Genomic DNA, 57,671 nt, shown 5'->3' with positions numbered 1-57,671 from the left:
TGAAGAACTGGAAGCGCTGAATATTGAAGTGTCCGTCGCGGGCCGTATGATGACTCGCCGTATTATGGGTAAAGCCTCTTTTGTTACCCTGCAAGACGTAGGCGGCCGCATTCAGCTGTATGTGGCGCGCGATGATCTGCCGGAAGGCGTTTACAACGAGCAGTTCAAGAAGTGGGATCTTGGCGATATCCTCGGCGCGAAAGGTAAGCTGTTCAAAACCAAAACCGGCGAGCTGTCTATCCACTGCACCGAACTGCGCCTGCTGACGAAAGCGCTGCGTCCGTTGCCGGATAAATTCCACGGCCTGCAGGACCAGGAAGCGCGCTATCGCCAGCGTTATCTGGATCTCATCTCTAACGATGAATCCCGTAACACCTTCAAAACCCGTTCGAAGATCCTGGCCGGTATTCGCCAGTTTATGGTTGCTCGCGGCTTTATGGAAGTCGAAACGCCGATGATGCAGGTGATCCCAGGCGGCGCGTCTGCCCGTCCGTTTATCACCCATCACAACGCGCTGGATCTGGACATGTACCTGCGTATCGCGCCGGAACTGTACCTCAAGCGTCTGGTGGTTGGCGGCTTCGAACGCGTATTCGAAATTAACCGTAACTTCCGTAACGAAGGCATCTCCGTGCGCCATAATCCTGAGTTCACCATGATGGAACTCTATATGGCGTATGCGGACTACAAGGACCTGATCGAACTGACGGAGTCTTTGTTCCGTACGCTGGCGCAGGATGTTCTGGGCACCACCCAGGTTCCGTACGGTGATGAAGTGTTTGACTTCGGTAAGCCGTTCGAAAAGCTGACCATGCGTGAAGCGATCAAGAAATATCGTCCGGAAACGGATATGGCTGATCTGGACAACTTCGACTCCGCGAAGGCGATTGCTGAAAGCATCGGCATTCACGTCGAGAAGAGCTGGGGTCTGGGCCGTATCGTCACCGAGATCTTTGACGAAGTCGCTGAAGCGCATCTGATTCAGCCGACCTTCATCACCGAATATCCGGCTGAAGTGTCTCCGCTGGCGCGTCGTAATGATGTGAACCCGGAAATCACTGACCGCTTCGAGTTCTTTATCGGCGGTCGTGAAATCGGTAATGGCTTTAGCGAGTTGAACGATGCGGAAGACCAGGCGCAGCGTTTCCTGGATCAGGTTAATGCAAAAGCGGCGGGCGATGACGAAGCCATGTTCTACGACGAAGACTACGTGACGGCGCTGGAACACGGTTTACCGCCGACAGCGGGTCTGGGAATTGGCATCGACCGTATGGTGATGCTGTTTACTAACAGCCACACGATTCGCGACGTTATTCTGTTCCCGGCGATGCGTCCGGTGAAATAAGATGTAAATTGCCGGATGGGGCATTAGCCGCCATCCGGCATCTCTTCGTTCAGACGTAGCGCCATCAGGCAATCTTTAACACTGGCAGTAATTGAGCAGTCGTTCACGCGCTTGTTCGTCTGACGCTTGCATGACCATCCACGGGCTAAATGCCCACGGCGTAGCGAGAAGGCTTTTCCATACGCTTTTAAATTCGCTCCACTGATAGTCCATCACCTCTTCGCTGTTAACCTGCAACACACTGGTTGCCCGCGCGGCAAATACCGGACAGACTTCATTTTCCACAATACCGTTTGGATCTGTCGCCCGATAGCTGAAGTGCGGATAGACGGGGGTGAGATCGGTAATTTCCACGCCGAGTTCGAACCGACAACGGCGGATGATCGCCTCTTCGGTGGTTTCGCCTTGTTGCGGATGACCGCAAACCGAATTCGTCCACACGCCTGGCCAGGCTTTTTTGCTCAGCGACCGTCGTGTTACCAGCAACTGACCATCTTCGTTAAATAGCCAGCAGGAGAAAGCCAGATGCAAAGGCGTATTAAGCGTATGAGCCGCATACTTTTCCAGTGTGCCGGAAGGCTTATCCTGCTCATCCAATAAAACGACATGTTCCTCAGTCATGAAAGCTCCTGAAAATTAAAATGGCCCGGCAGCATGGCCAGGCCATATACTCAGACGATCAGCGTAGCGCATAACAGAAAGAAAGGCATTACCAAAACAGGCCCTGACAGAACGCAGACGAGCGCCATTGCGCCGTGAGTCGATATTATGCTGGCATATCGGATATTCGCGGCATCATCATCCGCGCGGACCCTTTCCGGCGTCAATGGATTGGGCATACGGCATTTGGCTGCTATCATAAGGCGTCTGTCAATAGAGTGAGGAATGGTTTTGAGCGCAGGACGCCTGAACAAAAATAGCCTGGGTATTGCGGTGCTGTTATGCACAGGGCTGCTGCTGGCGGGGTGTTCCAGTAATTCCGGCTCAGGAACGTATTCCGGCTCAGGAACGTATTCCGGCTCCGTCTATACCGTTAAGCGCGGCGATACGTTGTATCGTATATCGCGCGCCACGGGAACCAGCGTGAAAGAACTGGCCCGACTGAATGGCATTTCTCCGCCTTATACTATTGAGGTGGGGCAGCGAATTAAAGTGCGCGGCAGTGCAAAGAGTAGCAGTTCAACACGCAAAACCAGCAATAAAACAGCAACAAAAACTGCCGCGGTCAGACCGTCATCTTCGGTGCCAAAATCCTCCTGGCCGCCGGTGGGGCAGCGCTGTTGGGTATGGCCTGCCAACGGTAAAGTGATTTTACCTTATTCCACCGCAGAGGGCGGAAATAAGGGCATCGATATTGCGGGCGCGCGCGGAACGCCTGTTTATGCGGCGGGAGCGGGTAAAGTTGTCTATGTCGGGAACCAGCTGCGCGGTTACGGCAATCTCATCATGATTAAGCACAATGAAGATTACATTACGGCTTACGCTCATAATGACACCATGCTGGTTAATAATGGGCAAAGCGTTAAAGCGGGGCAAAAAATCGCTACGATGGGCAGCACGGATGCCGCATCCGTAAGACTACACTTCCAGATTCGCTACCGGGCGACGGCCATCGATCCGCTGCGTTATCTGCCGCCGCAGGGGAGTAAACCGAAGTGCTGACGGTGAATTAATCGCCAGTCAGCCAGTAAGTCTCTTGCCAACCAGAGCGTAAGGTTTATAATGCCTTACGCATCTCAAAGCGGGCGTAGTTCAATGGTAGAACGAGAGCTTCCCAAGCTCTATACGAGGGTTCGATTCCCTTCGCCCGCTCCAGACAAATATCTACTAAATCCACAAATTTACAGCCATTTTTCCTGTACTGCCCCACAGTACACAGGGTTTCAATGCCTATGTCGGACGGCTATTATCCGCTGGCGACTCCGGTAATGACTTTATCATTCAGCCCGCAGCACAACGATGCCCGGTCTGGAATGCATGTATTCCATAAACGGTGTATCCACCACTTTTCTGTTTGCGGCCAATGAGGAGGCGTTCCTGAACCACACCTGTTCATCATGACGAACTACGATACCCACATGTGAAACGTCCAGCCCGTCAAGCGGGGAGTAGACACCGATATAATCCCCGTTTTTTAGGTGGTTCATGACCTGCTGGTTGATGGCTCTTCCGGGAATGTAATTTATTTTACGAGGATGGATGCCCAGACCAGGAATGTACTCGCTGCCATCAGGTTTATGGTTAAGCTGCTTGTCAACAACGACATAATCAGGGCTGATATCCGGCGTTACATCCCGTGCATTACGCGGTGCTGCGGCGAACCAGTCAGAGAAGAAGTGCCGGCGGCTGAGATAAGCAACTTTGCCCGCGGCGTAGCGAGTCCTGGCAAGATTATGCAGAAACGATTTCTGATTATCGCTGCGGGCCAGGGCCTCAACGTAATCAGCCAGGGTAAAGCAGTCCACGCCGTTGAAATTCGCTACAAGGACTTCGGGTGTGCCGGGCCCACCGATGAGCGTATTTGCCTGATAAGGTGTTCCGAGAAAAGCAGACGATACGCGGCTGATAACTTCTCCATGGTTTTCGCCTTTATAAGGAATGACATCCGACTGGATAATCCGGCTTACTTTTTCTGCCGTAACGCTGTCCATGCTGGTCTGATATTTTTCTGTGCCAGGGACGGTACAGGCCGTCAGATGCGCCGACATAAGCAAAATTGTCCATGTATTTACCTTCATTATCATCTCCGGAAAGGTTCAAATCCCTTTTTTACCTTTACCGGAAATGGTTGTGATGGATACAGAAAAACGCCAGAGGTTGATTACAGGTTGAGTAATATGAACGCTGATGATGATAAATGTGAAGATCATCATACGACTTTATTCGCAGTTGTTTTTTGCCTGATCGTCAAAGCCAACATGCCCCTTCAGGCTGGCGATACATACCGGTCAAATCCGTGCCGAACTGGCCCGCAAGGGAACACCTGTCGGGCCTTATGACCAGATGATTGCTGGCCATGCCCGTAGCCGCGGACTGGTCGTCGTCACAAACAATCTCCGCGAGTTTGAACGCATTCCGGGTATCCGAATCGAAGACTGGTGCTAATTTCTGCATCAGATGTTATCCCCGGATTCAAACTCTTTTCCGGATTTAGTGGCACAGTCAGTTTGGTTACCTGCTTAATGGTGGTTTGCATCACATTTTTAGCTGGTGGTATTTTTTTATGTTGACTGGAGATACCTGCCAACAGCATAACTTTTACGGCCAGATAATAAATAAAAGAGTACCAAAATGTCGTATTCTGACATGTTTACGAAGGGAGTACCGCTCCCTTCTTTTTTTGTTTCCTGGATACTCACTGAACAATGCCGTTACTGCCCGATAACTGCCGCATCCCCTCTCCATAGCCTTTTCCTGCAACTAAGTCACAGACGTTGGTTTACCAGGCCGATATGACTTCTTTCCCGTTATATACCCTTCATACTTCAAGTGGCTTATGTGTTGACTACGGATTACTCGGCCCATCATGGGCCTCGCCCTGACGGGCCGTCGCACGCGACGTTCAAATCTGCTCCCGGCAGATTTGTCGCTCACCCCAGTCACAGAGTTATCTATGCTCCTGGGGACTCACTCCCTTGCCGCCTTTAAGCAACTCAAATTATTTTGGGTATATATCAGTGAACTTCTATTTTTGTCAGTTTTTATTTTTCAGTTTATTTATTATTAAATACTGTTTCTGGCCTGGATATATTTTCGTGAATAGCCTCCCGACAGCCGCAGACAAAGATATTTGCTGGCGTAACAGCGCTCATAATTTAGAAGATTTATTTATAGTTTGTTATCACGGAAAGATTTTAACTTAATACATGCCAGTAAGGCATCAGGTAAAAATAACCGGAGAGAAGAAGATGAACAAAATGCTATTAGCCGGAAGTGCCGGTATTGTTCTGCTGTCTGCTGCAGCCAGTCCGGTATGGGCAGACGATAATGCCAGTACATTTTCGCTTGGATACGCCCAGTCCCATACTAATCACGCCGGGACGTTGCGTGGGGTTCGGCTGGCAAACAACTATGAAATGTCACCGGACTGGGGGCTGACAACCTCATTTGCCTGGCTAAATGGAAGCCAGCGCTATTCCGATGAAAGCAGTAATGGTCGTGTAACAACCCGTTATTACTCCCTGCTTGCAGGCCCTTCATGGAAAATAAATAACCAGTTAAGCCTGTATAGTCAAGTGGGCCCCGTATTATTGCATCAGCGTGATCACGGAATAAATGAGTCTGACAGTAAGGTCGGATATGGTTATTCTGCAGGCGTGGCTTATACCCCGGTCAGTAATGTCGCTATAAATCTGGGTTATGAGGGTGCGGATTTTGATGCTACCCATAACAGCGGAAGCCTTAATAGCAACGGCTTTAATCTTGGCGTGGGTTACCGGTTCTGAATAGGATAATTCGATAAAAAATGTTACTTTGTGGAGATGATGGATTATGAAAAGCCATATTATGCCAGGCGTTGCGCTGATGGTTATCCTGTTTTCAGGAAATGTTATGGCCGCAACAAACATGACTGATAATGTTACTCTGAATAATGACAAGATATCCGGACAGGCCTGGCAGGCCATGCGTGATATCGGAATGTCGCGATTCGAGTTGTTTAATGGTCGAACCCAAAAGGCGGAACAACTGGCTGCGCAAGCAGAAAAACTCCTGAACGATGACAGCACTGACTGGAACCTGTATGTCAAATCAGATAAAAAAGCCCCAGTTGAAGGAGACCGCTATATTCGGATAAATTCATCGATTACGGTAGCCGAAGATTATCTCCCTGCGGGGCAGAAAAATGATGCTATTAATAAAGCAAACCAGAAAATGAAAGAAGGAGATAAAAAAGGGACTATAGAGGCCCTGAAACTAGCAGGCGTCAGTATGATTGAAAATCAGGAACTCATTCCTCTTCAGCAAACCCGTAAGGATGTGACCACAGCGCTTTCCTTGATGAACGAAGGAAAATACTATCAGGCAGGTCTGATACTGAAATCAGCTCAGGATGGCATAATTGTGGATTCTCAGTCAGTTCAGGAATTACCCACGGCCCCCGTGCAGCACGATTCCGCGCATTAATATCCCCCAGCCTGCTGTATATATTACAGCAGGCAGCATTATGTCTGACAGCTATTACCAGTTTGTTCTTTGCTGTCGGCATTGCTTTTAAATTTCATCCGTGAAGTTCAGTAATGTCAGGGTACCTGCATTCATATCTATTGTGATGCTCATCACAAATACAGAAGAATATCATTTCATTTATTATTTTTTATCCCTTCCGCTTATGATGGTTCATAATGATTTATTAAGTTAATGTTTTGGAATTAAATGCCTTTTACTTGCGTTATATCTAGTTTTTTATGCTACCAGTAGTTTTATTGTTATATATGGTTAGTATTATGTTTTGTAAATATCCAGTGTGATGGAAAAGCAAAACATACATTCCCGATAACATATTACAAAATATTTCATGTCCGCTGCGAATATCTGTCTGTTAGGTATTCATCCGCTTATAATTACATTAAAAAGTATTTCTTTGATGATTATTCTTAAATTACGATCATAATCATCGATCGTATCGATCTATTTTTATTGTTTTAATTTGAATAAGAATTTTCTTACAACTGATTAGGCATTAGCTGAAATCAATATTTTTCGATGGAAAGTTCAGGTGCTTCGTTTAACACCAGGCGTTTATTATTCATACGAATCTTTTCTGAACGCTTTCATTAATACCCTCAGATTTGTTTTCAGCCTTTGCAAAATAATTCTCATTCACCCAAAGGACATATTATCTATGCGTAATAAAATAATACTTGCCATGGCGGCTGCCGGTATGATGTATGGTGCTTCTGTATTTGCCGCCGATACTACACCCACAGCAGGCCCGTTCGGCTCAGGTAAAATTACCTTCACTGGTACCATCACCAACTCACCCTGTGATATCGCACCGGGCGACGATGCAATCACCGTTCCGTTTGGACAGATTTCTTACCGTAAACTGAATACCGCCAATGCAACCACGGACTCAAAACCGTTCACCATTCATCTGCAGAACTGCGCCTTCGATCCGAATGAAACTACAATAGCCGGCTCCGCAGGGAAAATGTCTAAAGTAACCGTCTCTTTCAGTGGCACAGCTGATACCTCAGGTAAAGCTTACGTCAGCACCGGCAGTGCCCAGCATGTTGGTGTGCAGCTTCTGAAAAGTGACAACACCTCACTGATTACACCCAATACCCCGATGCCGGATGGCGACGCCCAGCAACTGCAGGCCGGGAATAACGAACTCAACTTCTTTGCCCGCCTGATAGCCCTGACAGATGCCGCAACTCCTGGCGATGTTAACGCCTCCGTCACCTACACCCTGAAATACTTGTGATTTTACGCGGTAAATAACGACAGGGAGAAGCCGTCCACGGAGGGGATCGGACGGCTTTTATATCTGACTGTGCCTGCGGGCTGTCTGTTACACGGACGACAACACGAAAGCGCCATGCCATGAAAATTACCCGGCTTGCCATTCTGATTACCCTGACATTTTCCGTCCTGAAGTCGCAGGCCACGGAGTTCAATGCCAGCCTGCTGGACAGCGGGAACCTGTCTAACGTGGACCTCACGGCCTTCAGTCGCGAGGGGTATGTGGCGCCCGGTAACTATATTCTCGATATCTGGCTCAATGACCAGCCGGTACGGGAACAGTATCCGGTCAGGGTTGTACCGGTTGCCGGACTCGACGCGGCCGTCATCTGTGTGACAACAGACATGGTGGCCATGCTGGGTCTTAAGGATAAGATTATTCATGGCCTGAAACCCGTTACCGGTATCCCGGACGGGCAATGCCTTGAGTTGCGCTCCGCTGACAGTCAGGTACGGTACAGCGCTGAAAATCAGCGTCTGACCTTCATTATCCCCCAGGCCTGGATGCGATATCAGGACCCGGACTGGATCCCCCCTTCACGCTGGAGCGACGGCGTCACCGCCGGCCTGCTCGATTACAGCCTGATGGTCAACCGCTATATGCCGCAGCAGGGGGAGACCTCTACCAGCTACAGCCTCTACGGCACCGCCGGGTTTAATCTCGGCGCCTGGCGGTTGCGGAGCGATTACCAGTACAGCCGTTTTGACAGTGGGCAGGGCGCATCACAGTCTGATTTTTATCTGCCGCAGACGTATCTGTTCCGTGCCCTGCCAGCACTGCGTTCAAAACTGACGCTCGGACAGACGTACCTCAGCTCCGCTATTTTTGACTCCTTCCGCTTTGCCGGGCTCACTTTGGCCAGCGATGAGCGCATGCTGCCACCCTCTCTTCAGGGGTATGCCCCGAAAATCAGCGGCATTGCGAACAGTAATGCACAGGTTACCGTCAGCCAGAATGGCCGCATTCTGTACCAGACCCGGGTGTCGCCGGGGCCTTTTGAGCTTCCCGACCTGAGCCAGAATATCAGCGGCAACCTGGATGTCAGCGTCCGGGAAAGCGACGGCAGCGTCCGGACCTGGCAGGTCAACACGGCCAGCGTCCCCTTTATGGCACGCCAGGGACAGGTTCGCTATAAGGTGGCCGCCGGACGTCCGCTGTACGGCGGGACGCATAACAACAGCACGGTCAGCCCTGACTTTCTGCTCGGGGAGGCCACCTGGGGAGCATTTAACAACACGTCGCTGTATGGCGGCCTCATTGCCTCCACCGGCGACTACCAGTCCGCGGCGCTCGGGATCGGCCAGAATATGGGGCTGCTGGGCGCTCTGTCTGCGGACGTCACCCGCTCAGATGCGCGGTTGCCGCATGGGCAGAAGCAGTCCGGTTACAGCTACCGTATCAACTATGCCAAAACGTTTGATAAAACCGGCAGTACCCTGGCGTTCGTCGGATACCGCTTCTCGGACCGCCATTTTCTTTCCATGCCGGAGTACCTGCAGCGTCGGGCCACCGACGGCGGCGATGCATGGCATGAAAAACAAAGCTACACCGTGACTTATAGCCAGTCCGTTCCGGTACTCAATATGAGCGCTGCCCTCTCGGTAAGCCGGCTCAATTACTGGAATGCGCAGTCCAACAATAACTACATGCTCAGCTTCAACAAAGTGTTCAGTCTCGGCGACCTTCAGGGGCTCTCGGCCTCGGTGTCGTTTGCCCGTAACCAGTACACCGGCGGGGGGAGCCAGAACCAGGTCTACGCCACCATCAGTATCCCGTGGGGAGACAGCCGCCAGGTGAGTTACAGCGTACAGAAAGATAACCGGGGCGGCCTGCAGCAGACCGTGAATTACAGCGATTTCCATAACCCGGACACCACATGGAACATCAGCGCCGGTCATAACCGCTATGACACTGGTAGTAACAGCAGCTTTAGCGGCAGCGTGCAGAGCCGTCTACCGTGGGGCCAGGCGGCAGCGGACGCCACCCTGCAGCCCGGACAGTACCGCAGCCTGGGCCTGAGCTGGTACGGCTCGGTGACCGCCACCGCCCACGGCGCCGCTTTCAGCCAGTCGATGGCCGGGAATGAGCCCCGCATGATGATAGATACCGGAGACGTGGCCGGTGTGCCGGTAAACGGCAACAGCGGGGTGACCAACCGCTTCGGGGTGGGCGTGGTGAGCGCCGGCAGCAGCTACCGCCGCAGTGATATTTCGGTTGATGTGGCCGCCCTGCCGGAGGACGTGGACGTCAGCAGCTCCGTCATCAGCCAGGTGCTGACGGAGGGCGCGGTGGGCTACCGGAAGATTGACGCCAGCCAGGGGGAGCAGGTGCTCGGTCATATCCGACTGGCTGATGGCGCCAGTCCGCCGTTTGGCTCCCTGGTGGTGTCCGGGAAAACCGGCAGAACCGCGGGGATGGTCGGAGATGACGGTCTGGCCTACCTGACAGGCCTCAGCGGGGAAGACCGCCGGACCCTGAACGTGTCCTGGGATGGCCGGGTGCAGTGCAGACTCACCCTGCCGGAAACGGTGACACTCAGTCGGGGGCCGCTGTTACTGCCCTGCAGATAAAAATATCCCTGTCACAGAGCAGGACTAACGGAGAAAACAGGTGAAAAACAGCAGAAGAAGCCGTGTGATTTTACTCGCGCTGGCGGCAGCATGGAGCCAGTGCAGCCCGGCGGCCGTCAATGTCGACCGGACCCGTATTATCATGGATGCGCCGCAGAAAACGGTGGCCATCACGCTGAATAACGATGACAAAACCACGCCGTTCCTGGCGCAGTCCTGGGTGACGGATGCTGACGGGGTGAGAACGGATGCGCTGATGGCGCTGCCGCCGCTGCAGCGTATTGATGCCGGACAGAAATCTCAGGTCCGCATTACCCAGGTTCGTGGGCTGACAGATAAGCTCCCTCAGGACAGGGAAACACTGTTCTGGTTTAACGTGCGGGGCGTTCCCCCGAAGCCGGAAGACGACAACGTCCTGCAGCTGGCCATGCAGAGTCAGCTGAAACTGTTTTACCGTCCGAAAGCCATTATCAGAAGCAGCAGTGACCAGCCGGAAAGAAAGCTGACTGCTGAGCGGAATGCGGGACACCTGACCCTCAGAAACCCGACGCCGTACTACATCACTGTGGCGTGGCTGGGAGCAGACCGTAGCCACAGGCTCAGCGGTTTCCGCGAGGGCGTGATGGTGCCGCCCCTGGGGAGCCTGCCTTTAAAGGCTGTTCTGCCAGCAGAAACCCGGACGCTGTGGGTAGGGTATATTGATGATTACGGTGGACTGCAGATGAATCGCTACGCCTGCGATGCCCTGAACTGCGCGTTTAAGGACGCAGGGGCGACATCATGACAGGACGATTATTCAATATGAAATCACTGATACTGTCAGGTGTGTTTCTTTTCTTTGCTGTCTGTGATTCTGCGAGGGCAAACTATGACTGGTCAAAATGTGATGCCAATGGAAATGTAAATATTCAGAATATCAGTCTGAAGGGAGGACAATATTTACAAGGGCAGGAGCTGCAGAAGATTACTGTTCCCATAAGTTATACCTGTACTACAACATGGAGCAGTTTTAATTCACTTGTTTACTCTACAGCAGTTTCGCTTTCCGATATGAGACAGGTAGCCACTGCGCTAAAAGATCGCGGTCTTGGAATGGATATCGTTGTTCAGGAAGGGAGCTTGACTCCCGTGACATTTACGTGGAGGGATATACAGGCAGGGTTTTCAGGCTGGTCCAGTTCAAAAGCATTCGGGCAACGTATGGAAGCGCAAAAAACATATAACCGAAGCGGAACGATTACAGTACATATTTTTGTCGAACAGGTTTTCAATAATAATTTTTTGGACATAAACATTCTGGGAAGTAAAATTAATATATATCCCTATAGCCCGTCACAACCCGGACTGTCTGTTGAACCACCGACTGTTCCATTCAGAGCTTTGCCTGTTTCTGCCTTTAATCTCAGGTTTATTCCTGACAACTCAGGCAAGGTTATTATCTCTCCTTCTAATACTATCAATATGGGGCGTTTTTATACGGAATATAAGGAAACCCTGGTGCCCAGGGAAGTACCTTTCACCGTTACAGCACAACAGAATGTCGGAACGCAGATCCCGTTCGTCGCCCCACTGGCTATAGAGTTCAGGACCAACGGTCTGACACTGGCAGATGCTGACAGCACCGTGATTCTTAAGAATAATAAACAAGAAAACAATGGTTTCAGACTGTCGGTAATGGATGTGGATAATAACACACCAGTTAAATTTAATGTGAAAACAGATATGGGATCTATCCATCTTGATAATGGTGCCGGTGGCAGAATTATAAAACAGTATAAAGCAAAGGTCGAAGCTATACCCGGTGCGGTAATTAAAACAGGTGCTTTTTCAGCCGCAATGACAGTGATTGTTACTTACAATTAGCAGGATTAAATACCATTTCCTGATAGTTAATTAAAAAATAGCTATAAATTTATCTTTATGATTATTTTTTTCTTCTCGGTCTTTTTCACTAAAAAAACGGAGAGTTTGCATGTCTTCTGATAAATCAAAAGGGAAGATAGTTTTTTCAGGTAACGATATTCATTATCCCGGACAGACCAACCATGATGCCTGTTTTATTCCGGTAAGTGTCCGCCAGTATGCCGGCGAGCCCCTGTATATCATCGTGGCACACTGGTGCCTGTTGCAGCAGAACTGGGTTCAGCGTAACCAGATAGCAGAGGCGTTTCACATCACGGCCAGACGGGCCAGCTACCTGATTGCCTATCTGCGAAGCAAAACATCACGGGTGGTCAGCATCTGCCGTCACCAGACCCTGCCCAATAAAGCACGACGCTATGAGATTTATGTTATCCGGGTTCTTGACAGTCCACCCCGTCCACGCGCCGTGAAAAGGCCGGACCGCCGCCGGTATCAAAACGCCGGGTCGGTAATGGTGACAGGTCGATGGCAAATGAACTGTGGAACCGGCTGTGCAGTAACAGAAATGCGGGAAAGATCCTGAAAAAGAAGGAGAATGAGGATGACGGAACATAACCGGATACCGGCCCGGCAGATTATCGTTTACGGTGACTGCTGGCCGGTGACGATCGCCGTGGCACACCTGGTCCGGAGATTTCTGCCGAGCTGCAACTGTGAAACCGCATACAGGCTGCCTGTTCTGTTGCAGCAATTACGTCGGAAACCGGAGGCCATACTGATACTGTGTCTGCGTCCCCGTGAACATCTCTTTTTGTTCTATTCCCTGAGACAGATACTGCCGGACTACCCGGTTATGATTATCAGCGATGAGCTGTTTTTCAGCGACCGGGTGGTACTGAAGGTATACGGCGGCATCCCGGCGCTGCTGGAGCAGGAACTGGCGGAGATACTTATCCGGGGGCGGCGGGGTGAACAGTGGGCCGGGGGCGCACGCCTGCGCAGGACAGGAGAGCTGGACGCCTTTTTGTTATCTCCGGCTCCGGTGACGGGCTTTCTGGAAGTGCCACCGATATTTAACAATCCGAAGCGGTTGATGAACTATATGGACCAGTTGATGCACCGGGAGATACTGGCATGCGGAGTGAGCCTGGCCCAGTTACGCTTGCTTCAGGAAGTTTACCGTGGACGGGGAAGGTTGTCAGCGTTGTGTGGAAGGCTGAATACGCAGGAGAAGCAAATCTGGCAGGACAAATACCGGTTACTGGTGAAGTTGGGAATGCGGAACCGATTACGGGAACTGCTGTTTGGTACCCGGTTTTGTAAATCACTGCAGCGAACTCCGTTTATCGCTCCGCAATAACCCGCCTCCGGCGACTCTATCCAGAAACCCTGAAACGCCGGCTAAACCCGGTGGCGGTGGGGTATGTTTTGCCTGTGGTGTAGTGGAGTAAAATACAGAATTCAGGCGGGACGCTGAATGTATGGCCTTTCATACCGTTTGATAAGTAAAAACGCTTCTGGAATGAAACCCGAAGTGAATGATACGGCCTGAGCAGAAGCGTTACATATTTACTGCATGATCCCGGTATAGCCATGAATTCCCATATACACGCCGACCAGACCAATCAGAATGCTCGAAAAATAGGGCGCCCGCCGGGCAAGCGTCGAAAAACCACTCCAGCGCTTTGCTGCCTGTTGAACGCTTATCGCCGCGCCCACGCCTACCGTCACCAGCGTTAATGCCAGGCCAAGACTAAAGCTCAGCACCATCGTGGCGCCCAGCGTAAACGCTTTAAGCTGGATACAAATCAGTAAAACGGTGATCGCAGCCGGACAGGGGATAAGCCCTCCGGTCAGGCCGAACAGCAGGATCTGTCCATTAGTCACTGTTTGACCATCAAAACGGCGTTGAATATCGGCAGCATGGGCAAGTTCATGGGCATCCTGATACGCTTTTGACGTTGCGCCTTCCGGATGTATGTGACCATGATGGTCGTGGTCGTGGTCGTGGTCGTGGTCGTGGTCGTGGTCGTGGTCGTGGTCGTGGTCGTGGTCGTGATGGTGGTTTCCCGCCAGCCACTGCTGCTCGCCTCGCCATGTCCGCCAGAACATCCAGCACGCGGTGCTCAGAATAATAATCGCAGAAATTAACTGCAGCCATGGTTCCACTGATTGTGCGGTGAATGCCCGGCTAAGATACATCCCACCCAGCGCGATTAACCAGACGATCGCGGTATGAGAAAGCGTTGCTGCCAGACCGAGCATGACGGCCTGTTTAACCGTACCTTTAATGGCAATAATAAAAGCCGCCATCATAGTTTTGGAGTGCCCTGGTTCAAGCCCGTGCAAAATACCTAATAAAATGGCGCTGGGAATGAAGAACCAGCCGTTTCCTTGCTGAAGAAGTGTCGAAAATTCACCCATGAGAATGATTCTTAGTTGTTTTATGTGGGCGTTATTCTACTCCCCCCCAGTATGGAATACTACCCCCCAGTAGCATCGTAATGCTATAATTTGTATTCGTTAATGTAAGTGAGGTGTTGCAATGTCACATACCATCCGGGACAAACAAAAGCTTAAAGCCAGAACCAGCAAGATTCAGGGACAGGTGATAGCGCTAAAAAAAATGCTGGATGAACCGCATGAATGCGCGGCCGTGTTACAACAGATCGCGGCGATTCGCGGCGCGGTAAATGGCTTAATGCGCGAGGTGATTAAAGGGCATCTGACCGAGCATATCGTTCATCAGAGTGATGAAGTCAGACGTGAAGAAGATCTGGACGTAATATTAAAGGTGCTGGATTCTTATATAAAATAGCCGGGAGTTATATCCCGGCTATCTTTTACTTTAGCCGAAAAACATCACCGATACGCAAAGTAAACCGACGACCAACGTAATGAAATTGCCTACTGAACGGTAGGGTTTCAATGCCGGTATCAGGTACGTTGACAACGTGGGCATAATAAACAGAATCATCGCAATGAGCGGGCCGCTAATAGCATAAATCATAGAGATGGCATTCGGATTAATACAGCAAATAATAAACGTAATCCCGGAAACCAGCATGATAGACAGCGCGCGATTGAACGCCCGGCTTTTTTTCACGCCAACCTGCTGTAGGGTGGTTCTTACCATTTCGGTTGCGCCCTCAATGACGCCGAAATAGGTGCCGAGGAAAGATTTCGACATGGCCACGACGGCAACGATAATACCGGAAATAGAGAGCCAGGCCGGCGCATTGGGCATCATCGAGAGCGCGGAAAGGATGGTAACGCCTTCGTTGCGCGCGTCTTCAATGTATGACGGCGGAATGGAGAGCAGGCAGCTAAAGACAAAGAACAGCACGCTCAGGCAGATAATCAGATAGGCGACCTTCATGATCTTTTTGCATTTATCCATGGCCTGATCGCCAAAATTTTCCCGTCTGTCGATGGCAAACGTCGAAATAATGGGCGTATGGCTAAAAGCAAAAACCATCACCGGAATAGAAATCCATACCTGGTGCAACGTGTGACTATCCAAAGACATCTGCCCGGTCAGTAACGAGGGTTGCCAGCTTCCGGTTAAGTAGAGCGAAAGGAACAAGAAGTAAGCGATAAGTGGAAAGACTAAAAAGCCCATTACGCGAAGAGTGGCATGTCTTCCCATTAAGAAAATCATATTCAGGATAAGTACTACGCCGAAGCTAACTGCCATCCGGATGCGAATATCTATCTGAATATGCTTCGCTAATTGCTCTGTCAGGGAATTGGTAATCGCCACAGCATAAATTAATACCACGACAAAAAACGCAATGAAATAAAGCGTGGTAATAATACTGCCGATTTTCTTGCCGTAATAATGAGTAACGGCGCCAGTAATTCCCTCACCTGCAGAAGTCTTTGAGGAAAGAATAAACTGACACAGCGCCTTATGTGGCCAGTATGTCAGAGGCCAGGCGACCAGCGCGGTAATAAATAGCACGATTGCGCCTGCCGATCCCAACTGGATGGGAAGGAAAAGAGTGCCTGCGCCTACAGCCGTTCCGTATAATGCAAAACTCCAGAGAGTCTCATCTTTTGACCAAATTTTAGACATTATTTGAATTTATCAACTATAAAACACACAAAAAGAAGCGCAATTTACCATAAATAGCGTCAGTTGGGGGCGTTTTAAGCAGATGGATGTCGTGGAGGAGGAGGGCCGGGAGCGTTGCGATCCCGGCAAAAAAGAGCAATATCATGCACTAACGCGCTGTTGGCGGCGGGTCACTATTCGCTGGCGTAAAACATCGTACGCCCAGTTGTACAGCATCGTGTACGGCAAAAAGAACAGTAAGAAACCAATTTCCAGGGTGAATGCTTGTAGCAGGCTGACATTCAGTACCCAGGCGACAATACTCACACCAATGACAATAAACCCACTTTCAAATCCTAACGCATGGAGTGCGCGCACTTTGGCGGTTCGTCTCACCTGATGCGCGGGCCACAGTCGATCAAACAGAGCGTTATAAATGATATTCCAGATCATGGCCGTCGTTGCCAGCAATATCGTCAGGCCGCCCATCTCCAGCACCGAGCGCTGCATTAGCCAGGCGGTCGTTGGCGCCAGTATCGCAGTCGCAATACCTTCAAAACAGACAGCATGGAAAATACGCTCCGGCAGCGAGCGACGTTGTATGGCGTCATGTTGCATAAACGAAAAAACCTTACTCTTAATCAAACTAAAGAAATTTCCGCTATTTTATCGTTTAATGTGATACCTAAAAGATAACATCCATCGATAAAATAGATATGTTATGCGTTACTCACCTGAAGCGTTAATGGCATTTGTTGAGACCGTCTCTTGCGGTTCGTTTTCTGCGGCGGCGCGCCGCCTGCGTAAAAGCCAGTCCACCATTAGTACCGCCATTGCGCATCTGGAGGCGGATCTGGGATTTTCATTATTTGATCGATCTTCGCGCCAGCCCGTTCTGACCGAAGAAGGAAAACGGGTGCTTAGCTATGTTCAGGCTATTTTATCGGCGAGCGACCGTCTGGATGAGGTGGCGCTGACGTTATCCGGCGAGACGGAGGCAAGGCTCACGTTCGTCCTCTCTGATACCCTGCACCCTGACAGTCTGGAAGAGTTAATGGCGCAGTTTGATCGTCAATTTCCGCATACCGAGTTTGAATGCTTGATCGGAGAAAATGATGATGTCATCGACCTGCTGCAAAAAGGGCGCGCCCAGATAGGCCTGATTGAAGCGCGTGATGACTACCCCACAAACATTGGCGCGACGCGTCTGCCTGTTCAAAGCTGGATGGGGGTTTATGTGGCGACCACGCATCCGTTGGCGTCGCAGACGAACCTGCAATGGGAGCAACTGCATACCTGGCGCGAGCTGCGTCTGAATACCTACCTTGAATCTAACGCCAACATTACGCGCGGCCCGGCTTGGTCAGCGCCAAACTATTTATTGCTGTTGAGCATGGCGGTTCAGGGATTTGGCTGGTGCGTATTGCCCTGCGCGCTGGTGGAAGAGTTTGCGGCGGAAAAACCGCTGGCGCAGCTGGATGTTCCTGGCTGGCCGAGGGCGATTGCTATTGATTTGCTGTGGAACAAGAAAACGCCGCCCGGAACGGCGGGGAACTGGCTTCGCTACCATTTGCAGCAGAAATAAGCTGCGTCACCGTCAAATCAGCGTCATTTCCTTTGTGATAAAACTCACTTTTTTTAAACAATCAAGATAACTAATTTTAACAATGCTCTACTATGGCGGTGTCATTTTGTGCTGAGGTGGTAATGAAAGAGGTTGTGATAGTGGGGGCTTTACGGACACCCATCGGCTGTTTTCAGGGAACGCTGGCCCGTCATTCCGCCGTCGAGCTGGGGAGCATGGTCGTAAAAGCGTTAATTGAGCGCACCGGCGTGGACGCTAACGCTATCGATGAGGTCATCCTCGGTCAGGTACTGACGGCTGGCGCCGGGCAGAATCCGGCGCGCCAGTCAGCCATCAAAGGAGGGCTGCCGACAACCGTTTCCGCCATTACCATTAATGACGTTTGTGGTTCCGGTTTAAAAGCGTTGCACCTGGCGACGCAGGCTATTCAGTGCGGCGAAGCGGACATTGTTATCGCGGGCGGGCAGGAGAATATGAGCCGTGCGCCGCATGTCCTCAATGATAGCCGTACCGGCGCGTTGCCTGATGCCGACAATCTGGTGGATAGTCTGGTACATGATGGCTTATGGGATGCCTTCAACGATTATCACATTGGCGTGACGGCAGAAAACCTGGCGCGGGAATATGGCATCAGCCGCGAGTTACAGGATGCTTATGCGCTCAGTTCGCAGCAAAAAGCCAGGGCCGCGATTGATACCGGGCGTTTTAAAGATGAGATTGTCCCCATCGTCACGCAACGTAATGGGCAGACCGCAATTGTCGATACGGATGAACAACCGCGGGCCGACGCCAGTGCGGAGGGGTTAGCTCTGCTGCACCCGGCGTTTGATAGTTTAGGTTCGGTGACGGCGGGTAATGCCTCCTCAATCAACGATGGCGCCGCCGCGGTGATGATGATGAGCGAGGCGAAAGCCCAGGCGCTGGGGCTGCCGGTGCTGGCGCGCATCCGCGCGTTTGCCAGCGTCGGCGTCGATCCTGCGCTAATGGGGATTGCGCCGGTATATGCTACCCGGCGCTGTCTGGAGCGTGCCGGCTGGCAACTGGCGGAGGTCGACCTTATCGAAGCCAACGAAGCGTTTGCCGCCCAGGCGTTGTCGGTAGGAAAAATGCTGGAATGGGATGAGCGACGGGTAAACGTTAATGGCGGCGCGATTGCGCTGGGGCATCCTATTGGCGCTTCCGGCTGTCGAATTCTGGTTTCACTGGTGCACGAAATGGTTAAACGCGACGCGCGAAAAGGCCTGGCGACGCTGTGTATTGGTGGCGGCCAGGGCGTTGCTTTAACCATTGAACGCGATTGATCCTGCGCCAGCCATCCTTTTTCTGCTTCATTATTCCGTCATAAAAAGCCCTCTATCACGAGGGCAAAGCCAGTGACAGACCCCCCTTTTTCGTTATAGCGCAGAACGTCTTGCCGCGTCGGGCATTGCAGACGCATACCGCTTTTAATTCAATTCGCACATCAGACCTCGTTCTAAAACAAGCTTCAATTTTTATCTGAGTAACCGCATACAGCACCTGGCGCACATGTCTGAAAATCATACAAGTGTATAAGTTTTAGCGCCGATCGTGATCGCTACAGCAGTTTTAAAAATAACCAACCATATAAATGAAACGTTGTTTTATTTATTGTTGAAAACCTTCATCCAGGCGACTATGATGCCGTTAAATAAATCAAAACAGTGTTTTGATTTTATGCCATTGCGATCGATTTATCATTGGAGGGAAAAGTGGACGTAAGGCAAAGCATCCATAGCGAGCACGCTAAAATGCTGGACACCCAGGCGCTGCGACGCGAGTTTTTAATAGAAAATATTTTTGTCGCTGATGAATATACGATGGTCTACAGCCATATCGACCGTATTATTGTCGGCGGCATTATGCCCGTCAGCCATTCTGTTGAAATCGGCGGAGAGGTGGGTAAACAGCTTGGCGTTTCCCGGTTACTGGACCGCCGCGAGCTGGGCGTCATTAATATTGGCGGCGCGGGCGCCATTATCGTTGACGGGCAGCGCCATGACATTGGTCATCGTGATGCTCTGTATATTGGTAAAGGGGCGAAAGAGTTGGTCTTCGTCAGCAATGAGGCGAGCAGACCGGCGAAGTTTTATTACAACTGCGCGCCAGCGCATACCGCTTATCCGACGAAAAAAGTGTCGCCTGCCGACGTTGCGCCCGTCACCTTAGGCGATAACCTCACCAGTAACCGTCGCACCATCAATAAATACTTCGTACCGGATGTACTGGAAACCTGTCAGCTCAGTATGGGACTCACCGAACTGGCGCCCGGCAATCTATGGAACACCATGCCATGCCATACCCATGAGCGCCGTATGGAAGTTTACCTCTATTTCAATATGGAAGAAGACAGTTGCGTTTTCCATATGATGGGGCAGCCTCAGGAAACCCGTCATATTGTGATGCGTAATGAACAGGCGGTTATTTCCCCAAGCTGGTCAATACATTCCGGCGTTGGCACCAAAGCCTATACGTTTATTTGGGGCATGGTGGGAGAAAATCAGGTCTTCGATGACATGGATCACGTTGCGGTACAAGATCTGCGCTAGTCGCGACCGGTGATAACGCCTGTGCGTGACAGGCATGACAAAAATAAGGATTAACAATGATTTTGAATGCATTTTCTCTTGAAGGTAAAGTCGCGGTTGTGACGGGGTGCGATACCGGATTGGGGCAGGGGATGGCGTTAGGGCTGGCGGAAGCGGGCTGTGACATTGTCGGTATTAACATTGTTGAACCGACGGACACTATTGCGCGCGTCACCGCTCTGGGACGTCGTTTTTTAAGCCTGACAGCCGATCTGCGTCAAATCGATGGTATTCCGGCATTACTGGAACGGGCGGTGGCGGAATACGGTCATATTGATATTCTGGTGAATAACGCGGGTTTGATCCGTCGTGAAGATGCGATTGATTTCACGGAAAAAGACTGGGATGACGTCATGAACCTGAACATCAAGAGCGTGTTCTTTATGTCTCAGGCGGCGGCAAAATATTTTATTGCCCAGGGCAACGGCGGCAAAATTATTAATATCGCGTCTATGCTCTCCTTCCAGGGCGGCATTCGCGTTCCGTCTTATACCGCGTCGAAAAGCGGCGTAATGGGAATAACACGTCTGATGGCGAACGAGTGGGCGAAACACAATATCAATGTGAACGCCATCGCACCGGGCTATATGTCCACGAATAATACCCAGCAATTGCGCGCTGATGCACAACGTAGCGCCGAAATTCTCGACCGTATTCCGGCTGGACGTTGGGGGCTACCGGGCGATTTAATGGGCCCGGTAGTCTTCCTGGCATCCAGCGCCGCTGATTATATTAACGGCTATACCATAGCGGTAGATGGCGGTTGGCTGGCGCGTTAATCCGCTACTGACAAATGCGTTTCTGGGAAAATCGACTCTTTGGCCGAAAAACTGATAAAGCCCTGTCCTGGTACAGGGTTTTTTATGATCTCATTAGCATAGTCCATATTGTGGGTTTAACTTAATCCATATATTGTTAAATAATAGCTATGATCAATGCTTTAATTCATTGAAATATTGGTAGTTTAAAAGAATACCCGGCAACGGCGTTAAATTTAAAAAGTGTAATATCCATCACATATCGCTATAGCGTAGCCATTTAATCCATATTTATGCCGTTTCCAGCCTGACACTTGAGGAAGAGTATCCCGTACTTTCAGGCTATGTCTTACTCTGTTGTGGCAGGAAAATATGGTCTCTATTAATCATGACTCTGCTTTAACGCCGCGTTCGCTTCGCGACACACGACGTATGAATATGTTTGTTTCGGTTTCTGCAGCGGTAGCGGGACTGTTATTTGGTCTGGATATCGGCGTTATCGCCGGGGCGCTGCCTTTTATTACCGACCATTTCGTACTGACCAGCCGGCTGCAGGAATGGGTCGTCAGCAGTATGATGCTTGGCGCGGCAATTGGCGCATTATTTAACGGCTGGCTTTCATTCCGGCTGGGGCGTAAGTATAGCCTGATGGCTGGCGCGATTTTGTTTGTGCTCGGCTCGCTGGGGTCGGCGTTTGCTTCCAGCGTGGAAGTATTGATTGGTGCCCGCGTGATACTGGGCGTAGCAGTAGGGATTGCCTCCTATACCGCGCCGCTTTATCTATCTGAAATGGCAAGTGAAAATGTTCGCGGCAAAATGATCAGTATGTATCAACTGATGGTGACGTTAGGCATTGTGCTGGCTTTTTTATCCGATACGGCATTCAGCTACAGCGGCAACTGGCGCGCGATGTTGGGCGTACTGGCGCTGCCTGCGGTGTTGCTCATTATTCTGGTGGTATTCCTGCCGAATAGTCCGCGCTGGCTGGCGCAAAAAGGTCGCCATATTGAAGCGGAAGAGGTGCTGCGTATGCTGCGCGATACCTCGGAAAAAGCCCGTGATGAACTGAATGAGATTCGGGAAAGCCTCAAACTCAAGCAGGGCGGGTGGGCATTATTTAAAGCTAACCGCAATGTTCGCCGCGCCGTGTTCCTCGGTATGCTGCTACAGGCAATGCAGCAGTTCACCGGCATGAACATCATTATGTACTATGCGCCGCGCATTTTTAAAATGGCCGGCTTTACCACCACGGAACAGCAAATGATCGCTACGCTGGTGGTCGGACTGACTTTTATGTTCGCGACGTTTATCGCCGTCTTTACGGTCGATAAGGCCGGGCGTAAACCGGCGTTAAAAATCGGTTTCAGCGTAATGGCGTTAGGGACATTGGTGTTGGGCTACTGCCTGATGCAGTTTGATAACGGTACGGCATCAAGCGGTCTCTCCTGGCTTTCCGTTGGGATGACGATGATGTGTATCGCCGGTTACGCGATGAGCGCCGCTCCGGTGGTGTGGATACTGTGTTCGGAAATCCAGCCGCTGAAATGCCGTGATTTTGGCATTACCTGTTCAACCACGACAAACTGGGTATCGAACATGATCATCGGCGCGACATTCCTGACACTGTTGGACAGCATTGGCGCGGCAGGTACATTCTGGCTTTACACCGCGCTGAATATCGCTTTTATCGGCATCACTTTCTGGCTGATTCCGGAAACCAAAAATGTCACCCTGGAGCACATCGAACGCAAGCTGATGGCGGGCGAGAAGCTAAGAAATATTGGCGTGTAATCACCCCTCCCATGCCGGATGACGCCTGTTATCCGGCATGATGAAAAATAGACTGGAAACGGATGTGTAAGTTTGCTTCACTGCCATAATGCTTTAAAAAAGGAGAGCGCAGTGAAAACGATCGGGCTGTTGGGGGGGATGAGCTGGGAATCGACTATCCCTTATTACCGTTTAATCAATGAAGGCATTAAACAGCAGCTGGGAGGCCTGCACTCGGCGAGCTTACTGCTGCATAGCGTAGATTTCCACGATATTGAAGTATGTCAATGCCGCGGCGAGTGGGATAAAGCGGGCGATATCCTGGCGCAGGCCGCGCAGGGGTTACAGCAGGCGGGCGCAGAAGGCATTGTGCTGTGTACCAACACCATGCATAAAATCGCGCACATTATTGAATCTCGTTGTTCTCTGCCTTTCCTACACATCGCGGATGCTACCGGGCGAGCTATCGCCCGTCAGGGGTTGCATCGCGTGGCGCTATTAGGGACTCGCTATACGATGGAGCAGGATTTTTATCGCGGGCGGCTGGAACAGCAATTTGCGATTGAGACCATCGTGCCGGAGGCGGACGATCGGGCGCGTATCAATCAGGTCATTTTTGACGAGCTCTGCCAGGGGACATTCACTGACGCGTCGCGCCACTATTATTTACAGGTTATCGAACAACTGGCTGCGCAAGGCGCGCAGGGCGTTATTTTTGGCTGCACTGAAATAGGTTTGCTTGTTCCCCAGACGCAAAGCGCGCTACCGGTTTTCGATACCACGGCAATTCATGCCGCAGATGCCGTGAGCTTTATGCTTTCGTCATCGGCCCCAGAATAACCTCCAGCGGTTCGACCAGGCGCGAAAGGTGCGTTTGTAAATGCTTACTGAAGGCGTCAACCAGCGCGGAGGCGGGGCGGTGTAGCGGGCGAATCAGGCTGACGGTAAAGGGCACGTCAATGCTGAAGCGGCGAACGGCGACGCCGCTGGCGGCATAGTCCAGCGCGGTTAGCGGGTTAACGATCGAAACACCCGCCCCGGCGCGCACCATCGCGCAGACGGAGGCCGCGCTATGCGTTTCCACCACCATTCTGCGCTTCACCTGATGTTCGGCAAATAACGTATCCAACAACTGTCGATAGCTGTCCAGGCGGGAGAGGCTGATAAAGTTTTCCCCCTGAAAATCGTCTGGCGTCAGTACCGTTTTGGCGGCAAGCGGATGGTCGCAGGGCAGTACGCACACTTCATTTAGCGTTAGTAACTCGGTACGGGTTGTTCCTGCCGGGGCATGAAGCGTCTCCGTCAGCCCTAAATCGTGGCGCTGAGCGGAGAGCCACTCTTCCAGCAACGGCGACTCCTGCGGCACAATATTCAGGCTGACATCCGGATAACGCGCCAGAAAAGGCGGTAGTAGCGGCGGCAAAAAGGATTGTGAAAAGACCGGCAGGCAGGCGATAGAGAGTTCGCCCTGACGGAACTCGCGCAGACTTTCCGCCGCGCTGACGATACGATCCAACCCATACCAGGAGCGTTGTACCTCTTCGAACAGGCGTAGCCCTTGCACCGTCGGATGTAAGCGCCCGCGTGTGCGCTCAAACAGCGTTAATCCCAGCACTTTCTCAAAACGCGCCAGCTCGCGACTGACGGTAGGCTGCGAGGTATGCAGCAGCCGCGCCGCTTCGGTGAGATTTCCGGCGGTCATTACGGCATGAAAAATTTCAATGTGACGTAAATTAACGGCAGCCATACGTTTCCCTGAATCATTTATCCCATATCATTTTTGCATAGACTGACAATAAAACGATATTTTTTATTCTTTCTAAGGTATGGCGTAATCGTTAAAAAGCCTGTTCCGGAGTTTGTTATGTCATTGCCGCATTATCACGCTGAAACTGACCTTAACGCTGAAAATTTGCTCAGATTGCCTGCTGAATTCGGCTGTCCGGTCTGGGTCTATGACGCGCACATTATTCGCCGTCAGATAGCCGCCCTGCAGCAGTTTGACGTCGTGCGTTTTGCGCAAAAAGCCTGTTCGAACATTCATATCCTGCGCTTAATGCGCGCGCAGGGCGTCAAGGTGGATTCTGTTTCATTGGGGGAGATCGAACGTGCGCTGGCGGCGGGCTACGATCCGCAAACGTGCCCTGATGATATCGTTTTTACCGCCGATGTGATTGATGCCGCCACGCTGGCGCGCGTCAGTGAACTGCATATTCCGGTCAATGCCGGCTCGGTAGATATGCTGACGCAGCTTGGTCAGGTTTCGCCTGGGCATCGCGTCTGGTTGCGCGTGAATCCTGGCTTTGGTCACGGCCACAGCCAGAAAACCAACACCGGGGGCGAAAACAGCAAACACGGCATCTGGCATAGCGATCTTCCGGCGGCGCTGGCGGTAATGCAGAAATACCGACTGAAACTTGTCGGTATCCATATGCACATTGGTTCCGGCGTCGATTATGGCCATCTGGAGCAGGTTTGCGGCGCGATGGTACGCCAGGTGCTGGAATGTGGTCAGGATGTGGAGGCGATTTCGGCAGGCGGCGGACTCTCGATACCTTATCGTGAGGGAGAAGAGCCCGTTGATACGCGCCATTACTATGGCCTGTGGAACGCAGCGCGCGAGCAAATCGCCCGCCATCTGGGACATGCGGTCAAACTTGAGATCGAACCCGGACGTTTTCTGGTGGCGCAATCGGGCGTGCTGGTAACGCAGGTGCGTAGCGTAAAACAGATGGGAAGCCGCCATTTCGTGCTGGTAGATGCGGGTTTTAACGATCTGATGCGCCCGGCGATGTACGGTAGCTATCACCGTATTTCGGCGCTGGCGGCGGATGGTCGCGCGCTTGAAAATGGCCCGTGGGTCGAGACGGTGGTCGCCGGGCCGCTATGCGAATCAGGCGATGTTTTTACGCAGCAGGAAGGGGGAATGGTTGAAACACGCGCCTTACCTGCGGTCATCCCCGGCGATTACCTCGTATTGCACGATACCGGCGCGTACGGCGCGTCTATGTCATCGAATTACAATAGCCGCCCGCTCCTGCCGGAAGTGCTGTTTGACAATGGACAGGCGCGGCTGATCCGCCGTCGTCAGACCATTGAAGAGCTGTTAGTGCTGGAGATGTTCTGAAGCGCATCATTAGGCCGGACGTTGAAAAAACGGGCCCGCGGCGACGGACTCGCGCAGAATCAGCGTGCCGGTAAAGGGCGGGATCGGGGCGACCGGCTCGCTGTTCGCCAGACGAACGGCCTGATCGATTGCGGTGGCTATCATATCCTCGATGGGTAAATAGACTGTTGAAAGCCCCGGTTCAAGCCAGGTTGCGCCCGGCGCATCGTCAAAACCAAACAGCGACACATCCTGCGGGATGCGTAATCCGGCCTGGCGCAGCGCTTTTGCCGCGCCCAGCGCCGTGTCATCATTACAGGCGAATAGCGCGCTAAACGTGACGCCTTCCTCCAGTAATTCCCGGCAGGCGTCATAGCCGCGCGTCAGCGTGTAATCGCCGTATTTCACTTTTGCCGGTTGCCAGGGAATGCCATATTTTTCCAGCGCCTTGCGATAACCCGCTACGCGTGATGTGCCGGTGGGAGTATGAACAGGCAGCGTAATACAGGCGATATCGCGATGGCCCTGCGTAATCAGATATTCCACCGCCTGGAATGCCGCCGTCTCCTGCTCGAAGAAAATAGCGCGATCGCGGGCCTGAGTGACGTTGCGATTAATAATCACCAGCGGCATTTCCGTGGCGTCAATCAACGACAAAATCGCCGGCTCATCCATATAGCGAGTGTAAAGAATAATAGCGTCGCACTGTCTGTCGGCCAACATTTGTACGGCTTTCTGCTCTCGTTCCGGCGTATCGTGACCATCGGTGACGATCAACTGCTTGTTATGAAACTCCGCCTGGCGCGACGCCCGGCGCAACAAACTGCCAAAATAGAAGCCGTCAAACGTAGAGACGACCAGACCGATGCTGTTGCTGGTGCGATTCGCCAGCGAGCGTGCCAGCAGGTTGGGGCGATAGTCCAGAGCCTGCATCGCCGTAAACACTTTCTGGCGCGTGCTTTCTTTTACCTGCCCCGTCCCATTCAGCACTCGTGAGACGGTGGCCTTTGATACGCCCGCATGGCGGGAAACATCCAGCATTGTCGCCATCATGCTACCCTGATTAATCGGTTGTCGACAGGTGTCCGGTATCCGTCGGCGTGGATACCGAATGTCGGCGTACCAGTGTCGGACTAAATACATGAGTTACTTCTGGCGTAGGGCATTTCCCCGCCAACGCTAACGCCAGCTCCGCCGCCTGTGTCGCCATGGTGACGATCGGATACCGAATGGTGGTCAGTCGGGGACGCACATAGCGTGAGACCAGTACATCATCAAAACCGATGAGCGATACTTCGCCCGGCACCCCCACGCCATTATCATTTAATACTCCCATCGCGCCAGCCGCCATCGAGTCGTTATAGCAGGCCACCGCGGTAAAATTTCTGCCGCGGCCTAATAATTCAGTCATCGCCTGCTCGCCGCCGCTTTCATCCGGTTCGCCGAACGTCACCAGCCGATCGTTAGCCGGAATATGGCTTTCCGCCAGCGCATCGTAATAGCCCCTCAGGCGATCTTCGGCATCAGAGATGGTGTGGTTGGAACAGATATACCCAATACGCGTATGACCTTGCTGGATCAGATGTCGGGTCGCCAGCCATGCCCCGTAACGGTCATCCAGCGCGACACAGCGGTGTTCTAACCCCGGTAAAATGCGGTTAATCAGCACCATGCCGGGGATTTGCTTCATTAATGAGGCCAGGTCCGCATCCGGAATCATTTTGGCGTGTACCACTAACGCTGCGCAACGATGACGAATCAACTGTTCAATAGCCTGACGCTCTTTTTGTTCGTTATGATACCCGTTGCCAATCAGTAAAAAATTTCCGGTGTGATACGCCACCTGTTCAACGGCTTTCACCATCGCGCCGAAAAAAGGATCGGAAACGTCGCCGACCACCAGACCGAGGGTTTCCGTTGCCTGCTGTGCCAGCGCGCGCGCGTTGGCGTTAGGGTGATAGCTCAGGGACTCCATTGCGCTGGTCACCGCCAGCCGGGACGCTTCGCTGGCTTTTGGCGAATCGTTAATAACGCGAGAAACGGTGGCGACTGAAACACCGGCCAGTCGGGCTACATCTTTTATGGTCGCCATGATAATACCTATAGTGGGTAAACGCTTACATTACGCCAGTTTTACGGAAAATGAACGTCTGTTCAAGCCTCTTGCCCCGCCGTGTCGGGCAAATGTGACCTGCACGGGAGAAATGCGTCTGTAAAGTGACAATACAAATCTTTCGTTACAGTTTGCGAAGCGCTGTTGCGATTGTCTGCTGGCAGGCCAGCGAGTCAGGTTGATAGAGTGGTGATCCCAGAGGTATTGATAGGTGGAATCAACGTCATTGTTGATCACACGAATTACACCAACCTGCGTAGAGATGCGCAGGTTTTTTTTTGTTTCGCCTGAACCTGTAACAGTAACGGATAATTTACACAACTCGTTGCATTTCCGTTTATTCCTTTGCGTTTTCGGACTGGCGATGCAGACGCGCGAAGCCCACAATCAAGATCCCAGAGGTATTGATTGGTGAGATTATTCGGTACGCTCTTCGTACCTGTCTCTTGCACCAACCTGCGCGGATGCGCAGGTTTTTTTTCGAACCTATTTTGCTATCGCTCCTGTTACGCAACTCGTGTAATCTGCCACAATTCATGTTTTAGCGAATTGTCGGCCAAAGGGAGTTGAAATGCTGTTTGGATTTTTCCGTAACCTGTTTCGCGTGCTTTATCGTGTGCGCGTCACTGGCGATGTCCGGGCGCTACAGGGGAACCGGGTCTTAATTACCCCCAATCACGTTTCATTTATCGATGGTATGCTACTGGCGCTGTTTTTGCCGGTACGGCCTGTCTTTGCGGTATATACCTCCATCAGCCAGCAATGGTATATGCGCTGGTTAACGCCGCTGATCGATTTTGTGCCGCTCGATCCCACTAAACCCATGTCCATTAAACACCTGGTGCGTCTGGTGGAGCAGGGGCGTCCAGTGGTGATTTTCCCGGAAGGGCGGATTTCCGTGACCGGCTCGCTGATGAAAATTTATGACGGCGCAGGCTTTGTGGCGGCAAAATCGGGCGCAACCGTCATTCCGCTCCGTATTGACGGCGCGGAGCTTACGCCTTTCAGTCGCCTTAAAGGTCTGGTTAAACGGCGCTTATTCCCCCGCATTCAGCTTCATATTTTACCGCCGACGCAAATACCGATGCCGGAAGCGCCGCGCGCGCGCGACAGACGTAAGATAGCGGGTGAGATGCTGCACCAGATCATGATGGAAGCGCGTATGGCGGTGCGCCCGCGCGAGACGTTATACGAATCGTTGCTGGCGGCGCAATATCGTTACGGCGCAGGTAAAAACTGTATTGAGGACATTAACTTTACGCCGGATACGTATCGTAAGTTACTGACCAAGACGCTTTTTGTTGGCCGGATTCTGGAAAAGTACAGCGTTGAGGGCGAGAAAATCGGTTTAATGCTGCCGAATGCCGCCATCAGCGCGGCGGTGATTTTCGGCGCGGTTTCTCGTCGCCGCATTCCGGCCATGATGAACTACACAGCGGGGGTAAAAGGGCTGACCAGCGCGATTACCGCGGCGGAAATTAAAACGATTTTTACCTCCCGCCAGTTCCTCGATAAAGGTAAATTATGGCACCTGCCGGAACAGCTAACGCAGGTTCGCTGGGTTTACCTGGAAGATTTAAAAGCGGACGTCACACCCGCCGACAAGCTGTGGATTTTTGCCCACCTCCTGGCGCCGCGACTGGCACAGGTAAAACAGCAGCCGGAAGACGCGGCGATCATTCTTTTTACCTCCGGCTCGGAAGGGCACCCGAAAGGGGTGGTGCACAGCCATAAAAGCATTCTGGCGAACGTCGAGCAGATAAAAACGATTGCGGATTTCACCGCCAATGACCGTTTTATGTCGGCGCTGCCGCTCTTTCACTCGTTCGGTTTGACGGTGGGCCTGTTTACGCCGTTGTTGACCGGCGCGGAAGTGTTTCTTTATCCAAGTCCGCTGCACTATCGCATTGTGCCGGAACTGGTCTATGACCGTAACTGTACCGTGCTGTTTGGTACATCAACCTTCCTCGGCAACTATGCGCGCTTTGCCAATCCGTATGATTTTTATCGCCTGCGCTATGTGGTGGCCGGTGCGGAAAAACTTCAGGAGAGCACTAAACAACTGTGGCAGGATAAATTCGGTCTGCGCATTCTTGAGGGCTACGGGGTAACGGAATGCGCGCCAGTAGTCTCGATTAACGTGCCGATGGCGGCTAAGCCGGGCACTGTTGGCCGCATTCTGCCTGGCATGGACGCGCGTCTGCTGGCGGTGCCCGGTATTGAAAACGGCGGTCGGCTACAGCTGAAAGGGCCGAATATCATGAATGGCTATCTGCGCGTGGAAAAACCGGGCGTGCTGGAGGTGCCGTCAGCGGAAAACGCCAGAGGCGAAACCGAGCGCGGGTGGTACGACACGGGCGATATTGTACGCTTCGATGAAAATGGTTTTGTGCAGATTCAGGGGCGCGCGAAACGCTTTGCGAAAATTGCTGGCGAAATGGTCTCGCTGGAGATGGTCGAGCAACTGGCGCTTGGCGTTTCGGCGGACAAAATGCACGCTACCGCCATTAAAAGCGATGCCAGCAAAGGTGAAGCGCTGGTACTGTTTACGACTGACAGCGAACTCACCCGAGAAAAGTTACAGCACTATGCCCGTGAACACGGTATTCCGGAACTTGCCGTCCCGCGTGATATCCGTTATCTGAAACAGCTTCCCTTGCTTGGCAGCGGGAAACCCGATTTTGTGACGCTGAAAAGTTGGGTGGATGCGCCGGAACAACATCATGAGTGAGTCAGTACGTACTAACACCTCCATCTGGTCGAAAGGGATGCTGTCGGTGATTGTCGCGCAGTTTCTCTCGGCTTTTGGCGATAATGCGCTGCTGTTCGCGACGCTGGCGCTGCTGAAAGCTCAGTTTTACCCGGACTGGAGCCAGCCTGTTTTGCAAATGGTGTTTGTGGGCGCTTACATTCTTTTTGCGCCGTTTGTCGGCCAGATAGCGGACAGCTTTGCCAAAGGCCGGGTGATGATGGTCGCCAATGGTCTTAAACTGGCGGGAGCGGCAGGTATCTGCCTCGGCGTGAATCCTTTTGTCGGTTATACATTGGTCGGGATCGGCGCGGCGGCTTATTCTCCGGCGAAATACGGTATTCTGGGCGAATTGACGACGGGCGATAAGCTGGTGAAAGCCAATGGCCTGATGGAAGCCTCTACGATTGCGGCGATTTTGCTCGGTTCCGTCGCGGGCGGCGTATTGGCCGACTGGCATGTCATCGCCGCGCTGGTTGCCTGCGCGTTGGCCTACGCTGGCGCAGTGGCGGCGAACCTGTTTATCCCGAAGCTTGTGGCGGCGCGTCCAGGACAATCCTGGCGGTTGTCGGCGATGACGCGTAGCTTCTTCTGCGCTTGCGTTGTCCTTTGGCGTAACGGTGAAACGCGTTTTTCGCTGGTGGGGACCGGGCTATTCTGGGGCGCAGGCGTGACGCTGCGTTTTCTGCTGGTGCTGTGGGTGCCGGTGGCGCTGGGTATTACGGATAACGCCACGCCGACTTACCTGAACGCCATGGTGGCGGTAGGCATTGTGGTCGGCGCGGGCGCGGCAGCAAAACTGGTGACGCTGGAGACCGTATCGCGCTGTATGCCCGCCGGGATTTTGATTGGCGTTGTGGTTGCGATCTTCTCATTACAGCACGCATTGCTGCCTGCTTATGCCTTGTTGCTGTTGATAGGTATGCTGGGCGGCTTTTTTGTGGTGCCGCTCAACGCTTTGCTCCAGGAGCGCGGTAAGAAGAGCGTTGGCGCCGGGAATGCCATTGCCGTACAAAATCTGGGCGAGAATAGCGCCATGCTATTAATGCTGGGACTGTACTCGCTGGCGGTGCTGGTTGGCGTTCCGGCTGTGGCGATAGGTATCGGCTTTGGCGTGCTGTTCGCGCTGGCGATCGCGGCGCTGTGGATCTGGCAGCGCCGGCAGGCATCATACTGAGTGAATATGCCGGGCGGCGAGTGCGCGTTATCCGGCTTACATTGTCTCTGTAAGCCCGGAAGCGTAGCGCCACCGGGCACTGACTATCACGGCGCCGGGTAGGTATAAACCTGATGCGCCGCCTCAATCTCCGCCAGGACCTCTTCGCTTAACGTCAGATGCAGACTTTCCACATTCGTCTTGAGCTGCGCCATCGTGGTTGCGCCCAGTAACGTACTGGCGACAAACGGCTGGCGGCGAACAAAGGCCAGCGCCATCTGCGCCGGATCAAGATTGTGACGCTTCGCGATATCGACGTAGGCGGCAACGGCTTTTTGCGCCTGTTCGCCGCTGTAACGTGTGAAGCGGCTGAACAAGGTATTCCGCGCGCCTGCGGGTTTGGCCCCGTTCAGGTATTTACCGGTTAATGTGCCAAACGCCAGACAGGAGTAGGCGAGCAATTCAACACCTTCATACTGGCTGACTTCCGCCAGCCCGACCTCGTAGCTGCGGTTTAACAGGCTATAGGGGTTCTGGATCGTGACAATACGCGGCAGGTCATGTTTTTCCGCCAGATGCAGATAGCGCATAACGCCAAACGCTGTCTCATTTGAAACGCCAATATAACGAATCTTACCCGCTCGCTGAAACTCACTTAGCGCGTCTAACGTCTCCAGCAGACTTACTACTGGCGTGGAGTCCGTCCAGTTATAGCCGAGTTTACCGAAGCAGTTAGTGGGGCGCTGCGGCCAGTGCACCTGATACAAATCCAGATAGTCGGTCTGCAACCGGGTCAAACTGTCGTGTAGCGCTTCGCGAATATTTTTACGATCCAGCGCCTGATGAGGCCGGATGCCTTGATCATTATTACGTGCCGGTCCGCTAACTTTGCTGGCGATGATCAGTTTTTCACGGTTGCCGCGTTTGGCGAGCCAGTTACCGATATAGGATTCCGTCAGCCCTTGTGTTTCCGGGCGCGGCGGTACCGGATACATCTCGGCGGCGTCGATAAGGTTAATGCCATTTGCGATGGCATAGTCGAGCTGTGCGTGAGCGTCGGCTTCGCTGTTTTGTTCACCAAATGTCATTGTGCCCAGCCCTAGCGTACTTACTTCGAGCGAGCTGTGGGGTATACGGTGATAGTGCATAGCCGTTTCCTTTTTATTATGAAGTCAGAAATTCCCGACAAAGGACAATAAAAATGGCAGAGGGAAGGCAAAAGGGAAAGTAAAATTGCAGGCTGCACGGCGTAATTGTTACCGGGCGTGGTCGCCACGCACCGTTACGGGACGCAGCCTGAAGGCTTGCAGAACGCTGACCTCAATCACAGGCCACCGCTTAACGTTCGATGATTTGAGACACTTCGTCACGGTTGATTTGCATCTCGTTTCCCTGTGCATCGGTATAGCTGACCAGACCGGTATCATCGTCAACTTGCGGTTTTCCATCGGTCAGGATCATACGACCATCTTTCGTCGCCATTACATAATCGCTGCTGCATCCGGATACCGCAAAAGCCAACCCTACTGCGGAAATTACAACTGCCCACTTTTTCATCCGTTTGTCCTCACGTAGCCTGTATCTGATAATAGTCTGTTAATCATATGTCTGATAATAGTCTAGTAATAACGCGCAGCTCTGCATGTCGGAAGCAGCAAAATCTTAATCTGTGAGAAGAAAGGAAATAAAGTGAGTATTCGCTCCCCGGCGGGGGAGCGAAACAGGATTACAGCGGATTCTTTTTATTACGCAACAGGTTCAGGCTCTCTACTGCGATAGAGAAGAACATGGCGAAATAGATATACCCTTTCGGAACGTGAACGTCGAAACTTTCCAGAATCAGGGTAAAGCCAACCAGGATCAGAAAGGAGAGCGCCAGCATTTTTACCGACGGATGGCGATCGACAAACTCGCCGATGGGCCGTGCCGCAAACATCATGACGCCCACGGCAATAACGACTGCCGCCATCATAATAAACAGATGATCGGAGAGGCCAACCGCTGTGATAACTGAATCAAGGCTGAAAATAATATCCAGCAGCATAATCTGTACAATTGCGCCCAGGAAAGAAGAAACCCGGGTTTTTAACCCTTCTTCTTCGCCTTCGATGGACTCATGGATCTCCTTGCTGGCTTTCCAGATTAAAAATAACCCACCCAGTAGAAGAATGAGATCGCGGGCGGAAATCGCTTCGCCGAAAAGCTCAAACAGCGGATTAGTCAGACGAGTGACCCAGGCGATTGACGCCAGCAGCGCCAGGCGCATGATCATCGCCGCCGCCAACCCAAGCCGCCGTGCGTGGTTCCGTTGCGCCGTAGGAAGTTTTGCTACCACCAGAGAAAGAAAAATAATGTTGTCGATCCCAAGTACAATCTCCAGCAGCGTCAGCGTACCGAGCGCCAGCCAGGCATTGGGATCGGTTATCCATGCAAATAACATCGAACAAAGTCCTGCCAAAAAAAGAAGCGGTAATTATAGGCCCGTCGAGTGACGGGCGAAAGCCCAGGCTGAATTTGCGCAACCAGGAACGGTGTAAAATAGCGGCGACAATACGCTTACGTTTATCCGGCATCGGCCCGATGCGTAGCCATAGCGGAGGCGCATTTGCGTGTAATGGACGTTACGGATTCTGCAATAAAAAATGGCGAGCCAGCAGCGCCTGCGTAAAATTTTTTTTCAGATAAAATCCACGCGGTAGCGTCAAAATAGGTTCCCCGCGCGCGCCGATAGCCTCGGTGAGCGCCCTGGCATTGGCGGCTTTGGGTCGCAGTTGCAAGACTTCGCCATGGCGGGCGGTAATGCGTTCCACCTGGCCCAGCACTATCATGTCCATCAGCTCTTCCCAGTCGAGGCGTAGCTGCCTGTCCTCTTCTTCACTCGGACTCCAGAGTAGCGGCGAACCTACGCGGCGTTCGGCTAACGGTATGCTGCGATCGCCTTCGACCGGTACCCATAGCACGCGCTTCAATTTATGCCGTACGTGACTTGTCTCCCAGGTCACGCCGCTGTTACCGGTTAACGGCGCCACGCAAACAAAGGTTGTTTCCAGAGGACGACCCAGACTATCCACCGGGATGGTTTTCAGTTCTACGCCTAACGCGGCGAAATCCTGCTCCGGCTTGCTCCCGGCGCTGGCGCCGAGCCAGATCTCCAGCAAGACGCCGATCCAGCCTTTGTCTCGCTTCAAATCTTTAGGCGTGGTAATGCCGGCCATCGCCGCCAGCTCGCCTAACGTATAGCCGGAAAGCTGCCGCGCCTGGGCTAACAGCAATGCTTCCGAAGCAGGCGGAGTCAGTAGCGGACAAAGAGCGGACATGACAATTACCTTAGGTCAAAAAGTGAGCAGTGATTTTATACCGTATGGGCAGAGTTTATCTTTTTCTGTGTCTTATATTCAATAGACTGATTTTTATTGCCTTTTTTGTGTTGTTTCTTCGTGTTGCGCAACGCTGAAGCGGGTTTTCCAATTCTGGTCACTGACAATAAACAGGATCTTACACTATGTTATCCACAGAAAGTTGGGATAACTGTGTAAAACCACCACTACTGTTTCCATTTACAGCCTTGACGTGCGACGAAAATCGAAAATTCAGACAAATAGTGCGTAAGTTATTGGCACAATCTGTGGATAAAACCGACGCTGGTTGATCTTTCATCAGCATAAGGATCTTAGATGTGATGCTGGTCACGCTTTATGAAGGTGGCATGTAAGATTTGTCTATAACACAATGAATATAAGGAACTATTTTTACTGCCTCCAGTATGAGGAATTCAGACTGTTCTGGGTTTTCCCGTGGTAATTCCATACTTCTTCACAACTATATCCACAGAAAAGGTGAATAAAATGGCGCAAGGGCGTCATCATCTGTTTATAACTCGGCTATTTACTGTGAGTTATTCAATTGTTATTAGGCTGTGTCACTATTACAGAGTGGTTTACCGCCTCACTGGAGTATGAAACAATCGTTCATATATAAGGTTTATGTTGAGGTAGTCCGGTGATTGATGACGATGGCTACCGCCCAAATGTAGGTATCGTAATTTGTAATCGTCAGGGGCAGGTGATGTGGGCCCGGCGATTTGGTCAGCACTCCTGGCAGTTCCCGCAGGGCGGGATAAATCCAGGGGAGTCGGCAGAACAGGCGATGTACCGGGAACTGTTTGAAGAAGTTGGGTTAAGCCGTAAAGATGTGCGGATCCTTGCTTCTACTCGCAACTGGTTGCGTTACAAGTTACCAAAACGTTTGGTGCGTTGGGACACAAAGCCGGTATGTATCGGCCAGAAACAAAAGTGGTTTCTTTTGCAGTTAATGAGCGCCGACGCCGAAATCAATATGCAAACCAGCAGTACGCCGGAGTTTGACGGCTGGCGCTGGGTAAGTTACTGGTATCCGGTTCGACAAGTGGTGTCATTTAAACGCGATGTCTACCGCAGGGTAATGAAAGAGTTTGCAAGTGTTGTCATGGCGCTTCAGGATAATCCCCCTAAGCTACAAAGCGCGCCTGCTTATCGACGTAAAAGAGGTTAAGCCACGCAAATTATGCTCACTCGCCTGCGCGAAATAGTCGAAAAAGTGGCCAGTGCGCCGCGTCTGAACGAGGCGCTGAATATTCTGGTCACGGATATCTGTCTTGCGATGGATACAGAGGTTTGCTCGGTTTACCTGGCCGATCATGACCGACGCTGTTATTACCTGATGGCGACGCGGGGGTTGAAAAAACCGCGTGGTCGAACCGTTGCGCTTGCGTTTGATGAGGGGATCGTCGGTCTGGTGGGCAGGCTGGCGGAACCCATTAACCTTGCCGATGCGCAAAAACATCCCAGCTTTAAATACATTCCTTCGGTAAAAGAGGAACGTTTTCGCGCGTTTCTCGGCGTGCCGATCATTCAGCGTCGCCAACTTCTCGGCGTGCTGGTCGTACAGCAGCGCGAATTGCGCCAGTACGATGAAAGCGAAGAGTCTTTCCTCGTCACGCTCGCTACGCAGATGGCGGCTATCCTGTCACAGTCGCAGGTCACAGCGCTGTTCGGGCAATACCGGCAGACGCGAATCCGCGCGCTTCCTGCGGCGCCGGGCGTGGCTATCGCAACGGGCTGGCAAGACGCGACCATGCCGCTGATGGAACAGGTTTACGAAGCGTCTACGCTGGATACCTCTCTTGAACGCGAACGACTGACCGGCGCGCTGGAAGAGGCGGCGAACGAATTCCGACGATACAGCAAACGCTTTGCCGCCGGCGCGCAAAAAGAGACGGCGGCCATTTTCGATCTGTACTCACACCTGCTTTCAGATGCCAGACTGCGTCGCGAACTCTTCGCCGAGGTCGACAAAGGCGCTGTTGCGGAGTGGGCCGTTAAAAAAATCATCGAAAAATTTGCCGAGCAATTTGCGGCGCTAACCGATAACTACCTCAAAGAACGTGCGGGAGACTTACGCACGCTGGGGCAGCGGCTGTTATTCCACCTTGATGATTCAGTTCAGGGGCCAAACGCTTGGCCGGAACGTTTTATTCTGGTCGCGGATGAGCTGTCGGCGACCACCCTGGCGGAGCTGCCGCAGGACAGGCTGGCGGGCGTTGTAGTGCGCGACGGCGCGGCAAACTCGCATGCGGCGATTATGGTGCGCGCGCTCGGTATCCCGACCGTCATGGGCGCGGATATCCAGCCTTCGGTGCTACATCGCCGTACGTTGGTGGTGGATGGCTATCGCGGTGAATTACTGGTCGATCCTGAACCCGTGCTTATTCAGGAATATCAGCGGCTCATTAGTGAAGAGATAGAACTCAGTCGTCTGGCGGAGGACGACGTCAATCTTCCCGCCCAACTGAAAAGCGGCGAGCGAGTCAAAGTGATGCTGAATGCCGGGCTCAGTCCCGAGCATGAGGAAAAGTTAGGCAGTCGGATCGACGGTATCGGCCTGTACCGTACTGAAATTCCCTTTATGCTGCAAAGCGGGTTTCCCTCGGAAGAAGAGCAGGTGGCGCAGTATCAAGGGATGCTGCAAATGTTTAACGATAAACCGGTGACGCTGCGGACCCTGGATGTGGGAGCGGATAAGCAACTGCCCTATATGCCGATCAGCGAGGAGAACCCGTGTCTGGGCTGGCGCGGGATCCGCATTACGCTGGATCAGCCGGAGATATTTTTGATCCAGGTCCGCGCGATGCTGCGTGCCAATGCGGCGACTGGCAACCTCAGTATTTTGTTGCCGATGGTCACCAGTATTGATGAAGTCGATGAAGCGCGGCGTCTGATCGAACGCGCCGGGCGCGAGGTCGAGGAGATGATCGGCTATGCGATCCCGAAACCGCGTATCGGCATTATGCTGGAAGTACCGTCAATGGTATTTATGCTGCCGCATCTGGCTAACCGGATCGACTTTATCTCGGTCGGTACCAACGATTTAACACAATATATCCTGGCGGTAGATCGCAACAACACTCGCGTGGCCAGTATTTATGACAGTCTGCATCCGGCTATGCTGCGCGCGCTGTCCATGATTGCACAGGAAGCCGAAAAACATGGTCTCGATCTTCGCTTGTGCGGCGAGATGGCGGGCGATCCGATGTGCGTGGCGATTCTTATCGGTCTGGGATATCGCCATCTTTCGATGAATGGCCGTTCGGTAGCGCGTGTGAAATATCTGCTGCGGCATATCGATTTTGAAGACGCGCAAACCCTTGCCAGACGCAGCCTTGAGGCGCAGATGGCGACCGAGGTGCGTCATCAGGTGGCGGCGTTTATGGAGCGCCGCGGGATGGGGGGATTGATTCGCGGAGGGTTGTAACGACTGGAGCGGGAAAAGAGAGTGACTGTGGATTCACGGCGCAGACAACACGCCTGCAAGATGAAAGACAATGCGTATACATATCTTTTAACGGTAATCGGCATCTCGCTTTTAACCCTTGTGCTATTATTCGCACCTTTGGAGCGTCTGCAACGCGCAGGCGCGCTTATCAATCGCTATCTCTTCAGCGAAATAACAAGAAATTGTGGTGACAGATGACCAGTAGCTATCTGCATTTTCCGGACTTTGATCCGGTCATTTTCTCAATTGGGCCCGTCGCGCTTCACTGGTATGGCTTGATGTATCTGGTGGGGTTCGTTTTCGCGATGTGGTTGGCGGTGCGTCGCGCTAACCGTCCGGGAAGCGGTTGGACCAAAAACGAAGTTGAAAATTTACTCTATGCAGGTTTCCTGGGGGTCTTCCTGGGGGGGCGAATTGGCTATGTCCTGTTTTATAACTTCCCTCTGTTTCTGGATAACCCGCTCTATTTATTCCGTGTCTGGGACGGCGGCATGTCCTTCCACGGCGGGCTTATCGGCGTGATACTGGTGATGATTATTTTCGCCAGGCGCACGAAGCGCTCGTTCTTTCAGGTGTCTGATTTTATTGCGCCGTTAATTCCGTTCGGCCTGGGCGCCGGGCGTCTGGGCAACTTTATCAACGGTGAATTGTGGGGGCGCGTCGATCCTAACTTCCGGTTTGCCATGCTCTTTCCTGGCTCACGCGCGGAAGATATTGCGCTGCTGCCGTCACATCCGCAATGGCAGCCTATTTTTGATACCTACGGCGTATTGCCGCGCCACCCTTCCCAGTTGTATGAGCTGGCATTAGAAGGCGTGGTGCTGTTTATCATCCTTAATCTCTTTATTCGCAAACCGCGTCCGATGGGCGCAGTCTCCGGATTATTCCTGATTGGCTATGGCGCGTTTCGTATCATTGTTGAATTCTTCCGCCAGCCGGACGCGCAATTTACCGGCGCGTGGGTACAGTACATCAGCATGGGGCAGATTCTCTCTATCCCGATGATTATCGCTGGCGCGATCATGATGGTTTGGGCATATCGCCGCCGCCCGCAGCAACACGTTTCCTGAGGAACCATGAAACAGTATTTAGAACTGATGCAAAAAGTGCTGGATGAAGGCACACAGAAAAACGACCGTACCGGCACCGGCACGCTTTCCATTTTTGGCCATCAGATGCGTTTTAACCTGCAGGAAGGCTTTCCTCTGGTGACGACAAAACGCTGCCATTTACGTTCAATTATTCACGAACTGCTATGGTTTTTGCAGGGCGATACCAACATCGCTTACCTGCACGAAAATAATGTCACCATCTGGGACGAATGGGCCGATGAGAACGGCGATTTAGGCCCGGTTTATGGTAAGCAGTGGCGGGCATGGCCAACACCGGATGGCCGCCATATCGATCAGATCGCCACGGTTTTAAGCCAGCTTAAAAACGACCCGGACTCTCGTCGTATTATCGTTTCTGCGTGGAACGTCGGCGAGCTGGATAAGATGGCGCTGGCGCCGTGTCACGCCTTTTTCCAGTTTTATGTCGCAGATGGAAAACTCTCCTGTCAGCTTTATCAGCGCTCCTGCGATGTGTTCCTCGGTCTGCCGTTCAACATTGCCAGCTACGCGTTACTGGTGCATATGATGGCGCAACAGTGCGACCTGGACGTCGGCGATTTTGTCTGGACCGGCGGCGACACGCACCTGTACAGCAACCATATGGAGCAGACGCACCTGCAATTAAGCCGTGAACCGCGCGCGCTGCCGAAGTTGGTCATTAAGCGTAAACCCGATTCGCTTTTTGACTACCGGTTCGATGATTTCGAAATTGAAGGCTATGATCCGCACCCCGGTATTAAAGCGCCGGTCGCTATCTAAGCGCTGACGATCCTGCCATAACCGACGTCATCGCGCGTCGGTTTTTTTTACCCTTTGTCTCAATCTTCGGCGCGGATTCCTGAAATTTTGCAACGCGCTGCAAAACATGAACTTTTTTCCGTAACGCGCCGAACAATCTGTATTTGGCGCTCGTTATTTTTCTTCCGCCCGCCATACTGCCGACATGAAAAAACAACAAGGCTATACGCTCATTGAAACGGTGGTCGCGATGTCGCTCATTATCATTCTCAGCGCCACAGGACTTTATGGCTGGCAACGTTGGCAGCAGCAACAGCGCCTGTGGCAAACCGCATGTCAGGTGCGGGATTATCTGCTGCAACTTCGTGAGGACGCTCACTGGCATAACCGCGATCACATTCTTCGCGTGGTCAGCGAAGGCGGTTCATGGTGCTTTGTCAGCTCTGTTGCTACGCAAACATCGTGTACGCCATCTTCCCCCTTTGTGTTTACGCCCGACTGGCGTGATGTCGTCCTTGCCGATATCACGCCATCGTTAGCCTTCTTTGGCTTGCGCAATACGGCATGGGCAGGGCACATCGTACTGAAAAACGCTGCCGGAGAGTGGCGTCTGGTCGTCTCCTCCTGGGGGCGAATCAGGCTATGCGAGCGTAACGAGGCCGCCACGTGTCAATAACCACGCGGGGGTTCTCGCTACTGGAGGTTGTGCTGGCGATGGCGATAGGTTCCATTTTACTGCTTGGATCCGCACGATTTTTACCGGCGCTACAGCGTGAGATCTGGCACAACACGCGACAGTTATCGCTGGAAGATGAAATCTGGCAGCGAACCTATACCGTAGCGAAGCATCTTCAACGTGCGGGTTACTGTCATGGCCACTGTACTGGCGAAGGGTTACATCTTGCTGAACAGGGGCAATGCGTCATCGTTCAGTGGGACGGAAATAATAACGGTGTCTGGGATACCATACCGGCGAAAGAGGCCGACCAGACCGGGTTCCGTATGAAGGATAACGTTCTGGAAACATTACGCGGAGCAACATCTTGCCAGGGGAAGGGATGGGAAAAAATGACCGATCCCAATACGGTACTCATCACGGCTTTTACCGTTGAGCGACGGGATATAACGGGATTCTCGCCAGTGCTCATGCTGCATCTGCGCGGCGCCAGCAAAGCCGAGCCTCAGACGGTTATTGACGCGCAATACAGCGTAACGGGATTTAATCTGTGAATCGGGAACGTGGCGCTTCTTCGCTAATACTGGCGCTTTTAATACTGATTCTGGGTAGCCTGCTACTGCAAGGCGTAAATCAGCAGCAGGCCAGCTATGCCGCCCGCGTGACGACGCAGAGCCTGGCGATACAACGCCAGGCGCTCGTACAGTCGGCGCTGGAATGGGGGCGGGGGCAGCTATGGTCAGGCGTAACCGAAATGGAATGTCGGCGCTATTCCTCTTCAGGGGCAAGAGTCTGTTTGCGGAGATTATCGGGGGATGAGGTGGTGATGGCGGCGCAAGATGACGGCATGACGTTATGGCGTTTGGGCAACGTCATTCAGGGAAGTATTGTCTTTTCTCCCCACGGCTGGAGCGATTTTTGTCCGTTAAAAGAGGTGGCGTTATGTCGCATCCCCTGAATTTACAACGCGGGTTTAGCCTCCCGGAAGTTTTAGTGGCGATGGTTCTAATAGTAATGATCGTCACCGCGCTGTCAGGCTATCAGCGGGTATTAATGCACAGTTTTGCATTACGACACCAGTATCTCCAGATCTGGCGGCAGGCGTGGCAGCAAACGGCGCTGTATCCATTTTCGCCTGCTGAAGGGTGGAAGGCCAACCGGATGCAGACAATGCAATCGGGATGTGTCAGCATCAGCGTCACGATGGTTTCACCCTCTGGCAAGCAGGGGCAGATGACGCGCTTGCATTGTCCAAATCGTTAATCGTCAGGAGTAATTATGTTAAGGGTCTACCACTCCAATCGTCTGGATGTGCTGGAAGCGTTGATGGAGTTCATCGTCGAACGCGAGCGGCTGGATGATCCCTTTGAACCAGAAATGATTCTGGTACAAAGCACGGGTATGGCGCAGTGGCTGCAGATGACCCTTTCACAAAAGTTTGGTATTGCGGCGAATATCGCTTTTCCGTTACCGGCGAGTTTTATCTGGGAGATGTTTGTCCGCGTGTTGCCGGATATCCCCAAAGAAAGCGCTTTCAGCAAACAAAGCATGAGCTGGAAACTGATGACCTTGCTGCCGCAGTTGCTGGATAAGGATGAGTTTGTACTGCTGCGCCATTATCTGACCGACGACACTGATAAACGCAAACTCTTTCAGCTTTCCGCGCGCGCCGCCGACCTGTTCGATCAGTATCTGGTTTATCGGCCTGACTGGCTTACGCAGTGGGAGGCGGGAGAAACCGTGGAAGGTCTGGGGGAGGCGCAAAACTGGCAGGCGCCGCTGTGGAAAGCATTGGTGGAATATACCGCCGCGCTGGGGCAGCCGCGCTGGCATCGCGCCAATCTCTACCAACGCTTTATTCAAACGCTGGAAAGCGCGACCGCCTGCCCGCCAGGGTTGCCGTCCCGCGTTTTTATTTGCGGCATTTCCGCGTTACCGCCAGTGTATCTCAGAGCGTTGCAGGCGCTGGGCAAACATATTGAAATTCATCTCCTTTTTACTAATCCGTGTCGGTATTACTGGGGGGACATTAAAGACCCAGCCTGGCTGGCAAAACTCATGGCTCGCCAGCGTCGTCACAGTTTTGAAGACCGTCATTTACCGTTGTTCCGTGAAAACCAGAATCCGGAAGCCTTATTTAACAGCGACGGTGAACAGGATATCGGTAATCCGCTACTGGCCTCATGGGGAAAACTGGGGCGGGATTATATCTACCTGCTATCTGAACTGGAAAACAGCCAGGAGCTGGATGCGTTTGTTGATATTACGCCAGATAATCTTTTGCATCGGATTCAGGCGGATATTCTTGAACTGGAAAGCCATGCGGTGGCGGGCGTAAACCTTGAGGAGTATTCGCGCAGCGACAATAAGCGTCTGCTCGATCCCGAAGATAACAGCCTCTCTTTTCACGTTTGTCACAGCCCGCAGCGCGAGGTGGAGATACTGCACGATCGCCTTCTGGCGATGCTGGAAGCCGATCCGACGCTAACGCCGCGCGACATTATCGTTATGGTGGCTGATATTGACAGCTATAGCCCGTTTATCCAGGCGGTATTTGGTAGCGCGCCAACGGAGCGCTATCTGCCTTATGCCATTTCCGATCGGCGGGCACGTCAGTCACATCCGGTGTTACAGGCATTTATCAGCCTACTTTCGTTACCGGACAGCCGCTTCGTCTCCGAGGATGTTCTGGCGTTGTTAGACGTACCGGTATTGGCTGCCCGCTTTACGATCAACGAAGAAGGGCTGCGTTATTTGCGCTTGTGGGTCAATGAGTCAGGCATTCGCTGGGGAATTGACGATGACAACGTACGCGAGCTGGAACTTCCTGCCACGGGACAGCATACATGGCAATTTGGCCTGACGCGTATGCTGCTGGGGTATGCCATGGAAAGCGCCCAGGGCGAGTGGCAGTCGGTTCTGCCTTATGACGAATCCAGCGGTCTGATTGCTGAGCTGGTCGGGCATCTGGCTTCGCTGCTGATGCAGCTTAATATCTGGCGGCGCGGTCTGGCGCAGGAGCGACCGCTGGAAGAGTGGTTGCCCGTTTGTCGCGACATGCTCAATGATTTCTTCCTGCCCGATGCGGACACGGAAGCGGCAATGACATTGATTGAACAGCAGTGGCAGGCCATTATCGCCGAAGGCGTCGCGGCGGAATATGGCGACGCGGTACCGATTTCGCTACTGCGGGATGAACTGGCGCAGCGTCTGGATCAGGAACGTATTAGCCAGCGCTTCCTGGCGGGCCCCATCAATATTTGTACGCTGATGCCGATGCGTTCCATTCCGTTCAGAGTCGTTTGCCTGCTGGGAATGAACGACGGCGTATACCCGCGCCAGCTTGCGCCGTTGGGCTTTGACCTGATGAGCCAAAAACCCATGCGCGGGGATCGAAGCCGTCGCGACGATGACCGCTATCTGTTTCTGGAAGCGTTAATCTCGGCGCAGCAGACGCTGTATATCAGCTACATCGGTCGCTCCATCCAGGATAATAGCGAACGCTTTCCCTCTGTACTGGTGCAAGAATTGGTGGATTACATCGGACAAAGCCACTATTTGCCGGGCGACGAAACGCTGACCTGTGATGAGAGCGAAGCACGAGTCAAAGCGCATATTACGCGTCTGCATACCCGTATGCCTTTTGATGCGCAAAATTACCAACCCGGCGAACAGCAAAGCTATGCCAGAGAGTGGTTGCCTGCGGCGAGTCAGTCGGGAAAAGCGCATTCTGACTTTGTGCAGCCGCTTCCTTTTACGATGCCGGAAACATTGACTCTGGAAAGTCTGCAGCGTTTTTGGGCCCATCCGGTACGCGCATTTTTTCAGATGCGGCTTCAGGTTAATTTCCGCTCGGAAGAGAGTGAGATTCCTGATGCGGAACCGTTTGAATTAGAGGGATTGACGCGATATCAACTTAACCAACAGTTGCTCAATACGCTGGTTGAAGAGGACGACGTCGAACGCTTGTTCCGCCGTTTCCGGGCAGCGGGAGAGCTGCCTTACGGCGCGTTTGGCGAAATATTCTGGGATGCGCAATGTCAGGAGATGCAGCAACTGGCAAGCCGGGTCATCGCCTGCCGTAAGCCGAGCCAAAGCCTGGAAGTGGATCTGCTTTGCAATGGCGTTCAGCTAACCGGCTGGCTACCGCAGGTACAGGAGGATGGATTATTGCGCTGGCGTCCCGCTTTAATCAGCGTTGCGCAAGGTGTGCAACTTTGGCTGGAACACCTTGTCTATTGTGCCAGCGGCGGGAGTGGCGAAAGTCGCCTGTTTTTGCGCAAAGAGGGAGAATGGCGATTTCCGCCTCTTGATAAAACGCAGGCAATGGCTTACCTGGCGCAACTGATTGAAGGCTACCGGGAAGGCATGTCTTCTCCGCTATTGGTACTGCCGGAAAGCGGCGGCGCATGGATAAAAGCCTGTTATGACGCTGAAAATGATGTCATGTTAGACGACGATGATACCTTACAGAAGGCCAGGACAAAGTTTTTACAGGCTTATGAAGGCAACATGATGGTGAGCGGCGAAGGCGAAGATATCTGGTATCAACGTCTTTGGCGTCAGCTGGAATCTGAAACGTTGCAGGCTATCATTGCGCAGTCCCGGCATTACCTGTTACCGCTGTTTCGTTTTAATCAGTCTCGTTGATTGTATGAAAATCGCGCCATTAAAAGGCTTCGACTATGATGCGCTCTTCGTCACGGACTGATTACTGATAAAAAGATGCTGCCTGGTTCAGCACAATAATATCCCGTTCTGCTCAGGTCGATGGTTTACGTGACCATACAGATGAGTGGGAATGAAAGTTAATGATGAGGTCCGTGAATGCCCCGCAGCACCTGGTTCAAAGCGTTATTGTTATTGGTCGCCCTCTGGGGGCCTGCAGTTCAGGCGGATATCGGTTGGCAACCGCTGCAAGAAACTATCCGTAAAAGCGATAAAGATACCCGGCAGTATCAGGCGATACGTCTTGATAATGACATGGTGGTGTTGCTGGTATCCGATCCGCAGGCTGTAAAGTCTCTTTCAGCGTTAGTGGTGCCCGTTGGATCGCTTGAAGATCCTGAGGCTCATCAGGGGCTTGCTCATTATCTTGAGCATATGTGCCTGATGGGGTCAAAAAAATATCCGCAGGCGGATAGCCTTGCCGAATACCTTAAAAGACATGGCGGTAGCCATAACGCCAGCACTGCGCCTTATCGAACAGCCTTCTACCTGGAGGTTGAAAACGATGCGCTTCCAGGCGCCGTAGATCGCCTGGCCGACGCCATTGCCGCGCCATTGCTCGATAAAAAATACGCCGAACGCGAACGAAACGCGGTGAATGCCGAGCTGACGATGGCGCGCACCCGCGACGGTATGCGTATGGCGCAGGTAAGCGCCGAAACCATTAACCCGGCGCATCCAGGCTCGCACTTTTCTGGCGGCAATCTGGAAACGTTAAGCGATAAGCCGGGAAATCCGGTGCAACAGGCGTTGATCGCTTTTCATGAAAAATACTATTCATCTAATCTGATGAAGGCGGTGATTTACAGTAATAAACCCTTGCCGGAACTGGCGAGTATTGCCGCCGCAACCTATGGTCGCGTGCCGAATAAACAGATTAAAAAACCGGAAATTACCGTACCTGTCATCACCGAGGCGCAGAAGGGCATCATTATTCATTACGTGCCGGCGCTACCGCGTAAAGTGCTGCGCGTGGAGTTTCGTATTGATAACAATAGCGCGCAGTTCCGTAGCAAGACCGATGAACTGGTCTCTTATCTGATTGGCAATCGTAGCCCGGGGACGCTCTCTGACTGGCTGCAAAAACAAGGACTGGTCGAAGGTATTAGCGCGGATTCCGATCCGATTGTTAATGGTAACAGCGGCGTATTTGCCATTTCGGCAACGCTGACCGATAAAGGTTTGGCCAATCGTGATGAAGTCGTCGCAGCTATCTTTAGCTATCTCAATACGTTACGTGAAAAAGGGATAGATAAACGTTACTTTGACGAGCTGGCGCATGTGCTGGATCTCGACTTCCGCTATCCGTCGATTACCCGCGATATGGACTATGTCGAATGGCTGGCGGACACTATGATCCGCGTCCCGGTAGCGCATACGCTGGATGCGGCGAATATCGCCGATCGTTACGATCCTGCCGCTATCAAAAATCGCCTGGCGATGATGACGCCGCAGAATGCGCGCATCTGGTACATCAGTCCCCAGGAACCCCATAATAAGATTGCGTATTTTGTGGATGCGCCTTATCAGGTCGATAAGATTAGCGAACAGACGTTTAAAAACTGGCAGCAAAAAGCACAGGGCATTGCGTTGTCGCTGCCGGAGTTAAACCCCTATATTCCTGATGATTTTACGCTTGTTAAGAATGACAAAAACTACGTGCGGCCAGAACTGATTGTCGATAAAGCGGATTTGCGCGTGGTTTATGCGCCGAGTCGTTATTTCGCCAGCGAGCCAAAAGCTGACGTGAGCGTGGTATTGCGTAATCCGCAGGCGATGGACAGCGCCCGCAATCAGGTACTGTTCGCCCTTAATGATTATCTGGCGGGAATGGCGCTCGATCAGCTCAGCAACCAGGCGGCAGTGGGCGGCATTAGCTTTTCTACTAACGCCAACAATGGTCTGATGGTCACTGCGAACGGTTATACCCAGCGTTTGCCGCAGCTTTTCCTGGCGTTGCTGGAAGGATATTTTAGCTACGACGCCACGGAAGAACAGCTGGCGCAGGCGAAATCCTGGTATACGCAGATGATGGATTCTGCGGAGAAGGGAAAAGCCTACGAGCAGGCGATTATGCCGGTGCAGATGATTTCGCAGGTGCCTTATTTTTCCCGTGATGAACGTCGCGCTTTGCTGCCGTCCATTACGTTGAAAGAGGTAATGGCCTATCGTAATGCGTTAAAAACGGGCGCTCGTCCGGAATTTCTGGTTATAGGGAATATGAGCGAAGCCCAGGCGACCTCTCTGGCGCAAGATGTTCAAAAACAGCTCGCGGCGAACGGATCGGCGTGGTGTCGCAACAAAGACGTGGTGGTTGAGAAAAAGCAGTCCGTAATATTTGAAAAAGCGGGCAGTAGCACCGACTCCGCGTTAGCAGCGGTCTTTGTCCCGGTCGGCTACGACGAGTACGTCAGCGCCGCCTACAGCGCGATGTTAGGTCAGATTGTTCAACCGTGGTTTTACAATCAGCTACGAACCGAAGAGCAACTGGGATACGCCGTTTTCGCCTTTCCGATGAGCGTTGGCCGTCAGTGGGGAATGGGATTCCTGCTACAGAGCAACGATAAACAGCCCTCTTACCTGTGGCAACGCTATCAGGCATTTTTCCCTGACGCCGAGGCGAAGCTGAGGGCGATGAAGCCGGAAGAGTTCGCCCAAATTCAGCAGGCGATCATTACGCAAATGCGCCAGGCGCCGCAAACGTTGGGCGAAGAAGCATCCCGTTTAAGCAAGGATTTCGATCGGGGTAATATGCGCTTTGACTCGCGTGATAAAATCATCGCTCAGATAAAATTGCTGACGCCACAAAAGCTTGCCGACTTCTTCCACCAGGCGGTGGTGGAACCACAAGGTATGGCAATATTGTCACAGATTGCCGGTAGCCAGAATGGAAAAGCAGAATACGTGCATCCGACAGGCTGGAAAGTGTGGGATAACGTCAGCGCATTGCAGCAAACGTTACCTCTAATGAGCGAAAAGAATGAATGATGTCGCCGAGACTCTTGATCCTCTGCGCTTGCCCCTGACAGGCGAGCGTCTGATTGAAGCATCAGCGGGCACAGGCAAAACGTTTACTATCGCGGCGCTGTATCTGCGGTTATTGCTCGGTCTGGGCGGCAGTGCCGCATTTCCCCGTCCGTTGACCGTTGAAGAACTGCTGGTGGTAACCTTTACGGAGGCCGCCACTGAAGAGCTGCGTGGGCGAATTCGCAGTAATATCCATGAGTTGCGCATCGCCTGTCTGCGAGAAAGCACGGATAATCCGCTGTATGCCCGCTTGCTGGAAGAAATTAGCGACAAAAAGCAGGCCGCGCAGTGGTTATTACTGGCGGAACGACAAATGGATGAGGCCGCGGTTTTTACCATCCACGGTTTTTGCCAGCGTATGCTCAGCCTGAACGCTTTCGAATCCGGTATGTTGTTTGAGCAACAGCTTATTGAAGACGAATCTTTGTTGCGTTATCAGGCCTGCGCCGATTTCTGGCGGCGTCATTGCTATCCGCTGCCGCGCGACATCGCGCAGGTGGTGTTTGACGTATGGAAGGGGCCGAAGGCGCTCTTAAAGGATATCGATCGTTATCTGCAGGGCGAAGCGCCGGTCATTAAAGCGCCGCCATCGCAGGAGGAGACGCTGGCATCGCGTCATGAACAGATCCTGGCGCGCATCAACCAGGTGAAGCAGCAGTGGTGTGAGGCGGTTAGCGAGCTGGACGCGCTAATCGAATCATCCGGCATCGATCGCAGAAAATTCAACCGCGGCAATCAGGCGAAATGGATCGAAAAGATCACCGCGTGGGCGCAAGAAGAGACCAAAAATTATCAATTACCCGAGGCGTTGGGAAAATTTTCACAGCGTTTTTTAGCTGAGCGCACCAAAGCTGGCGGCGTGACGCCCCAGCACCCATTGTTTGTCGCCATTGATAACCTGTTGGGCGAACCGCTATCGATTAAAGATCTGGTTCTTACCCGAGCGCTCTCAGAGATCCGTGAAACGGTGGCTCAGGAAAAACGACGGCGCGGCGAGCTGGGGTTTGACGATATGCTCAGCCGTTTAGATACCGCGCTGCGTAGTGAAAGCGGCGAGGCGCTGGCTACGGCGATTCGTACCCGTTTTCCGGTGGCGATGATCGATGAATTTCAGGATACCGACCCACAACAGTACCGTATTTTTCGCCGTATCTGGCGACATCAACCCGATACGGCGCTATTGCTGATTGGCGATCCTAAGCAGGCGATTTATGCGTTTCGTGGCGCGGATATCTTTACCTACATGAAGGCTCGCAGCGAAGTGAGCGCGCACTATACGCTTGACACTAACTGGCGCTCCGCGCCGGGGATGGTGAATAGCGTTAACAAGCTGTTCAGTCAGATGAACGACGCCTTTATGTTCCGCGATATTCCCTTCAGTCCGGTAAAGTTTGCGCCCAGAAACCAGTCGCTGCAATTTAAAGTGAATGACGCGCCTCAACCGGCGATGACCCTGTGGCTAATGGAGGGGGAAAGCTGCGGTTCGGGCGATTATCAAAGTTATATGGCGCAGGTGTGCGCCACGCAAATTCGCGACTGGCTGCGCGCCGGACAAACGGGCGACGCGCTGCTGACGAATGGCGATTCGTCGCGGCCCGTTCGCGCCTCGGATATCAGCGTGCTGGTGCGCAGCAGGCGTGAGGCCGCGCTGATACGGGATGCGCTGACCTTACTGGCGATCCCCTCCGTCTATCTTTCTAACCGCGACAGCGTATTCGAAACGCTCGAAGCGCAGGAAATGCTGTGGGTGTTGCAGGCGGTGATGGCGCCCGAACGTGAGAATACGCTACGTAGCGCTCTGGCGACATCAATGATGGGCCTTACCGCGCTGGATATCGAAACGCTTAACAATGATGAAAATGCGTGGGATGCGGTTGTCGAAGAGTTTGATGGCTACCGGCAGATTTGGCATAAACGCGGCGTGATGCCTATGCTGCGCGCGTTAATGTCGGCGCGCAATATTGCTGAAAACCTGTTGGCGACAGCGGGAGGCGAACGTCGGCTGACGGATATTCTGCATATTAGCGAACTGTTACAGGAAGCCGGTTCGCAGCTGGAAAGCGAACATGCGCTGGTGCGTTGGCTGGCGCAACATATCCTTGAACCCGATAGCAATGCTTCCAGCCAGCAACTACGTCTGGAAAGCGATAAGCATCTGGTGCAAATCGTCACCATTCATAAATCGAAAGGTCTGGAATACCCGCTGGTCTGGTTACCTTTTATCACCCATTTCCGCGTGCAGGACCAGGCTTTTTATCACGACAGGCACTCCTACGAGGCGGTGCTGGACCTTAGTCACGCCGAAGAGAGCATAGCACTGGCGGAAGCCGAACGCCTGGCGGAAGACCTGCGCCTACTTTATGTCGCGCTGACCCGTGCAGTGTGGCATTGCAGCCTAGGCGTCGCGCCGCTGGTGCGGCGTCGCAGCGATAAGAAAGGCGAGACGGATGTGCACCAAAGCGCGCTTGGGCGACTCCTGCAAAAAGGCGAACCGATGGATGCCGCAGGCCTTCGCGCCTGTATTGAGGCGCTATGCGACGAGGATATCGTGTGTCGAACGCCAGGCAGTACGGATAACGACCGCTGGCAAATTGCCGCTGCATCGCACGCGGAACTCAGCGCCAGAACGCTGCAACGTCTGCTTTATGATAGCTGGCGCGTTACCAGTTATTCCGGTTTGCAGCAGCGGGGACATAGCGTGGCGCAAGATCTTATTCCTCGTCTCGACATTGACGCCGCAGGCGTTGGCGAAGCGGCGGAAGCGCCGGCAATGACGCCGCATCACTTTCCTCGCGGGGCATCGCCGGGAACATTTTTGCACAGCCTGTTTGAAGAGCTTGATTTTACTCAACCGATAGACCCCCAATGGGTACAGGAAAAACTGGAGCTGAGTGGTTTTGAAACGCGATGGGAGCCCGTACTTACCCGCTGGCTGGACACCGTGTTACACGTTCCCCTTAACGAGACGGGCGTTAGTCTGAGCGTGCTGACCGAGCGTGAAAAACAGGTCGAAATGGAGTTTTATCTGCCGATTGCCCAGCCGCTTACCGCCGGAGAGCTGGATGCGTTGATTCGTCGATACGACCCGCTTTCAGCAGGTTGCCCTGCTCTGGATTTCATGCAGGTTCGCGGCATGTTAAAGGGCTTTATCGACCTGGTGTTCCGTTATGAGGGGCGCTATTACCTGCTCGACTATAAATCTAACTGGCTGGGCGAGGATAGCGCCGCTTATACCCAGACGGCGATGGCTGCGGCGATGCAGGCGCATCGCTATGATTTGCAGTACCAGCTTTATACGCTGGCATTGCATCGTTACCTTCGTCATCGAATGGCGAATTACGACTATGAACGCCATTTCGGCGGCGTCATCTATCTCTTTTTACGCGGGGTGGATAGCGAACGTCCGCAGCAGGGTATTTTTACCACTCGTCCTGCGGCGGCGTTAATTAACCAACTGGATGATATGTTTGCAGGTGAAATGAGTGAGGAGGCGCAATGACAATCCAGGAGCGGTTGCTGGAGGCCGTTGAACAAAAACTCTTACGGCCCATTGATGCCCAGTTTGCTTTAACCGTCGCCGGTAACGACGATCCCGCCGTGACGCTGGCGGCAGCGCTGCTTAGTCATGACGCAGGTGAAGGTCACGTGTGTCTGCCATTGTCGCGTTTAACGTTAACGGAGGAGGCGCATCCCTTACTGGTCGCCTGGATAAGCGAAACGGCTACGCCAATTGACTGGAAAAAGCGGTTACTGGCGTCTGCGGCGGTTAGCTGCGGCGATAGCCCCGCGCCGTTAATTCTGTGCGGCGATCGCCTCTACCTGAATCGCATGTGGTGCAACGAGCGTACGGTTGCGCGCTTTTTTAACGAGGTTAACCAGGCCATCGCCGTAGATGAAGATCAGTTATCCCGTATTCTGGACGCGCTATTCCCTCCGACAGACGAGGTGAACTGGCAAAAGGTGGCCGCCGCCGTAGCGCTAACTCGCCGTATCTCCGTGATTTCAGGCGGTCCCGGCACCGGTAAAACCACCACCGTCGCGAAGCTGCTGGCGGCATTAATTCAAATGGCGGATGGCGAACGTTGCCGTATCCGGCTGGCGGCGCCGACCGGGAAAGCGGCCGCACGCCTGACGGAGTCGCTCGGCGCGGCGTTGCGTCAGCTTCCTCTTACCGATGCGCAGAAAAAGCGTATACCGGAGGACGCCAGTACGCTGCACCGACTGCTGGGCGCACAGCCCGGCAGCCAGCGATTACGCCATCATGCGGGCAACCCGCTGCATCTGGACGTGCTGGTGGTCGATGAAGCATCAATGATTGATTTGCCGATGATGTCACGTTTGATTGACGCTCTGCCGCCGCACGGGCGGGTCATTTTTCTTGGCGATCGCGATCAGTTGGCATCCGTGGAGGCGGGCGCTGTGTTGGGCGATATTTGCGCCTATGTCAACGCAGGGTTTACGGCGGAACGCGCCCGACAGCTAAGTCGACTAACAGGGAGCGCCATTCCGGCGGGGGCCGGAACGCAAGCCGCGTCTTTACGCGATAGCCTCTGTTTGTTGCAAAAGAGCTACCGTTTCGGCAGCGATTCTGGCATCGGCAAGCTGGCGGCGGCGATTAACTGCGGCGACAGGTCGGCAATCCAGGCTGTTTTTCAGCAGGGGTTTAGCGATATAGAGAAGCGTACATTGCAAAGCAGCGACGATTATGCCGGGATGCTGGATGAAGCGCTGGCGGGCTATGGTCGCTACCTGCGGTTGCTGCATGAGAAAGCGACGCCGGAGGCAATCCTTCAGGCTTTCAATGAGTATCAACTGCTTTGCGCGCTGCGCGAAGGCCCATTTGGCGTGAGGGGACTGAATGACCGCATTGAGCAGGCGATGGTGCAGCAACGAAAAATTCAGCGGCATCCGCATTCTCGCTGGTATGAAGGGCGTCCAGTAATGATTGCGCGCAACGACAGCGCGTTGGGGCTATTTAACGGCGATATTGGTATTGCGCTCGATCGCGGGCAGGGGTTACGCGTCTGGTTTGTGATGCCGGACGGCACGATCAAGTCCGTTCAGCCCAGCCGTCTGCCGGAACATGATACAACCTGGGCGATGACGGTACATAAATCTCAGGGGTCTGAATTTGATCACGCCGCGCTGATTTTACCCAGCCAGCGTTCGCCGGTCGTGACGCGGGAGCTGGTGTATACCGCTGTTACTCGGGCGCGGCGGCGGTTATCTCTGTATGCCGATGAACGGATCCTGGCAAGCGCGATTGTGACACGTACGGAGCGGCGCAGCGGATTAGCCACCTTATTTGATGAAGTCAGTCGTACCGGATAAGACGAGTTCTCGCCGGATGGCGACGCGTAGCGTCTTATCCGGCCTCCAAATGATGCTTTCGAGCGTAGGCCTGATAAGCGCAGCGCCATCAGGCCCCTCTTGTTATCCTAAATCCGCCATCAGCACCTTTGAACGTCGCTGATAGTTATACATTTTTTTCTTGCTCTCAGGCAGTAACTCAATATCGACAGGCGTGAAACCGCGCTCCTGGAACCAGTGAATACTGCGCGTCGTCAGCACAAACAATTTACTCAGCCCCATTTGCCGCGCCTGGGCGGCAACCCGCTCCAGAAGCACTTCTCCACGCGATGAGCTGCGATAATCCGGATGCACCGCAACGCAGGCCATTTCGCCTATTTTCTCTTCCACAAAAGGATACAGCGCCGCGCAGGCGATAGTCATATTATCGCGCTGAATAATGGTAAATTTATCGATCTCCATCTCCAGTTGTTCACGGGAACGGCGTACCAGAATGCCCTGCTGTTCCAGTGGGCGGATAAGCTCCAGAATACCGCCAATATCGTTGATGGTGGCGCGGCGGATCTGCTCGGCGCTCTCCATGACGATCTGCGTACCGATACCATCACGCGAGAACAGTTCCTGTAATAGCGAGCCATCTTCCTGATAGCTGATCAGATGGCAACGACGAACGCCGCTACGACAGGCTTTTACCGCGCCGCGCAAAAAACGTACGGTTCCGGAGTTGTAATCGCCCTGCGCTTCCAACTCTTCCACCCGCGCCTGCGCTTCATTCGGGAAGAGTTCAGAAATGATGCCGCCCTCGCTATTGGTAACGCCCTGAGAAGAACAGAAACCGATCATTTTTTCCGCTTTCAGTTTAACGGCGAGTTGAGTGGCAATCTCTTCTGAGGTCAGATTAAAACTTTCGCCGGTCACTGAGACGGCGACCGGCCCCATCAGAACGATCGCGCCGTTATCCAGCTGGCGGTTGATCGCATCTTCATCAATGCGCCGGATACGGCCGCTATGACAGTAGTCCACGCCATCATCAACGCCCAGCGGCTGCGCAATGGTGAAATTGCCGCTGACGACATTAATGTGCGCGCCCTGCAGCGGCGTATTGTTCAGACTCATCGACAGACGGGCGGTAATATCAAGCTGGAGTAAACCGGCGGCCTGTTTCACCAGCTCCAGTGCTTTGGCGTCCGTCACCCGCGTGTTTTTGTGGTAAATCGGTTCATGATGATGCGCGGCCAGATTGGCGTCGATTTGCGGTCGCGCGCCATACACCACGACAAGGCGAATACCGAGGCTATGCAGTAGCCCGATATCGCTAACGATGCTGGAAAAATTGTCATGCTCAATGGCTTCGCCGCCGAGCATAATGACAAAGGTTTTTCCGCGATGGGTGTTGATATAGGGAACTGAATGGCGAAACCCTTCTACCAGTTCGGTTTTACGTTCCTTTATCATTGCGCGTCCTACTAGTGAATTATTATTCGAAATTAGCGTATTTTTATTCTGTTTTTGCCCTCTGTGCAAGCGTAAATTTTATGCGGTCCGATCGCTTTTCTTAGTAATGCCGTGAATATAAAAAGAATGTTTACCCTTTTATAGATGACAGATTATGCGTCATTCGCTAAAGTTTCCGGTCAATTTGGATGAACTTTGTATGATCTCTATTTAGTTTTTGCTCGGGAGAAGCATGTCGGGAGCCAATTCAGCAATCAGCCGTCGCCGTTTACTACAAGGCGCGGGCGCCATGTGGCTATTAAGCGTGAGCCAGGTCGGGCTGGCTGCCGTAAGCCAGGTCGTTGCGGTGCGTATCTGGCCTGCGTCCAGCTATACCCGCGTCACGGTAGAGTCGAATCGTCTGCTGAAATATAAACAATTTGCCTTAAGTAACCCGGACCGCGTGGTAGTAGATATTGAGGATGTGAATCTGAACTCGGTGCTTAAAGGCATTGGCGCGCAGATTCGCAGCGACGATCCGTATATCAAATCCGCAAGGGTAGGGCAGTTTGATCCTAAGACTGTGCGTATGGTCTTTGAGCTAAAACAAAACGTGAAGCCGCAGCTATTTGCGCTGGCGCCTGTGGCAGGCTTTAAAGAACGTCTGGTGATGGATCTTTATCCTGCCAATGCGCAGGATATGCAGGATCCGCTGCTGGCGCTGCTGGAAGACTACAATAAAGGCGATCTGGATAAACAGGTGCCGCCTTCGCAAAGCGGGCCGCAGCCCGGTAAAGCGGGGCGCGATCGTCCTATTGTCATTATGCTTGATCCGGGACACGGCGGCGAAGACCCCGGTGCGATAGGCAAATACAAAACGCGTGAAAAAGACGTGGTGCTCCAGATAGCCCGCCGCCTGCGCGCGTTGATCGAAAAAGAAGGCAACATGAAGGTCTATATGACGCGCAATGAAGACATCTTCATTCCGTTAAAAGTCCGGGTGGCGAAAGCGCAGAAACAGCGCGCCGACCTGTTTGTCTCTATTCATGCGGATGCCTTCACCAGCCGGCAGCCTAGCGGTTCATCCGTATTCGCGCTATCGACCAAAGGCGCCACCAGTACCGCGGCGAAATATCTGGCGCAAACGCAGAACGCCTCGGACTTAATTGGCGGCGTGAGCAAAAGCGGTGACCGTTATGTCGACCATACGATGTTCGATATGGTGCAATCGCTGACCATTGCCGATAGTTTGAAATTCGGTAAAGCGGTGTTGAAGCAGCTTGGTAAAATTAATGACCTGCATAAAAACAAGGTCGAGCAGGCGGGGTTTGCGGTGTTAAAGGCGCCCGATATTCCGTCTATTCTGGTCGAGACGGCGTTTATCAGTAACATTGAAGAAGAACGCAAGCTCAAGACCGCGACGTTCCAGCAACAGGTCGCAGAGTCGATTCTGGCGGGCATTAAAGCGTATTTTGCCGATGGGGCGACGCTGGCGAGAAGAAGTTAACCTGAGATGACGGCGAGTTTATTGCGCGGGTAAGTAGGATGCTGCCCGCACTGTCGTTGCGGACCAGACGACAGATACAAAAAAACACCCGTAAGGGTGTTCATTAAGTTGGTTGCGGGGGCCGGATTTGAACCGACGACCTTCGGGTTATGAGCCCGACGAGCTACCAGGCTGCTCCACCCCGC

Annotated in this window: 45 protein-coding genes, 1 tRNA gene and 2 pseudogenes (1 of these 48 running past the window's edge); 35 read left to right on the top strand and 13 right to left on the bottom strand. The window is 52.8% G+C overall.

From position 1 onward, the window contains the following. Positions 1 to 1,345 carry the 3' portion of a lysine--tRNA ligase gene (gene lysS, locus NA624_RS20205; protein ID WP_000003339.1) on the top strand. The gene continues 173 nt to the left of window position 1, outside the view, so 1,345 of the gene's 1,518 nt are visible here — the last part of the coding sequence; its start codon lies beyond the left edge, outside the window; it ends in the stop codon at positions 1,343 to 1,345. A gap of 75 nt (positions 1,346 to 1,420) precedes the next feature. On the opposite strand, the gene idi is transcribed toward lysS, so the two are convergent. Further along, positions 1,421 to 1,966 carry an isopentenyl-diphosphate Delta-isomerase gene (gene idi / locus NA624_RS20200; protein ID WP_000133993.1) on the bottom strand — a complete coding sequence of 182 codons (546 nt, stop codon included), beginning with the start codon at positions 1,964 to 1,966 and terminating at the stop codon, positions 1,421 to 1,423. Between the two features lie 264 nt (positions 1,967 to 2,230). Between idi and actS the strand changes: the two genes are divergently transcribed. Together actS and NA624_RS20190 are read left to right on the top strand one after the other, a co-directional pair. Then, positions 2,231 to 3,007, top strand: coding sequence for an amidase activator ActS (actS, locus tag NA624_RS20195; RefSeq protein ID WP_000244321.1), 777 nt, complete (start codon positions 2,231 to 2,233; stop codon positions 3,005 to 3,007). A 79-nt stretch (positions 3,008 to 3,086) separates the two neighbouring features. Beyond that, a tRNA-Gly gene (locus NA624_RS20190) sits at positions 3,087 to 3,160 on the top strand. 122 nt (positions 3,161 to 3,282) lie between these two features. Here NA624_RS20190 and NA624_RS20185 read toward each other — a convergent pair. Beyond that, positions 3,283 to 4,089, bottom strand: coding sequence for a DUF1460 domain-containing protein (locus NA624_RS20185; protein WP_077905450.1), 807 nt, complete (start codon positions 4,087 to 4,089; stop codon positions 3,283 to 3,285). 190 nt (positions 4,090 to 4,279) lie between these two features. Between NA624_RS20185 and vapC the strand changes: the two are divergent. The 9 genes and pseudogenes from vapC to NA624_RS20140 form a co-directional block, all read left to right on the top strand. Then, a pseudogene (gene vapC, locus NA624_RS20180) lies at positions 4,280 to 4,450 on the top strand (tRNA(fMet)-specific endonuclease VapC); the annotation flags it as partial. A gap of 803 nt (positions 4,451 to 5,253) precedes the next feature. Continuing rightward, positions 5,254 to 5,790, top strand: coding sequence for an STM3031 family outer membrane protein (locus tag NA624_RS20175; protein WP_001038499.1), 537 nt, complete (start codon positions 5,254 to 5,256; stop codon positions 5,788 to 5,790). Between the two features lie 46 nt (positions 5,791 to 5,836). Then, complete coding sequence (locus NA624_RS20170) at positions 5,837 to 6,469, top strand: YfdX family protein (protein WP_000835269.1); 633 nt, start codon at positions 5,837 to 5,839, stop codon at positions 6,467 to 6,469. Positions 6,470 to 7,187: 718 nt separating this feature from the next. After that, positions 7,188 to 7,772, top strand: a complete 585-nt coding sequence (locus NA624_RS20165; protein WP_001244639.1) for a fimbrial protein — start codon at positions 7,188 to 7,190, stop codon at positions 7,770 to 7,772. Between the two features lie 119 nt (positions 7,773 to 7,891). Beyond that, on the top strand, positions 7,892 to 10,381 hold the full coding sequence (gene stdB, locus NA624_RS20160) for a fimbrial outer membrane usher protein StdB (RefSeq protein WP_000705477.1): 2,490 nt from the start codon (positions 7,892 to 7,894) through the stop codon (positions 10,379 to 10,381). Positions 10,382 to 10,421: 40 nt separating this feature from the next. Further along, positions 10,422 to 11,165, top strand: coding sequence for a fimbrial biogenesis chaperone StdC (gene stdC, locus NA624_RS20155; protein WP_000798493.1), 744 nt, complete (start codon positions 10,422 to 10,424; stop codon positions 11,163 to 11,165). Continuing rightward, positions 11,162 to 12,244: an adhesion protein gene (locus NA624_RS20150; protein WP_439040287.1), complete on the top strand. Its 1,083-nt coding sequence runs from the start codon at positions 11,162 to 11,164 to the stop codon at positions 12,242 to 12,244. The genes stdC and NA624_RS20150 overlap by 4 nt, the downstream gene beginning before the upstream one ends. 109 nt (positions 12,245 to 12,353) lie before the next feature. Continuing rightward, a pseudogene (locus tag NA624_RS20145) lies at positions 12,354 to 12,859 on the top strand (CaiF/GrlA family transcriptional regulator). Next, positions 12,846 to 13,604, top strand: coding sequence for a transcriptional regulator (locus tag NA624_RS20140; protein ID WP_000134789.1), 759 nt, complete (start codon positions 12,846 to 12,848; stop codon positions 13,602 to 13,604). The pseudogene NA624_RS20145 and the gene NA624_RS20140 overlap by 14 nt, the downstream one beginning before the upstream one ends. Before the next feature lie 209 nt (positions 13,605 to 13,813). Here NA624_RS20140 and NA624_RS20135 read toward each other — a convergent pair whose 3' ends face one another. After that, complete coding sequence (locus NA624_RS20135) at positions 13,814 to 14,668, bottom strand: nickel/cobalt efflux protein RcnA (RefSeq protein ID WP_001530267.1); 855 nt, start codon at positions 14,666 to 14,668, stop codon at positions 13,814 to 13,816. 121 nt (positions 14,669 to 14,789) lie between these two features. Between NA624_RS20135 and rcnR the strand changes: the two genes are divergently transcribed. Then, complete coding sequence (rcnR, locus tag NA624_RS20130; RefSeq protein ID WP_000019954.1) at positions 14,790 to 15,062, top strand: Ni(II)/Co(II)-binding transcriptional repressor RcnR; 273 nt, start codon at positions 14,790 to 14,792, stop codon at positions 15,060 to 15,062. 30 nt (positions 15,063 to 15,092) lie between these two features. Here rcnR and NA624_RS20125 read toward each other — a convergent pair whose 3' ends face one another. After that, the gene (locus NA624_RS20125; RefSeq protein ID WP_000036837.1) at positions 15,093 to 16,322 is read right to left on the bottom strand and encodes an amino acid permease; all 1,230 of its coding nucleotides are present in this window, start codon (positions 16,320 to 16,322) and stop codon (positions 15,093 to 15,095) included. Between the two features lie 141 nt (positions 16,323 to 16,463). After that, a complete protein-coding gene (locus tag NA624_RS20120; RefSeq protein ID WP_001543480.1) occupies positions 16,464 to 16,919 on the bottom strand; it encodes a multidrug/biocide efflux PACE transporter in 456 nt (151 codons plus the stop codon). 103 nt (positions 16,920 to 17,022) lie between these two features. On the opposite strand from NA624_RS20120, the gene NA624_RS20115 reads away from it, so the two are divergent. The 6 genes from NA624_RS20115 to NA624_RS20090 all read left to right on the top strand — a co-directional run bounded on the left by NA624_RS20115 (position 17,023) and on the right by NA624_RS20090 (position 23,860). Then, the gene (locus NA624_RS20115) at positions 17,023 to 17,886 is read left to right on the top strand and encodes a LysR family transcriptional regulator (protein ID WP_001270779.1); all 864 of its coding nucleotides are present in this window, start codon (positions 17,023 to 17,025) and stop codon (positions 17,884 to 17,886) included. Between the two features lie 122 nt (positions 17,887 to 18,008). Continuing rightward, positions 18,009 to 19,187 carry an acetyl-CoA C-acetyltransferase gene (locus tag NA624_RS20110; protein ID WP_000665979.1) on the top strand — a complete coding sequence of 393 codons (1,179 nt, stop codon included), beginning with the start codon at positions 18,009 to 18,011 and terminating at the stop codon, positions 19,185 to 19,187. Positions 19,188 to 19,616: 429 nt separating this feature from the next. Then, positions 19,617 to 20,453, top strand: a complete 837-nt coding sequence (kduI, locus tag NA624_RS20105) for a 5-dehydro-4-deoxy-D-glucuronate isomerase (RefSeq protein WP_000383259.1) — start codon at positions 19,617 to 19,619, stop codon at positions 20,451 to 20,453. Between the two features lie 56 nt (positions 20,454 to 20,509). After that, a complete protein-coding gene (gene kduD, locus NA624_RS20100) occupies positions 20,510 to 21,271 on the top strand; it encodes a 2-dehydro-3-deoxy-D-gluconate 5-dehydrogenase KduD (RefSeq protein ID WP_000602478.1) in 762 nt (253 codons plus the stop codon). Positions 21,272 to 21,622: 351 nt separating this feature from the next. Next, entirely contained in the window at positions 21,623 to 23,041 is a 1,419-nt protein-coding gene (araE, locus tag NA624_RS20095) for an arabinose-proton symporter AraE (protein ID WP_000253650.1), read from the top strand. 111 nt (positions 23,042 to 23,152) lie between these two features. Then, a complete protein-coding gene (locus tag NA624_RS20090) occupies positions 23,153 to 23,860 on the top strand; it encodes an aspartate/glutamate racemase (protein WP_000848623.1) in 708 nt (235 codons plus the stop codon). Here the strand turns inward: NA624_RS20090 and NA624_RS20085 are convergent. Beyond that, positions 23,832 to 24,767, bottom strand: a complete 936-nt coding sequence (locus tag NA624_RS20085; protein ID WP_000741797.1) for a LysR family transcriptional regulator — start codon at positions 24,765 to 24,767, stop codon at positions 23,832 to 23,834. The two genes, NA624_RS20090 and NA624_RS20085, sit on opposite strands and share 29 nt — an antisense overlap. Positions 24,768 to 24,884: 117 nt before the next feature. Between NA624_RS20085 and lysA the strand changes: the two genes are divergently transcribed. Then, positions 24,885 to 26,147: a diaminopimelate decarboxylase gene (lysA, locus tag NA624_RS20080; protein WP_000056588.1), complete on the top strand. Its 1,263-nt coding sequence runs from the start codon at positions 24,885 to 24,887 to the stop codon at positions 26,145 to 26,147. 9 nt (positions 26,148 to 26,156) lie between these two features. Here the strand turns inward: lysA and NA624_RS20075 are convergent, their stop codons facing one another. After that, positions 26,157 to 27,179, bottom strand: a complete 1,023-nt coding sequence (locus tag NA624_RS20075; RefSeq protein WP_000968338.1) for a LacI family DNA-binding transcriptional regulator — start codon at positions 27,177 to 27,179, stop codon at positions 26,157 to 26,159. A gap of 10 nt (positions 27,180 to 27,189) precedes the next feature. Beyond that, the gene (gene galR / locus NA624_RS20070) at positions 27,190 to 28,218 is read right to left on the bottom strand and encodes an HTH-type transcriptional regulator GalR (protein WP_000201030.1); all 1,029 of its coding nucleotides are present in this window, start codon (positions 28,216 to 28,218) and stop codon (positions 27,190 to 27,192) included. 592 nt (positions 28,219 to 28,810) lie between these two features. On the opposite strand from galR, the gene aas reads away from it, so the two are divergent. Further along, a complete protein-coding gene (gene aas / locus NA624_RS20065) occupies positions 28,811 to 30,970 on the top strand; it encodes a bifunctional acyl-ACP--phospholipid O-acyltransferase/long-chain-fatty-acid--ACP ligase (protein ID WP_000896101.1) in 2,160 nt (719 codons plus the stop codon). Further along, positions 30,963 to 32,165, top strand: coding sequence for a lysophospholipid transporter LplT (gene lplT, locus NA624_RS20060; RefSeq protein ID WP_000004684.1), 1,203 nt, complete (start codon positions 30,963 to 30,965; stop codon positions 32,163 to 32,165). Before aas ends, lplT begins: the two co-directional genes overlap by 8 nt. A gap of 86 nt (positions 32,166 to 32,251) precedes the next feature. On the opposite strand, the gene NA624_RS20055 is transcribed toward lplT, so the two are convergent. The 4 genes from NA624_RS20055 to mutH all read right to left on the bottom strand — a co-directional run bounded on the left by NA624_RS20055 (position 32,252) and on the right by mutH (position 35,461). Next, entirely contained in the window at positions 32,252 to 33,292 is a 1,041-nt protein-coding gene (locus tag NA624_RS20055; RefSeq protein WP_000558960.1) for an NADP(H)-dependent aldo-keto reductase, read from the bottom strand. A gap of 190 nt (positions 33,293 to 33,482) precedes the next feature. After that, positions 33,483 to 33,701, bottom strand: a complete 219-nt coding sequence (locus NA624_RS20050) for a YgdI/YgdR family lipoprotein (protein ID WP_000758662.1) — start codon at positions 33,699 to 33,701, stop codon at positions 33,483 to 33,485. Between the two features lie 169 nt (positions 33,702 to 33,870). Then, positions 33,871 to 34,584, bottom strand: coding sequence for a TerC family protein (locus tag NA624_RS20045; RefSeq protein ID WP_000895632.1), 714 nt, complete (start codon positions 34,582 to 34,584; stop codon positions 33,871 to 33,873). A gap of 181 nt (positions 34,585 to 34,765) precedes the next feature. Continuing rightward, positions 34,766 to 35,461 (bottom strand): DNA mismatch repair endonuclease MutH, encoded by a 696-nt coding sequence (gene mutH, locus NA624_RS20040; protein ID WP_001274930.1) that lies wholly within the window; start codon positions 35,459 to 35,461, stop codon positions 34,766 to 34,768. A gap of 682 nt (positions 35,462 to 36,143) precedes the next feature. Between mutH and rppH the strand changes: the two genes are divergently transcribed. From rppH to recD, 12 genes are all read left to right on the top strand, one after another. Further along, entirely contained in the window at positions 36,144 to 36,674 is a 531-nt protein-coding gene (gene rppH / locus NA624_RS20035) for an RNA pyrophosphohydrolase (protein ID WP_000564481.1), read from the top strand. 12 nt (positions 36,675 to 36,686) lie between these two features. Then, a complete protein-coding gene (gene ptsP, locus NA624_RS20030; protein WP_000957887.1) occupies positions 36,687 to 38,933 on the top strand; it encodes a phosphoenolpyruvate--protein phosphotransferase in 2,247 nt (748 codons plus the stop codon). Between the two features lie 215 nt (positions 38,934 to 39,148). Then, on the top strand, positions 39,149 to 40,024 hold the full coding sequence (lgt, locus tag NA624_RS20025; protein ID WP_000204647.1) for a prolipoprotein diacylglyceryl transferase: 876 nt from the start codon (positions 39,149 to 39,151) through the stop codon (positions 40,022 to 40,024). Positions 40,025 to 40,030: 6 nt separating this feature from the next. Next, positions 40,031 to 40,825, top strand: a complete 795-nt coding sequence (thyA, locus tag NA624_RS20020; protein WP_000816247.1) for a thymidylate synthase — start codon at positions 40,031 to 40,033, stop codon at positions 40,823 to 40,825. Between the two features lie 184 nt (positions 40,826 to 41,009). Next, positions 41,010 to 41,480, top strand: a complete 471-nt coding sequence (locus NA624_RS20015; RefSeq protein ID WP_000744668.1) for a prepilin peptidase-dependent protein — start codon at positions 41,010 to 41,012, stop codon at positions 41,478 to 41,480. After that, positions 41,471 to 42,034, top strand: a complete 564-nt coding sequence (locus tag NA624_RS20010; protein ID WP_000029156.1) for a prepilin peptidase-dependent protein — start codon at positions 41,471 to 41,473, stop codon at positions 42,032 to 42,034. Before NA624_RS20015 ends, NA624_RS20010 begins: the two co-directional genes overlap by 10 nt. Next, positions 42,031 to 42,438: a DUF2509 family protein gene (locus tag NA624_RS20005; protein WP_001078532.1), complete on the top strand. Its 408-nt coding sequence runs from the start codon at positions 42,031 to 42,033 to the stop codon at positions 42,436 to 42,438. Before NA624_RS20010 ends, NA624_RS20005 begins: the two co-directional genes overlap by 4 nt. Further along, the gene (locus NA624_RS20000; protein ID WP_000019284.1) at positions 42,423 to 42,743 is read left to right on the top strand and encodes a prepilin-type N-terminal cleavage/methylation domain-containing protein; all 321 of its coding nucleotides are present in this window, start codon (positions 42,423 to 42,425) and stop codon (positions 42,741 to 42,743) included. Before NA624_RS20005 ends, NA624_RS20000 begins: the two co-directional genes overlap by 16 nt. A 15-nt stretch (positions 42,744 to 42,758) precedes the next feature. Continuing rightward, positions 42,759 to 46,130: an exodeoxyribonuclease V subunit gamma gene (recC, locus tag NA624_RS19995; protein ID WP_000946811.1), complete on the top strand. Its 3,372-nt coding sequence runs from the start codon at positions 42,759 to 42,761 to the stop codon at positions 46,128 to 46,130. Between the two features lie 177 nt (positions 46,131 to 46,307). After that, positions 46,308 to 49,196, top strand: a complete 2,889-nt coding sequence (gene ptrA / locus NA624_RS19990) for a pitrilysin (protein WP_001138240.1) — start codon at positions 46,308 to 46,310, stop codon at positions 49,194 to 49,196. Then, entirely contained in the window at positions 49,189 to 52,734 is a 3,546-nt protein-coding gene (recB, locus tag NA624_RS19985) for an exodeoxyribonuclease V subunit beta (RefSeq protein WP_001000548.1), read from the top strand. The genes ptrA and recB overlap by 8 nt, the downstream gene beginning before the upstream one ends. After that, positions 52,731 to 54,566 carry an exodeoxyribonuclease V subunit alpha gene (gene recD, locus NA624_RS19980; RefSeq protein ID WP_000155138.1) on the top strand — a complete coding sequence of 612 codons (1,836 nt, stop codon included), beginning with the start codon at positions 52,731 to 52,733 and terminating at the stop codon, positions 54,564 to 54,566. The genes recB and recD overlap by 4 nt, the downstream gene beginning before the upstream one ends. Positions 54,567 to 54,668: 102 nt before the next feature. Here the strand turns inward: recD and argA are convergent, their stop codons facing one another. Further along, positions 54,669 to 56,000: an amino-acid N-acetyltransferase gene (gene argA, locus NA624_RS19975; RefSeq protein ID WP_000588965.1), complete on the bottom strand. Its 1,332-nt coding sequence runs from the start codon at positions 55,998 to 56,000 to the stop codon at positions 54,669 to 54,671. A 232-nt stretch (positions 56,001 to 56,232) separates the two neighbouring features. Here argA and amiC point away from each other — a divergent pair, with 232 nt between their 5' ends. Next, on the top strand, positions 56,233 to 57,486 hold the full coding sequence (amiC, locus tag NA624_RS19970) for an N-acetylmuramoyl-L-alanine amidase AmiC (RefSeq protein ID WP_000011919.1): 1,254 nt from the start codon (positions 56,233 to 56,235) through the stop codon (positions 57,484 to 57,486). Positions 57,487 to 57,671 lie beyond the last annotated feature (185 nt).

The sequence above is a fragment of the Salmonella sp. NW38 genome, from assembly GCF_051807745.1.
GTDB lineage: Bacteria > Pseudomonadota > Gammaproteobacteria > Enterobacterales > Enterobacteriaceae > Salmonella > Salmonella enterica.
This window is presented reverse-complemented; position numbering and strand designations above follow the sequence as displayed.

Excerpts from the sequence above, each read along its gene's own strand:
- idi (WP_000133993.1), bottom strand. The coding sequence starts at position 1,966 with ATGACTGAGGAACATGTCGTTTTATTGGATGAGCAGGATAAGCCTTCC.
- actS (WP_000244321.1), top strand. The coding sequence starts at position 2,231 with ATGGTTTTGAGCGCAGGACGCCTGAACAAAAATAGCCTGGGTATTGCG.
- NA624_RS20185 (WP_077905450.1), bottom strand. The coding sequence starts at position 4,089 with ATGATAATGAAGGTAAATACATGGACAATTTTGCTTATGTCGGCGCAT.
- NA624_RS20175 (WP_001038499.1), top strand. The coding sequence starts at position 5,254 with ATGAACAAAATGCTATTAGCCGGAAGTGCCGGTATTGTTCTGCTGTCT.
- NA624_RS20170 (WP_000835269.1), top strand. The coding sequence starts at position 5,837 with ATGAAAAGCCATATTATGCCAGGCGTTGCGCTGATGGTTATCCTGTTT.
- NA624_RS20165 (WP_001244639.1), top strand. The coding sequence starts at position 7,188 with ATGCGTAATAAAATAATACTTGCCATGGCGGCTGCCGGTATGATGTAT.
- stdB (WP_000705477.1), top strand. The coding sequence starts at position 7,892 with ATGAAAATTACCCGGCTTGCCATTCTGATTACCCTGACATTTTCCGTC.
- NA624_RS20150 (WP_439040287.1), top strand. The coding sequence starts at position 11,162 with ATGACAGGACGATTATTCAATATGAAATCACTGATACTGTCAGGTGTG.
- NA624_RS20140 (WP_000134789.1), top strand. The coding sequence starts at position 12,846 with ATGACGGAACATAACCGGATACCGGCCCGGCAGATTATCGTTTACGGT.
- NA624_RS20135 (WP_001530267.1), bottom strand. The coding sequence starts at position 14,668 with ATGGGTGAATTTTCGACACTTCTTCAGCAAGGAAACGGCTGGTTCTTC.
- rcnR (WP_000019954.1), top strand. The coding sequence starts at position 14,790 with ATGTCACATACCATCCGGGACAAACAAAAGCTTAAAGCCAGAACCAGC.
- NA624_RS20125 (WP_000036837.1), bottom strand. The coding sequence starts at position 16,322 with ATGTCTAAAATTTGGTCAAAAGATGAGACTCTCTGGAGTTTTGCATTA.
- NA624_RS20120 (WP_001543480.1), bottom strand. The coding sequence starts at position 16,919 with ATGCAACATGACGCCATACAACGTCGCTCGCTGCCGGAGCGTATTTTC.
- NA624_RS20115 (WP_001270779.1), top strand. The coding sequence starts at position 17,023 with ATGCGTTACTCACCTGAAGCGTTAATGGCATTTGTTGAGACCGTCTCT.
- NA624_RS20110 (WP_000665979.1), top strand. The coding sequence starts at position 18,009 with ATGAAAGAGGTTGTGATAGTGGGGGCTTTACGGACACCCATCGGCTGT.
- kduD (WP_000602478.1), top strand. The coding sequence starts at position 20,510 with ATGATTTTGAATGCATTTTCTCTTGAAGGTAAAGTCGCGGTTGTGACG.
- araE (WP_000253650.1), top strand. The coding sequence starts at position 21,623 with ATGGTCTCTATTAATCATGACTCTGCTTTAACGCCGCGTTCGCTTCGC.
- NA624_RS20085 (WP_000741797.1), bottom strand. The coding sequence starts at position 24,767 with ATGGCTGCCGTTAATTTACGTCACATTGAAATTTTTCATGCCGTAATG.
- lysA (WP_000056588.1), top strand. The coding sequence starts at position 24,885 with ATGTCATTGCCGCATTATCACGCTGAAACTGACCTTAACGCTGAAAAT.
- NA624_RS20075 (WP_000968338.1), bottom strand. The coding sequence starts at position 27,179 with ATGATGGCGACAATGCTGGATGTTTCCCGCCATGCGGGCGTATCAAAG.
- galR (WP_000201030.1), bottom strand. The coding sequence starts at position 28,218 with ATGGCGACCATAAAAGATGTAGCCCGACTGGCCGGTGTTTCAGTCGCC.
- aas (WP_000896101.1), top strand. The coding sequence starts at position 28,811 with ATGCTGTTTGGATTTTTCCGTAACCTGTTTCGCGTGCTTTATCGTGTG.
- lplT (WP_000004684.1), top strand. The coding sequence starts at position 30,963 with ATGAGTGAGTCAGTACGTACTAACACCTCCATCTGGTCGAAAGGGATG.
- NA624_RS20055 (WP_000558960.1), bottom strand. The coding sequence starts at position 33,292 with ATGCACTATCACCGTATACCCCACAGCTCGCTCGAAGTAAGTACGCTA.
- NA624_RS20050 (WP_000758662.1), bottom strand. The coding sequence starts at position 33,701 with ATGAAAAAGTGGGCAGTTGTAATTTCCGCAGTAGGGTTGGCTTTTGCG.
- NA624_RS20045 (WP_000895632.1), bottom strand. The coding sequence starts at position 34,584 with ATGTTATTTGCATGGATAACCGATCCCAATGCCTGGCTGGCGCTCGGT.
- mutH (WP_001274930.1), bottom strand. The coding sequence starts at position 35,461 with ATGTCCGCTCTTTGTCCGCTACTGACTCCGCCTGCTTCGGAAGCATTG.
- ptsP (WP_000957887.1), top strand. The coding sequence starts at position 36,687 with ATGCTCACTCGCCTGCGCGAAATAGTCGAAAAAGTGGCCAGTGCGCCG.
- lgt (WP_000204647.1), top strand. The coding sequence starts at position 39,149 with ATGACCAGTAGCTATCTGCATTTTCCGGACTTTGATCCGGTCATTTTC.
- thyA (WP_000816247.1), top strand. The coding sequence starts at position 40,031 with ATGAAACAGTATTTAGAACTGATGCAAAAAGTGCTGGATGAAGGCACA.
- NA624_RS20015 (WP_000744668.1), top strand. The coding sequence starts at position 41,010 with ATGAAAAAACAACAAGGCTATACGCTCATTGAAACGGTGGTCGCGATG.
- NA624_RS20000 (WP_000019284.1), top strand. The coding sequence starts at position 42,423 with ATGTCGCATCCCCTGAATTTACAACGCGGGTTTAGCCTCCCGGAAGTT.
- recC (WP_000946811.1), top strand. The coding sequence starts at position 42,759 with ATGTTAAGGGTCTACCACTCCAATCGTCTGGATGTGCTGGAAGCGTTG.
- ptrA (WP_001138240.1), top strand. The coding sequence starts at position 46,308 with ATGCCCCGCAGCACCTGGTTCAAAGCGTTATTGTTATTGGTCGCCCTC.
- recB (WP_001000548.1), top strand. The coding sequence starts at position 49,189 with ATGAATGATGTCGCCGAGACTCTTGATCCTCTGCGCTTGCCCCTGACA.
- recD (WP_000155138.1), top strand. The coding sequence starts at position 52,731 with ATGACAATCCAGGAGCGGTTGCTGGAGGCCGTTGAACAAAAACTCTTA.
- argA (WP_000588965.1), bottom strand. The coding sequence starts at position 56,000 with ATGATAAAGGAACGTAAAACCGAACTGGTAGAAGGGTTTCGCCATTCA.
- amiC (WP_000011919.1), top strand. The coding sequence starts at position 56,233 with ATGTCGGGAGCCAATTCAGCAATCAGCCGTCGCCGTTTACTACAAGGC.